At 59.4% G+C, this 56,695-nt stretch carries 54 protein-coding genes, 1 tRNA gene and 1 pseudogene (1 of these 56 running past the window's edge); 30 read left to right on the forward strand and 26 right to left on the reverse strand.

Going from position 1 to position 56,695, the window contains the following annotated elements:
• Positions 1–847, forward strand: the 3' portion of a protein-coding gene (locus BBX50_RS21825; RefSeq protein ID WP_065777412.1) for a DEAD/DEAH box helicase. It extends 5,285 nt beyond the left edge of the window; the window shows 847 of its 6,132 coding nt (coding positions 5,286–6,132); its start codon lies off the left edge, out of view; the stop codon is at positions 845–847.
• Positions 848–997: 150 nt separating this feature from the next.
• Here the strand turns inward: BBX50_RS21825 and BBX50_RS21830 are convergent, their stop codons facing one another.
• Both BBX50_RS21830 and BBX50_RS21835 read right to left on the reverse strand, forming a co-directional pair.
• Entirely contained in the window at positions 998–1,744 is a 747-nt protein-coding gene (locus BBX50_RS21830) for a helix-turn-helix transcriptional regulator (protein WP_065777413.1), read from the reverse strand.
• A 123-nt stretch (positions 1,745–1,867) separates the two neighbouring features.
• The gene (locus tag BBX50_RS21835; RefSeq protein WP_065777536.1) at positions 1,868–3,403 is read right to left on the reverse strand and encodes a reverse transcriptase domain-containing protein; all 1,536 of its coding nucleotides are present in this window, start codon (positions 3,401–3,403) and stop codon (positions 1,868–1,870) included.
• A 467-nt stretch (positions 3,404–3,870) separates the two neighbouring features.
• On the opposite strand from BBX50_RS21835, the gene BBX50_RS21840 reads away from it, so the two are divergent.
• Complete coding sequence (locus BBX50_RS21840; RefSeq protein WP_065777414.1) at positions 3,871–4,710, forward strand: hypothetical protein; 840 nt, start codon at positions 3,871–3,873, stop codon at positions 4,708–4,710.
• 144 nt (positions 4,711–4,854) lie between these two features.
• On the opposite strand, the gene BBX50_RS21845 is transcribed toward BBX50_RS21840, so the two are convergent.
• Together BBX50_RS21845 and BBX50_RS21850 are read right to left on the reverse strand one after the other, a co-directional pair.
• Positions 4,855–5,619, reverse strand: coding sequence for a competence protein CoiA family protein (locus BBX50_RS21845; protein WP_065777415.1), 765 nt, complete (start codon positions 5,617–5,619; stop codon positions 4,855–4,857).
• A 287-nt stretch (positions 5,620–5,906) separates the two neighbouring features.
• Positions 5,907–6,694: pseudogene (locus BBX50_RS21850) on the reverse strand (glutaredoxin).
• Positions 6,695–6,748: 54 nt separating this feature from the next.
• Here BBX50_RS21850 and BBX50_RS21855 point away from each other — a divergent pair.
• The gene (locus BBX50_RS21855) at positions 6,749–7,153 is read left to right on the forward strand and encodes a MerR family transcriptional regulator (protein ID WP_201723508.1); all 405 of its coding nucleotides are present in this window, start codon (positions 6,749–6,751) and stop codon (positions 7,151–7,153) included.
• Between the two features lie 63 nt (positions 7,154–7,216).
• Positions 7,217–7,957, forward strand: coding sequence for a hypothetical protein (locus BBX50_RS21860; RefSeq protein WP_065777417.1), 741 nt, complete (start codon positions 7,217–7,219; stop codon positions 7,955–7,957).
• Positions 7,958–8,039: 82 nt separating this feature from the next.
• On the opposite strand, the gene BBX50_RS30310 is transcribed toward BBX50_RS21860, so the two are convergent.
• Both BBX50_RS30310 and BBX50_RS21870 read right to left on the reverse strand, forming a co-directional pair.
• On the reverse strand, positions 8,040–9,200 hold the full coding sequence (locus BBX50_RS30310) for a hypothetical protein (protein ID WP_065777418.1): 1,161 nt from the start codon (positions 9,198–9,200) through the stop codon (positions 8,040–8,042).
• 98 nt (positions 9,201–9,298) lie between these two features.
• Positions 9,299–10,066 (reverse strand): metallophosphoesterase, encoded by a 768-nt coding sequence (locus BBX50_RS21870; RefSeq protein ID WP_065777419.1) that lies wholly within the window; start codon positions 10,064–10,066, stop codon positions 9,299–9,301.
• 161 nt (positions 10,067–10,227) lie between these two features.
• Between BBX50_RS21870 and BBX50_RS30315 the strand changes: the two genes are divergently transcribed.
• On the forward strand, positions 10,228–10,401 hold the full coding sequence (locus BBX50_RS30315; protein WP_161952202.1) for a hypothetical protein: 174 nt from the start codon (positions 10,228–10,230) through the stop codon (positions 10,399–10,401).
• Positions 10,402–10,464: 63 nt separating this feature from the next.
• Here the strand turns inward: BBX50_RS30315 and BBX50_RS21880 are convergent, their stop codons facing one another.
• From BBX50_RS21880 to BBX50_RS21895, 4 genes are all read right to left on the reverse strand, one after another.
• A complete protein-coding gene (locus tag BBX50_RS21880) occupies positions 10,465–12,396 on the reverse strand; it encodes an AAA family ATPase (RefSeq protein WP_244513091.1) in 1,932 nt (643 codons plus the stop codon).
• Between the two features lie 44 nt (positions 12,397–12,440).
• A complete protein-coding gene (locus tag BBX50_RS21885; protein WP_065777421.1) occupies positions 12,441–13,052 on the reverse strand; it encodes a hypothetical protein in 612 nt (203 codons plus the stop codon).
• A gap of 213 nt (positions 13,053–13,265) precedes the next feature.
• Positions 13,266–13,871 (reverse strand): hypothetical protein, encoded by a 606-nt coding sequence (locus BBX50_RS21890; protein WP_065777422.1) that lies wholly within the window; start codon positions 13,869–13,871, stop codon positions 13,266–13,268.
• A 187-nt stretch (positions 13,872–14,058) separates the two neighbouring features.
• Positions 14,059–15,117 carry a hypothetical protein gene (locus BBX50_RS21895; RefSeq protein ID WP_065788371.1) on the reverse strand — a complete coding sequence of 353 codons (1,059 nt, stop codon included), beginning with the start codon at positions 15,115–15,117 and terminating at the stop codon, positions 14,059–14,061.
• A gap of 144 nt (positions 15,118–15,261) precedes the next feature.
• Here BBX50_RS21895 and BBX50_RS30320 point away from each other — a divergent pair, with 144 nt between their 5' ends.
• The 4 genes from BBX50_RS30320 to BBX50_RS21915 all read left to right on the forward strand — a co-directional run bounded on the left by BBX50_RS30320 (position 15,262) and on the right by BBX50_RS21915 (position 19,830).
• Positions 15,262–16,776, forward strand: coding sequence for a hypothetical protein (locus BBX50_RS30320; protein WP_065777424.1), 1,515 nt, complete (start codon positions 15,262–15,264; stop codon positions 16,774–16,776).
• A 114-nt stretch (positions 16,777–16,890) separates the two neighbouring features.
• Positions 16,891–17,835, forward strand: a complete 945-nt coding sequence (locus tag BBX50_RS21905) for a hypothetical protein (protein WP_065777425.1) — start codon at positions 16,891–16,893, stop codon at positions 17,833–17,835.
• The gene (locus tag BBX50_RS21910; protein ID WP_017274226.1) at positions 17,819–18,067 is read left to right on the forward strand and encodes an ABC-three component system middle component 6; all 249 of its coding nucleotides are present in this window, start codon (positions 17,819–17,821) and stop codon (positions 18,065–18,067) included. The genes BBX50_RS21905 and BBX50_RS21910 overlap by 17 nt, the downstream gene beginning before the upstream one ends.
• A complete protein-coding gene (locus BBX50_RS21915; protein ID WP_065777426.1) occupies positions 18,064–19,830 on the forward strand; it encodes an ABC-three component system protein in 1,767 nt (588 codons plus the stop codon). The genes BBX50_RS21910 and BBX50_RS21915 overlap by 4 nt, the downstream gene beginning before the upstream one ends.
• 49 nt (positions 19,831–19,879) lie before the next feature.
• Here the strand turns inward: BBX50_RS21915 and BBX50_RS21920 are convergent, their stop codons facing one another.
• From BBX50_RS21920 to BBX50_RS21950, 8 genes are all read right to left on the reverse strand, one after another.
• On the reverse strand, positions 19,880–21,007 hold the full coding sequence (locus BBX50_RS21920; protein ID WP_161490842.1) for an ATP-binding protein: 1,128 nt from the start codon (positions 21,005–21,007) through the stop codon (positions 19,880–19,882).
• Positions 21,008–21,445: 438 nt separating this feature from the next.
• Positions 21,446–23,674, reverse strand: coding sequence for a TniQ family protein (locus tag BBX50_RS21925; protein ID WP_083213760.1), 2,229 nt, complete (start codon positions 23,672–23,674; stop codon positions 21,446–21,448).
• Complete coding sequence (locus BBX50_RS21930; protein WP_083213761.1) at positions 23,583–24,575, reverse strand: TniB family NTP-binding protein; 993 nt, start codon at positions 24,573–24,575, stop codon at positions 23,583–23,585. The genes BBX50_RS21925 and BBX50_RS21930 overlap by 92 nt, the downstream gene beginning before the upstream one ends.
• On the reverse strand, positions 24,572–26,962 hold the full coding sequence (locus BBX50_RS21935) for a DDE-type integrase/transposase/recombinase (protein ID WP_065777430.1): 2,391 nt from the start codon (positions 26,960–26,962) through the stop codon (positions 24,572–24,574). Before BBX50_RS21935 ends, BBX50_RS21930 begins: the two co-directional genes overlap by 4 nt.
• Complete coding sequence (locus BBX50_RS21940) at positions 26,962–27,750, reverse strand: hypothetical protein (RefSeq protein ID WP_065777431.1); 789 nt, start codon at positions 27,748–27,750, stop codon at positions 26,962–26,964. The genes BBX50_RS21935 and BBX50_RS21940 overlap by 1 nt, the downstream gene beginning before the upstream one ends.
• An 87-nt stretch (positions 27,751–27,837) precedes the next feature.
• Positions 27,838–28,002, reverse strand: a complete 165-nt coding sequence (locus BBX50_RS30325) for a hypothetical protein (protein WP_161490844.1) — start codon at positions 28,000–28,002, stop codon at positions 27,838–27,840.
• 1,686 nt (positions 28,003–29,688) lie between these two features.
• Positions 29,689–30,972 carry an O-acetylhomoserine aminocarboxypropyltransferase gene (locus tag BBX50_RS21945; RefSeq protein WP_065777432.1) on the reverse strand — a complete coding sequence of 428 codons (1,284 nt, stop codon included), beginning with the start codon at positions 30,970–30,972 and terminating at the stop codon, positions 29,689–29,691.
• Positions 30,973–31,176: 204 nt separating this feature from the next.
• Entirely contained in the window at positions 31,177–31,605 is a 429-nt protein-coding gene (locus BBX50_RS21950) for a CoA-binding protein (RefSeq protein ID WP_065777433.1), read from the reverse strand.
• Between the two features lie 184 nt (positions 31,606–31,789).
• Here BBX50_RS21950 and BBX50_RS21955 point away from each other — a divergent pair, with 184 nt between their 5' ends.
• Complete coding sequence (locus BBX50_RS21955; protein ID WP_065777434.1) at positions 31,790–32,626, forward strand: DMT family transporter; 837 nt, start codon at positions 31,790–31,792, stop codon at positions 32,624–32,626.
• A 3-nt stretch (positions 32,627–32,629) separates the two neighbouring features.
• Here BBX50_RS21955 and BBX50_RS21960 read toward each other — a convergent pair whose 3' ends face one another.
• Positions 32,630–33,451 (reverse strand): enoyl-CoA hydratase, encoded by an 822-nt coding sequence (locus BBX50_RS21960; protein ID WP_065777435.1) that lies wholly within the window; start codon positions 33,449–33,451, stop codon positions 32,630–32,632.
• A gap of 167 nt (positions 33,452–33,618) precedes the next feature.
• Here BBX50_RS21960 and BBX50_RS21965 point away from each other — a divergent pair, with 167 nt between their 5' ends.
• From BBX50_RS21965 to BBX50_RS21980, 4 genes are all read left to right on the forward strand, one after another.
• Positions 33,619–34,050 (forward strand): PaaI family thioesterase, encoded by a 432-nt coding sequence (locus tag BBX50_RS21965; RefSeq protein WP_065777436.1) that lies wholly within the window; start codon positions 33,619–33,621, stop codon positions 34,048–34,050.
• 224 nt (positions 34,051–34,274) lie between these two features.
• Positions 34,275–34,739 (forward strand): 50S ribosomal protein L13, encoded by a 465-nt coding sequence (gene rplM, locus BBX50_RS21970; RefSeq protein WP_065777437.1) that lies wholly within the window; start codon positions 34,275–34,277, stop codon positions 34,737–34,739.
• Between the two features lie 2 nt (positions 34,740–34,741).
• Positions 34,742–35,209, forward strand: a complete 468-nt coding sequence (gene rpsI / locus BBX50_RS21975; RefSeq protein WP_065777438.1) for a 30S ribosomal protein S9 — start codon at positions 34,742–34,744, stop codon at positions 35,207–35,209.
• 70 nt (positions 35,210–35,279) lie between these two features.
• Positions 35,280–35,645: an antibiotic biosynthesis monooxygenase gene (locus BBX50_RS21980; protein WP_065777537.1), complete on the forward strand. Its 366-nt coding sequence runs from the start codon at positions 35,280–35,282 to the stop codon at positions 35,643–35,645.
• A gap of 84 nt (positions 35,646–35,729) precedes the next feature.
• On the opposite strand, the gene BBX50_RS21985 is transcribed toward BBX50_RS21980, so the two are convergent.
• A complete protein-coding gene (locus BBX50_RS21985; RefSeq protein ID WP_065777439.1) occupies positions 35,730–36,380 on the reverse strand; it encodes a pyridoxamine 5'-phosphate oxidase family protein in 651 nt (216 codons plus the stop codon).
• Positions 36,381–36,707: 327 nt separating this feature from the next.
• Positions 36,708–37,181, reverse strand: coding sequence for an Lrp/AsnC family transcriptional regulator (locus tag BBX50_RS21990; protein WP_065777440.1), 474 nt, complete (start codon positions 37,179–37,181; stop codon positions 36,708–36,710).
• Between the two features lie 115 nt (positions 37,182–37,296).
• Here BBX50_RS21990 and BBX50_RS21995 point away from each other — a divergent pair, with 115 nt between their 5' ends.
• From BBX50_RS21995 to argC, 3 genes are all read left to right on the forward strand, one after another.
• Positions 37,297–38,088, forward strand: a complete 792-nt coding sequence (locus BBX50_RS21995) for a phenylalanine 4-monooxygenase (RefSeq protein WP_065777441.1) — start codon at positions 37,297–37,299, stop codon at positions 38,086–38,088.
• Positions 38,089–38,213: 125 nt separating this feature from the next.
• Positions 38,214–39,176, forward strand: a complete 963-nt coding sequence (speB, locus tag BBX50_RS22000) for an agmatinase (protein ID WP_065777442.1) — start codon at positions 38,214–38,216, stop codon at positions 39,174–39,176.
• A gap of 211 nt (positions 39,177–39,387) precedes the next feature.
• A complete protein-coding gene (gene argC / locus BBX50_RS22005) occupies positions 39,388–40,320 on the forward strand; it encodes an N-acetyl-gamma-glutamyl-phosphate reductase (RefSeq protein WP_065777443.1) in 933 nt (310 codons plus the stop codon).
• Positions 40,321–40,399: 79 nt separating this feature from the next.
• On the opposite strand, the gene BBX50_RS22010 is transcribed toward argC, so the two are convergent.
• Positions 40,400–41,503 (reverse strand): COX15/CtaA family protein, encoded by a 1,104-nt coding sequence (locus BBX50_RS22010; protein WP_065777444.1) that lies wholly within the window; start codon positions 41,501–41,503, stop codon positions 40,400–40,402.
• A gap of 171 nt (positions 41,504–41,674) precedes the next feature.
• On the opposite strand from BBX50_RS22010, the gene BBX50_RS22015 reads away from it, so the two are divergent.
• The 3 genes from BBX50_RS22015 to BBX50_RS22025 all read left to right on the forward strand — a co-directional run bounded on the left by BBX50_RS22015 (position 41,675) and on the right by BBX50_RS22025 (position 44,058).
• Positions 41,675–41,887, forward strand: coding sequence for a DUF2842 domain-containing protein (locus tag BBX50_RS22015; RefSeq protein WP_065777538.1), 213 nt, complete (start codon positions 41,675–41,677; stop codon positions 41,885–41,887).
• A gap of 33 nt (positions 41,888–41,920) precedes the next feature.
• Positions 41,921–42,661: a metallophosphoesterase family protein gene (locus BBX50_RS22020; RefSeq protein ID WP_065777445.1), complete on the forward strand. Its 741-nt coding sequence runs from the start codon at positions 41,921–41,923 to the stop codon at positions 42,659–42,661.
• A 176-nt stretch (positions 42,662–42,837) separates the two neighbouring features.
• Positions 42,838–44,058, forward strand: a complete 1,221-nt coding sequence (locus BBX50_RS22025; protein ID WP_244513095.1) for a GNAT family N-acetyltransferase — start codon at positions 42,838–42,840, stop codon at positions 44,056–44,058.
• Between the two features lie 95 nt (positions 44,059–44,153).
• Here BBX50_RS22025 and BBX50_RS22030 read toward each other — a convergent pair whose 3' ends face one another.
• Positions 44,154–46,343: an exopolysaccharide transport family protein gene (locus BBX50_RS22030; RefSeq protein ID WP_065777446.1), complete on the reverse strand. Its 2,190-nt coding sequence runs from the start codon at positions 46,341–46,343 to the stop codon at positions 44,154–44,156.
• Between the two features lie 202 nt (positions 46,344–46,545).
• Here BBX50_RS22030 and BBX50_RS22035 point away from each other — a divergent pair, with 202 nt between their 5' ends.
• Genes BBX50_RS22035 through BBX50_RS22055 form a run of 5 tightly spaced genes read left to right on the forward strand, consistent with a single transcriptional unit; the run spans position 46,546 to position 52,358 of the window.
• Positions 46,546–47,121, forward strand: coding sequence for a polysaccharide biosynthesis/export family protein (locus tag BBX50_RS22035; RefSeq protein WP_065777540.1), 576 nt, complete (start codon positions 46,546–46,548; stop codon positions 47,119–47,121).
• Between the two features lie 5 nt (positions 47,122–47,126).
• On the forward strand, positions 47,127–48,299 hold the full coding sequence (locus tag BBX50_RS22040; RefSeq protein ID WP_065777447.1) for a glycosyltransferase family 4 protein: 1,173 nt from the start codon (positions 47,127–47,129) through the stop codon (positions 48,297–48,299).
• Positions 48,300–48,358: 59 nt separating this feature from the next.
• Positions 48,359–49,921 (forward strand): undecaprenyl-phosphate glucose phosphotransferase, encoded by a 1,563-nt coding sequence (locus BBX50_RS22045; RefSeq protein WP_065777448.1) that lies wholly within the window; start codon positions 48,359–48,361, stop codon positions 49,919–49,921.
• Entirely contained in the window at positions 49,918–51,162 is a 1,245-nt protein-coding gene (locus BBX50_RS22050; RefSeq protein ID WP_065777449.1) for an O-antigen ligase family protein, read from the forward strand. Before BBX50_RS22045 ends, BBX50_RS22050 begins: the two co-directional genes overlap by 4 nt.
• A 2-nt stretch (positions 51,163–51,164) precedes the next feature.
• On the forward strand, positions 51,165–52,358 hold the full coding sequence (locus BBX50_RS22055) for a glycosyltransferase family 4 protein (protein ID WP_065777450.1): 1,194 nt from the start codon (positions 51,165–51,167) through the stop codon (positions 52,356–52,358).
• A 228-nt stretch (positions 52,359–52,586) separates the two neighbouring features.
• Here the strand turns inward: BBX50_RS22055 and BBX50_RS22060 are convergent, their stop codons facing one another.
• Positions 52,587–52,874 (reverse strand): hypothetical protein, encoded by a 288-nt coding sequence (locus tag BBX50_RS22060; protein ID WP_065788373.1) that lies wholly within the window; start codon positions 52,872–52,874, stop codon positions 52,587–52,589.
• 655 nt (positions 52,875–53,529) lie between these two features.
• Here BBX50_RS22060 and BBX50_RS22065 point away from each other — a divergent pair.
• Both BBX50_RS22065 and BBX50_RS22070 read left to right on the forward strand, forming a co-directional pair.
• Entirely contained in the window at positions 53,530–54,111 is a 582-nt protein-coding gene (locus BBX50_RS22065) for a hypothetical protein (RefSeq protein ID WP_065777452.1), read from the forward strand.
• A 115-nt stretch (positions 54,112–54,226) separates the two neighbouring features.
• Entirely contained in the window at positions 54,227–54,652 is a 426-nt protein-coding gene (locus BBX50_RS22070) for a hypothetical protein (RefSeq protein ID WP_065777453.1), read from the forward strand.
• A gap of 35 nt (positions 54,653–54,687) precedes the next feature.
• On the opposite strand, the gene BBX50_RS30030 is transcribed toward BBX50_RS22070, so the two are convergent.
• Positions 54,688–54,975: a hypothetical protein gene (locus BBX50_RS30030; RefSeq protein WP_139108468.1), complete on the reverse strand. Its 288-nt coding sequence runs from the start codon at positions 54,973–54,975 to the stop codon at positions 54,688–54,690.
• A 71-nt stretch (positions 54,976–55,046) separates the two neighbouring features.
• Here BBX50_RS30030 and BBX50_RS22075 point away from each other — a divergent pair, with 71 nt between their 5' ends.
• The 3 genes from BBX50_RS22075 to BBX50_RS22085 are packed head-to-tail and all read left to right on the forward strand — an operon-like array spanning position 55,047 to position 56,369.
• Positions 55,047–55,478, forward strand: a complete 432-nt coding sequence (locus BBX50_RS22075; RefSeq protein WP_065777454.1) for a DUF968 domain-containing protein — start codon at positions 55,047–55,049, stop codon at positions 55,476–55,478.
• On the forward strand, positions 55,475–55,783 hold the full coding sequence (locus BBX50_RS22080) for a hypothetical protein (protein ID WP_065777455.1): 309 nt from the start codon (positions 55,475–55,477) through the stop codon (positions 55,781–55,783). Before BBX50_RS22075 ends, BBX50_RS22080 begins: the two co-directional genes overlap by 4 nt.
• Positions 55,776–56,369, forward strand: a complete 594-nt coding sequence (locus BBX50_RS22085; protein ID WP_065777456.1) for a hypothetical protein — start codon at positions 55,776–55,778, stop codon at positions 56,367–56,369. The genes BBX50_RS22080 and BBX50_RS22085 overlap by 8 nt, the downstream gene beginning before the upstream one ends.
• A 32-nt stretch (positions 56,370–56,401) precedes the next feature.
• Here BBX50_RS22085 and BBX50_RS22090 read toward each other — a convergent pair.
• Positions 56,402–56,478, reverse strand: a tRNA-Pro gene (locus BBX50_RS22090).
• Positions 56,479–56,695 lie beyond the last annotated feature (217 nt).

The raw sequence follows: 56,695 nt of genomic DNA on the forward strand, positions 1-56,695 counted from the left end.
ACACAGACTATCCGTGGACGACAGGTTCGCGATCCATATCGGCGAGATACCGATATGCTCAAACGGCGCGAGTGTTCTTGCGACCGTCAGCGGGAATGGCGAGACAATAGCTTGGGCGACACATAGCGCTTCATCTCGCTATCCTGGCATCACGTGGGGGCAGCCAGTGGAAGGCTCTATCTTCAGGGGGACCATCCAAGACACGGTGCCGACAAACCCGATTTCCCCTTCGGAGCTTCTCCCGCAATCTACTGCGAAGGTGCTTCTCATCGAGAAGAATCTGGATCGTGCGATGAGCCTCTTCGGAACAGGCATGGCAGGGCTGATCCGCACCAATCTAGCGAACCTCGGATTTGAAGCGGACACCGCGATATCACGGATTGAATATAAGGACCCGTATGTACGCTCTCCGTTAGTGTCAAAACTGCTTATCGACACGGCAGCGGCATTGTTCAAGTCCTCGACCGCGCCCATCTTAAAAATCACGACCGCGCCGCCGAAAGTGCCACTTTCACCTCCAAAGCACATCCCGAACGACTGGCCCGACGGCCACTTGGTTTCCTCGGTGCAAGCAGAATATGGTCGTCTGAAGAACATTGACGTCCAAGTCAGCCTCGGCGACTGCGGTCATGGTCGATTCATGGAGTTGACGTTTACCGATGGGCGCGCGGCCACTGTGATTTTTGACCAAGGCTTCGGTGCTTGGACTCCAACAGTCCGGGACAACCGCACACTGCATGACTTCACGCAGACGCCGTTCGCACAAGCGACGTCGATGCAGAAAGCCAATCCGATGCTAGCGAGAAAGGGAGTGTGGCCGACATACGTCGTCCTAAGAGCTGAATAGGAGCGTGACTCAGCACCGGGATTAGGCGGGTGTGTTCATAGTCGGCCACAAAACACAAAGGGCGCTCGATCCATTTCTGGAGAGCGCCCTTTGAAACCCGGACAGCGTAGCGCGCGACGAAGTCACTGCGGTGTTGGGCTGATCCCGTTTTCAAGGTTCGCCAGCCATAGGCAGAGAGACGTTTCGCTTATCGACGTACACATGGCTTCGTTTGATTGCGCCCGGGTCGGTAAGCTTCGGTGTGACCGAAACGACTGCGACCTTCCAGTTTGGAAGCGTCGGCTGCGGCGCAGGCATAACGCCGCTGAGTACGGTCAGCCCTCGCCTCTCCATCCCCCTGATGTGGTCCAGGATGTCGTTATACAACTTGCGCCGGCGCGGTTCGTCGTCGAAGGAGTTCTCAATCCAATCAGCTAAAACGAAGGATGCGAGGTCCAGGTATTCGGCAAGGTTGGCGATGTCTTCATCATACGTTTGCGGGACATCCGGCCTGTGTAGGAGGATGCCATCGCATTTGGCGGCTTCCCGGATTGCACGGTGGGTTTTCATAGGAGAGACCGCAACCTCTTCGAGATGGCCGTAGGTCTCGACAAGGCTTTCAAACGCCTTCTCTGGTCCGAGCGGTATCCGGGGTGCGTGATATGCCCCCTTTTCGTAACCGAGCGCGACCGCGATCCTATCGAGGGCCTCTTCGCTTACCCTATCTCCGCGCTCCACCCTTTCGACAGTGGAGATCGAGACCCGAGCGAAGTCGGCAAGCGTCGATACCTTCCAATTTTTCAGGTTCCGTGACCACCGCACGACGAAAGCAACGACCTCCACCGGAGGTGGCGTCGGCACATCCGTCCGGCGCTCAGGCAACTGTGCAATCTTTTCAATGATATCTGATACGTTCATCGAGCAATCTCCTTTCGATGCTCGGAAGATGCCCTGGATGCGTCGAGGAAAAGAGTCTCGAAAATCCTTCAGCTACGCGGGAATTTCAACGCTTGGCGGTTCGCATGCCCCTATGCGCGCGGGTTAGCGCCCATCGAGCCAAGCTGTCAAAGCATCTATATGAACTGCGAAGTCCCTGCCTTCTTCGGGGCCGCCCTTGTGAATGACACCAGCTACCTTGTCGTCTTCATCAAGGACTGGCCCTCCTGACATCCCCTGGGTTAGCTTTTGTGTGACCTCGATAAGCGGAACCGCACTCTTTACCGCGAAGCTGCTGATGTGGCCTGAACGAACATTCAAACTGTCCCCGGGTCCATAACCTGGATATCCGACCGCCGTCAGCGCGTCTCCGAGTGACGGCGCTCTAGTCGCCATTTCGAGCTCGAAGAATTCGTGAGCAGGAATCTCGTGGTCCAAGATCGCAAGGTCGCGGACGGTGTGATGCTGTCTGACCCGTGCCTTGAAAACATTCGATGGCTTCGAGGGATGATAGACATCGATCTCTTGTCCAAGCGCCTCCTCAATACAGTGAGCGGCGGTAACCAAACCCACGTCTTTCAAAAAGAAAGCACTTCCCTGGGCAAATTTGCCCTCGAAGTGTTCGATCACCCATACGGCTCGACTCCTGATTTGCGCGCGGGTCGGTGAAACCTTGATGGGCTGCGTAGGAAAAGAGGAATTAAAGCGGGCAGCGATCGCACGGAAGATTGGGTCGGATTGCCCCTTTACGCTTCCAAGCCATGAAATCTCACCTTTCAGGTGTTGGCTAAGGCGGCACTTCCCTCCGTATTCGACTTCGAATTTCTTCTGCGCGGTATCTGCGCCCAGGGTCTCGATCGAATACAGAGTGCTCCTGATGTTCCGGACAAAACGCCTGTCAACGTTCAAACCGGAATTGATTTTGAGCCCGGTCACTATCCGGCGGCTGTGCTTGTCGCCGTAGTGCGATTTGCTCGGGTTGAGCTTGAACCCGTTGTTCGTGAACGCCCCGATCAGCCTCTGCGAGAGCAGGTCCGGGACAAAATTGCCTGTCGGAGGAACGCCTTCAGCGAACAGGCCTCCAGGTGGCTGATAGCTCGAAAAGGTGATGTCGTCGGCATACCGTGTGTAGATGCAATGTGCCGCCTTGGCGATCGCCTGAAGTTCCTTGTCGAGTTTGAAGCAAACCATGTTCGACAAGACCGGGCTGGTCGGCGCACCTTGCGGCAGGACCCCCTGGTTGGTGCACAGACGGGCAACCACGACCGCGACGGACTCGTCGACCCCGATGGCCTTCAGAAGACCCGCAACACGGTTTTCAGAAATGGACGGAAAGAAGCGTTCGACATCCAAATTTACGACGAACTTGCTTTTCAGGTGTGAGGTCGCGTTAGTCCTGACGGATCGATCCGGGACAAATCCATGGACTGGATTTCTGGGCGAGTAGATTTGATCGAGAAGTAGCGCGATCGTCCTCTGTAGCATTTTCAGCCGCCGATCAGGCGCGCTGATAATTCTGGGTTTCCCGGACTTCGAAAGAAGGGGAAAGTCTTTGTACATCCGCCCCCGGAACCACCAAATCTTGCGCAGCTCGGCTTCGGACAGACAAAGGTGGCCTAAAAACGTGGTGAGGTCCGTCATCTCCGAAGGTATGCGGACGCGGAAGCTGACGCCGCCGAAAACGCGCAAGGGGTGTGGCACGAGGTCTCCCTCCAATCACGCCATGTGCATTCAGGCATACGTGGCGCGCACGATATTGTAGATACATTCGCTCTTACGCCGCAGTTCCTACAGCGCGTATGCGAGGGGAGACCTCGTGCCGAATCCAATACCAACTGGTCAGACAGACGGATAGCGCCTGAACGGCCTTCCGGATTGTTTCAACAGGGTTTTCGATCGGAAGTAGAACACGCGGTCGCGTACGTCGTGGTCAGGGCACTTGTAGAAGCGAACTGAGGACACTATTTTGGTGGAGGCTCATGACAGGAGCCTGACGCCCGTCAACGCAAAGCTGCTAGCGGCACTGTCGAAATGAACCCTACCCCGTCCATGTCTGGTTCGGGCTCGGGAGTGGAGCGGGCGACACTCGTTGGAGCTGGAGAATCGGCATGCCGACCCCAAAGGTTCGTCCTTCGTCCATCGACGGAATTAAGAGACTTGCAAAGCGGATAGCGTCCGAGAAGTCGTTGAAGCACACAGCTGCGCTTGATGAGGCAGCCCGCATCGCCGGCTACCAGACTTTTCTCCACGCCAAGCGCAGCCTTTCGCGTGCGAATGAGCCTGCGCCCCCGCCAAATGCAAGGACATCAGCAGCTATGAATTCTAGCGACTTTCACACTCGCGCCCGCTCCCTGTGGGTGGACACAATCAATCAGTTTGCATCCGACGGCGATGCGACAATTTCTTGGGACGACATCGACGATATTGTCCGTGTTATGTCTCCTTTTATGGGCTCAAACAAAAACCACGCCCATCTACCGACTGGTGGCGGTTTCGACTTCTTGTCTGTCAGAAAGAGTGTCGAACGCGGTTGCATCGAATTCCAGGTCTTCACCGGTTCCGCAATCATCGCTAAACCCCGTCGCCTGGTTCTGGAGCGGCTCTCTTCCGATCCGGCCCAGTCTTTCCTGATGCTGGAGCTTGGTGACTTGCCGCCTGCTGTCGCGCGTGATGAGGAAAGAACCGAGCGTGCTCGTGGCCGGCGGCAAGAAGAATTGCTCGATCTTGGAGGTGGCGACTACGTTGAACGCGGAAGTGTCTATGAAGAAGATATTCCGGACACCGCGCGCAACGTGGTGCGGCTTTTCAACGGCCAGGTGATGCTTGTTGCGAAAGGAAGCATCTGGAACGGCACGTCCGCGACCTACAGCGGTCTTCACGACACCGGAAGCCACTCGGAAATCAGGAAAGTTATCCAAGAGATTTCGGACAAATTGGCCGAAGCTTAGTTGATAGCCACGTAAACGGCATCGCCCTTCTCTCAAGTAAGGGCGATGCCGCAGCTATCGTTGTTCATGATCCCGGTCGTGCTGGGTTTCGGTCACGGCGTCACGTGATTTGTCACACAGGCGACGATCCAACGAGAACTGTGGTCAGAACCTCCACCGACGGCCATCATTCCTCGCGCGATATGCCTCGAAACCTGGCAATGCAAACCGACGAGACGGAGGTGGCGTGGGCTTGGCAAAACCACGTATGGGTGCGCCCGAGAGGAAGTGGTCGACGACACTCTGGCGGTGGACAGGCGTCGCGATGACCCGACCGCGGGGAATGTAGGTCAGCCACCAAAGTAATCCCGTGGAAGGCAGCCAAGGCGACAAAAAATCCGCATCACCAAAATCCAGGAACACGGGGTGACTGCCTCCTCTCCAACGCGCGATGATCGCCGAGGTCTGATCCGAGAGAAGCCATGCGCGTGCTTTCGTTTCGGCCGATGGAGCATAGTTCAGCGCCTCGTGGAATGACGGCAAATCGCGTTTAAGCCGATTGCCGTTCACGATCCACACCATGCGACCGTAGAACGCCTCGCGAGCCGCCCTCTCCTCGGGGGTGATAGCCGAGTACTGGAACTCAAGCACCGTGCCGCTCGCCGTTTTGACATCGGCTATGTGTATATCGCCGTTGGACGCGATATGCCTGATCTCCTGCCACTCCGCGGGAAACAGGTTCTTCCAGCCGCGATGCCATTCGGTTTCCGGCTCCCACCAATGGTCACAGGCGATGGTGCTCCTATGAGCCCAGTGGTGCAGTCGTTTGAGACCGCACTTGGGGATCATGGGCAAGGAGCATCCGGGGCAAGTTCCGCGAACGCCTGTCGTCGCCTCCAGACGGATTCCTTCTACGAGGGCATACTTCATTGTCATCTCCAAACAGCCATGAGCCGCGCCAGAAACGACGCTTGCTCGGTTCACAAGGAAAAATGGCGGGCGGCTTGGATACCGCTTGGAGGTTCTTCGGGCAGTTTCGGCTGCCTCATCTTCTTAGTCGTCCGGTCCGCCTGACGACTGGATCGAAGACTAGAGGCATGTTTCTGACAATGCAATGCCACCGCCAGCGAGGTTGATGGGCGGCAGCGGGACATCCTACCGATCGGTACTGCTTCCTCGTGTGGAGTAGCACCGATCGGTGTTGAGCGCTGGGAGACTTACATGGCGTGCCCGACAGTGATGCCGAGCGAAGCTGCCGCCATCCAGATGGCCATGGCAATCATCATCAGGTTTTCCGTGAGCGAGATGAAGCCGAGCGGAACGTTGCTAGACCCGCCGACACAAGCGCACTTCAGCTCCCTCTTGTCGATGTAGACTGCCTTGAAGACGGATGCGGCTCCGACCGTGCCGATGAAGAGCGCAACCGGAACCGACAGCCAGTTCAGTGCTCCCGCGATCATCAGAGCTCCGGCCAGGCCCTCGGCATAGGGGTAGATGTAGCTGTACGGAACCCAGCGCTTCGCCAGCAAGTATAGTTCAGGAACATGGTTGCGAAGCCTTCGACGTTCTGGAGCTTCAGCAGGGCAAGGACGACCATCGAGAAGGCGATGAACCATTCAGCCGCACGCAGTGTGAACGGGCTGCCGTCAACCGCGTAGCTGGCGGCCGTTGCCATCAGGGCGGTCAAAGCGAAGAGGACGACGACGGGGCGATAGCTCGTGGCCTTGGGGTCCGCGATGGGCTTGCCGAGGAACCTGCGAAGCTCGTCGTATCCTCCGACCCTTTGTTCGCCGATGAACACTTGCGGTGTCGTCGCCACTCCGTGCTGTGCCTTGAAGGCGTCTGTCTCCTCGCGGGTCGTCAGGTGTCGGTCCTCGACTTCATAGCCCGACCGCTTCAGCAAGTCCTTTGCCTTCAGGCCATAGGGGCACGTATGCTCGCCCATCACCATCCGATAGAGTACCGCCTTCTTTGACAGATATTCCCGGTTCGGCTTGTCCAACATTTCACGTCTCCTTCAATCTTGTGAAACCGTTGGTAAGACCATACGTTCCGTACCATGGTACGGAGTCAAGAGCCCATGCAGATGACAATTGGAAAACTTGCAGCTGCCGGAAATGTCGGCGTAGAGACGATCCGCTACTATCAGCGGCGGGGGTTGCTGGACACGCCCCGACGGTCCGAGGGTGTGCGCCGCTACGGTGACGAGGACGTGCGCCGGCTGTTGTTTATCAGGCAGGCGCAGACGGCTGGTTTCACGCTTGAGGAGATCAAGGAGCTTCTCGATCTGGATACCGGACAAGACAGGGAGAGAGCGCGAAACCTCGCGAAGAGTCGCATCGACGCCCTGGACACCAGGATCGCCGAACTCCAGCGCGCGCGAGCAGCATTGCAACGCCTCGTCGGGGAATGCGCCACGGGCAAGTCAGGTCCTTGTCCGATCCTGGCGTCCTTCGATTTGTAAACGCCATCGCGATGAGCAGAATGGGCGGGATCATGACAATGCTGTTTGAAAGGGAACTACTACGTGATTGATGACGGCTTGGAGGCGCTGAGGGCGGAGATTGGACTCAGAGAAATAGCCTCGCTGGTGGAGCGGACGGCCAGGTGGGTTGCCCCGGAGACATTCCGATATTTGCCAGTGTGGTACCCGGAGCATGCGAGACGGAAGCTGTTCTACAATGCGAACTGGTCTGAGCCGCGCATAAACACCAATCGGGCCAGCAAGGTCCAGGTTCACAAGTTCGAAGGGAACATCAACGCGAATGAGGCGCTGACTAGAGCGCTCGGTCTTCGCAAGAAGAACCGGCCGAATTGGTCGTGCTGCCATCTATGGGGCGTCGACGATGCCAAATATCAGAAGACAAACGACGTGGTCGCGGATCACCGCTTTTACTCTTGCATCGCCAACATGGTCCTTTTGCCAACTCCGCTGAAGGCATTTACCGATACTATGCCCGAGGTTAAAGCAATGCTGCGACTTTGTGCGCGCAACCTTTACGGCTGGCAGTGCGATCACGAGACTCTGGAAGCCACCAATAAGGACCTTGATGCGTGGAGCGACTGGTCAGCGTGGCCCGATAGCTGGCCGCGGCAGGGCGAGCAGAAGCGCCCGCTTGGCACCATATCATTTTCAGAAGAAATCAAGGCAGACGCAGATCGAAGGCTGGCAGCGATCCGTCGCGACCTGGTCGAAGCGGGACAATATTATCCACGTGGGGACGTCCGTATCGCGCTCAATTATTGGCGGATTGCGGAGACGGGGTAACCACAACATCAAAGCAAGACGATCGCGTCATGTGCAGTGGCCTGCCGAATAACGATGTCCTGCATGTTTCCCCTCGATTGACCTACTGGTTGACGAAGTAAAATCCGTCTATCCGCTTCTCCCTCACATCGCGAAACGGGTTGTTCGACGCCAAAAGGGCATCGAACTCGGGATCGCGTTCCCAGGGTTCGGCAATCAAGCACCAGTCCAGATGCAGGAACTCACCATCCTTCGAAACGAGGGCCCCGATACCCCGGCTGGCCTCGCTCATGTACTTTGCGGCTGCAGTCAGGCTCTGGAGACCCGTGCTCCTTGCCAGTTCCCCTTCAGGTCCTGTCGTCGGTCTCCCAGGAGGGAAAGGCGAAAACATGAAACTGCAATCCGTGGCCGGGAAATAGAACCTGTAGGGTTGTTCGAACCGCCCGCCCTTGGCGGCTTCGATCGACAAGTCCAGCCTTTGCTTGGCAGCTCTCCACGCCGACCTCGGAAGCTTCGCGAACTCAAGCAGGATGCGGGAGTAGTCGCCGCTGTTGTCAGGCTTTTGAATGTGATCGACGAGACGGTTCATAATCGGAGAAAGGTCGGACTGCTCGGCGTCGTCCACCAAGCGATCTAGCGCTTTGTGTGATGATGGCGACGGAAGCTCTTCATCGGAAAGGTAAGCTGCCAAGACATCAGCCTCAACAACCGCCACCTTCGCCTCGGTGAGCGCGAGAAGCGCCTTTTGGCGGTATTCAAGGTAGCGGCGGATTTCCTCGGGAACCGCAAGCGTCTCGACGACCAAGCTGTAGTCGTTCCGCTCGAAGACGTGGATGAAGCCCGCTGTTTCGCTGACGTGATAGCGGACAGACCTGCATTCCTCAGGCAACGATGGGCCTGCGGCGTAGAGGACGATCTTCTCAAGGTGCCGGATGTCAGCCCCGCGAATCTCATAGCGACGGCCTCGTCCGTTGGTGATCGAGATGCTTTCCTGTTCCCGAAGAAAGCCGATCGAATCCTTGATCTGGCTAATCGCCTTCCCGCGGACCTTGTTCTTGAACCAGCGTCGTTCGACCTCCGGGTCGTCGGACGACTGCTCGCGCTCCTTCATCTGGATGACGAATGCAGTTTCTCCGAGCCAGACAACATTGTCGGCCAACTCCCTTTCGTCGCCAGGTCGCGGCGAAAATTGGTTCTGGGAGAACGTGAACTCCTTCCAGAAGGTGGAGCCGTTCAGTTGCGCCGTGAATTCCTCGAGGGTCATGAAGTGCCGTATTCTGGAGATAGGGTCCCCTGCATATAGGTTCGTCGAACACGCAGCTCAACTCTGCCGCGAGGTAACTCGGGCGGTATCACTATGACCTAGATTTCGATGACGAGTTGCGGATCGAAGCCTGTCCTCTCTCCTGGATAGCCGCGCGGATTGGCCAGCACTTTCGTCTTCCCGGCACGGTAATCGACCCTCTTGTGGACATGACCATGCACCCACAGCGCAGGCTGCCCCTCGACGAGCAGGTCCTCCAGATCGGAGGCGTAGCAGGCAGATAGCGGATCACCCTGGAACTCGGGTGGAATTGATCTGGGCGACGGAGCGTGATGGCTTAGGGCGACAGTCTTCCGCGCCGAGGACTCCGCCAGCGCGGATTTGAGGAATGCTCTGGACTCGTGGTGTTTTCGATAGGCGTGGATCGGCGCGAACTTTCTGTAGGGAAGTTTGGAAAGCTTGATCTTTTTGTAGTCATTCATACCGCTCTGGGCGGCGGCCATAGCCAACTCGGGATCGCCGCCATTGAGGCGGAAGTCGGTCCACAGGGTTGCCCCGACAAACCTGACGTCTCCGATATCCACCGTCTCGTTTTCGACAAAATGGATGTTTGGGTAGCGATCACGCAGCAACCGCGCATCGCGAACGCTCTCCTGCAGGGCGGCTCGATAGTATTCATGGTTCCCTGCGACGAAAACCACGGGCATCGAGGAAGGGATGTTGGTCGCCAACCATTCGATGCTCGGGACAATACCGCGCGTCAAAAGGTCCCCAGCGCAGACCAGGACGTCGGCGTCAGGAGGCGGCAGCTGAATGAACGGTTGGCCGAATTCCAAATGCAAATCGGAGACGATCCAGAGTTTCATGTTGGGCACCTTCCTGAACTCCAAGGGTCATCTTTCTGACCCCGATACAACGATTGAACACCTGAAGCCGATCGGATTTGCTTCGACGAACAGGCTTTCTGTCTTGCCGGATAGGCGCGCGGAGCCCAAGGTGCTCCTAATCCAAATTAGAGGAGGCATCGATGGCGCGGCAGTCACGCCGTAAACCAAAGTCCGCAAAGGAAACCTCGCTCGGCTCTGCTTTGGACGAGATCGGCTTCAAGCCGCTCGGCCGTCGGGTCAAAATCAAGGCTGGCATCAATCAGACGCAACTCCGTAAGCCCTTAGCCGATAACGCCTCTGGAGAGCGGCGCTAGCAGGTTGCAGGCAATTCATGAGCGGCTCCGCCCCTCTCTCGAGCAAGGAGCGGAGCCTGACCGCTAGCCGTCACGTCCTGACGGATGCGGATTCGTTTTCCCCGACGTCACGGCGACGAGCGCCCGAACGTCGTCGCCGATGACGTGGCCCTTCTCGACCAGTGCTTGGGTAAGTTGATCGAGTTCCTCGCGACGCTCCGAAAGAAGCACCTTCGCTCGGTCTAACTGGGCCTTTAGCCTTGCATCGACGAGACTGCGCAGGTCCGGGTCCTGATCACGGAGATATTCGAGAGGGCGACTCCCCGTGCCAAGTTCGACAGACAGCACCTCGCCAAACCCGAAGTGACGCTCAAGCCTCGTTGCGATATCGCTTGCCAAAACGAGGTCCGACGACGGAGCACCGCCTGCCCCGTCTGCATGGCAGCCGTAGACCAACGTCTCGGCCGCGATGCCGCCCAAGAGCATAGCGATCCTGTCGTCGTAGTAGCTTGCCGTCTTCACCCGGCCGACCTCGGGTTCGAAGACGGTCATGCCAACCGACTGAGCGCCAACCCCGATGGCCGCATCCCGATCGATGTGAACGTGCCTGAGCGTGTCGCATGCAAGGAGGACCGCCACGATGGCGTGACCAGCTTCATGGACCGCCGTGTGGCGCAGCTCGCTCTCGCTCAGGACATAGCGCTTGGGCATCACCTCGAAGAGGAGGTCTTCCGACAAGACAACCTTCCGACGCCTCGAAAGCCGTCTGACGTCGCGAGCAAGCTTCTCGATGTCAGCGCCAGACCACCCCCTGGTCGCTGGAACGAAACGGGCGAGATCACCGCCGAACGCCTGATCGCGCAGATGATGTCGGAGGATTGCGATTCTGGCGTCCCCATCAGGCAACGGGATTTCGATCAGCGTCTCAAGCCTTCCCGGTCGAAGCAGGGCGCGGTCAATGACAGACGGGTTGTTGGTGGCACCAACGACGACGACGCCTTCCCGCCCGTCGGCAGGATCGAGACATTCGAGCATCCCATTGATTACCTGACGTCGATAATCCCTTGCATGGTCGTCGTCCCCTTCCCTGTCCCCGAAGCTATCGAACTCGTCCACGAAGAGAAGGCAGGGCGACTGCTTCGCGGCTTGCGCGAAGGCGGCGCGCATAGCCTTGAGGTAGTCGCCCAGATGGCCGGCCGCCTGCCAGCGCGCGGCGGAGGCGATCACGAGATCGACCTCACACGAGTTCGCCAGCGCCTGGGCATAAGTCGTCTTCCCGCAACCGGGAGGCCCGTGCAAGAGCGCACCGCGATCAACGTCTTCCCATGCGATCTCCCCTGCCTTCCACGCGCGCAGGTCATCGGCAAGCTGAAGGCCCCAGGTTTTCGCTGCACCATAGCCGGCCATTTCCTCAAGGCGCGGTCCCTTAGGCTTCACTGGCGCGGGCGCGGGCTTCGCGGCCTCGACGAGCGACTTCTTCAGTTGGCGGACCGCGCTCAGTAACGGCCTCGTACCACGGACGCTTGCCGCGATGGCGTCAAAGGAGAACTCCGTCAGCAACTCCGCGATTTCCGGCGTCATCCCTCGCACTTTGGCGACCCGAGATGCCGCCATGTAGTGGTCGGCGGATGGTAGGGCAATTTCGGCGATGACATCGGCGGCCGCCTTGAGTTCCGAGGGAATGTTTTCCATTCGCTCCGCCACGAGGACGATCTGCCGACCGTAGCGAAAACGGTCGTAGATTGCCCGGGCATCGGTTGGTCCGTCGGGAAGTGTCATGACGATAGCGATCTCATTGCAGTCCTCGTCCACAGGAACGGGGTCACGGATTAGCGACGAGGCGGCGCGTCGATAGTAGTCGCTCGTTCCTTCAGCGACCTGCAGGATCGCGATGAAGGCGGTGTTCTGGCGTCGCAGGAAGGGTCTGAGGGTACGCCGAACTGCGCAACGGGCTGCTGCGACGGCAAGGCTCGGCGGGGATGGGCGTCTGAACAGCGTGTAGGAACTGGAAGACATTTGCTGGCTCTTTCGTGATCTGGACATCGGGCGGGGACTTCCGTTCACCGCGCTATGCGCCTGACCACCGTCTCCGGTCCTAACGGCGCATCGTCCAGGTCGACTTCGAGGTAGCGATTGAGGATCATGGCAGCGAGGCCAGCGACGGGCCTCGTTTCCTGGAATGCGTTCAGGCATTCGGCGATGGGCATCGATCCGTGTTCGTCGAGAGCGCCCAGCAGACGCAGGCGATCGCCAAGCGGAACCGTGTAGTTCCCGTAGCGCAGGAGGTCCTTGGCGTTCTTGAGGCGGAAGCCGCCATGAACGTCTTCGCGCGACAGGCGGCGGTATTCCGCACCCCGAAGTCGGGCAGCGTCTTCGTAGCTGGCGACATCACGCGGAAGTTCGCGATCATGGGCGTCCAGGAGGATCACCCGGCCATCATCATGGACGACCTCGAAATCGACGGAATGCGAGAGGTCTCCAAACGCGGTCGACATGCACCGCCACGAGACGACCGACGGATCGACGTCGAGCAGGCACCCGACGTCTCGAGCCGCCTGTGAACGAAAGACCTTGCCCCCGTCGCAGCGAACGGTCGCCGAAGGATAGAAAACGCGGATCGATGTGGAATTGACGGCCGTGTGAATTGACGCCGACTGAATGCCCGTACCCATGACAACCTCATACGCAAACATGGTTGTTCGCCGTCGCGGTCATCGCGACGGGAGATCAACGTATTCGTATGAGCCGGCTCGTTGTGATCATGGACAGAACAAATAAAGAACATTTTCCGGTAGTCAACCGGGCCCTTGGAAAAAATCGTGCTCCTGCAGTGATTTAGGCGATCTTCTCTAGTCCAGTAGCATGAACCAATCGCGGGGGATGCTCTATTCGTGCAGGCCCCAGTTGCGATCGGCATCGTTTCGGCGATTGAAGGCCGCCGGAGGTTTGCCAGTTCCAGAGCTGCGCCGCTCGCCATCGGAGCCAATCCAGTGGAACGAGACCTCATAGTCGGTGTTCTCGCCGCTGTTTGTTTGGTATCCGTGGACGGATTTTGTGACGGCGATGCCAGCGAGCGTAAGGGTTGCCTCGCCCTTTCCGGCATGTTTCCAGAAGATGCGGTCGAGCAATCGGTTATCTAGTAAGTCACGCTCTTCGACCAAGGAGACGTCATTCACGCAAGCCTGCTTGCGTCTGCGTTCAGCTATCTTCGCCCTAAGGACATCAGCGTTTTCAAGATACTGATCGGCCAGCGGAGTCTCCCGCACTACTTCGCCACGGTTCATTGGTAACGCACCCGCGCGATATGCCTTCAGGATGGCGGAGGCTGCATCTGGCCCGACCACGTCCACCATATCGAAAATGCTGTCACTTCTCGGGAAGATGTCCCAACGCTCGTCTTTCGAAAGCAAATCGCCATTTACGATCAGTGCGCGCGCTTTGCGGGGCTTGACCCCAGGCAGGTAAGAAATGAAATCCGTCAATGAAAGCAAAGCGTCCTCCGTTGGTGGTTGCCAACGATATGTAGACTCTTGGTCCGCCTCATCCAAGTCGAGTGGGGGGTCCACTTCAAGAACCCTGGTTTCCGGGCTGGCCTCTCGCCATTACCGCAAAACGACCATCGCCAAGCATTTAGAGCGGGGCGGTTACGAGGAAGCAGCTCAGCCTCCGAGGCCCCTTCTATCTGGCATGTCTCGTTAGGATCGCTTGGTATTCCCGGTACGTCGAAGACGCGCCGTCGGTTCTCTTATCAAGAGCCGCAGTCTCGCCAGTACGGATCAGTTCATATCCCCATTCCGACATGAGCAGTTGTTCCTCGTCTTCGGCCAACAAGATGCCTTCATCCAGGAGTTCTTTCACCAGCCTGTCAAACATGTGCGTTTTAATCGCCGGATTGGGTCGAAACAGCTTCCAAATCTCGATCGGCGTAGGTGCGCCCGGATACTCGAGGGCCTCCAGAAAATAGGCCATATCCTCTGCGCATGCGCCACCTTCAAGCCGTTCTGGCCGTCCGATCCCGTTGACTCTATGATCGATGACAAAGGCGGCAACGTGAGAGTCCAGTTCCCACACGGTGATAGCCCCGTCCGTTCGAGGTATCGGCCGATGTTCGCTTAGGGCCAGATATGTCGAGTATGTCGATGATCCTCCATCCTGCCTGTGTTCGGGTTTTGCGGTCGCTCCCGTTAACAGCAGTTCGATCCCCCATTCAGTGATAACGAGACCGTCCGCCGTGGTCCCGTCGGAAAACTCCAGGGCGGTTTCTTCGAACAATCCGAGCTTCAGCAAGGGGCCGATCGCTTTCGTCGAATGAGACCGGTCCGACTTTGAACCGCACTCGAGCCAACGGTCCCGCCGCTTACGACCAGGAACGCCCGATCCTGGTTCACGCGCTAAGGCATAGTTTTCGAGTTTAGGTGGCGCGGCGCTCGATTTGGAGCCTACTCGGTATCCTCGGAAATCCTCGAAGACCTCTCTCGAAAGCGCGGGCACGTCGATATCGTGCATCCTTGCCACGACGGGCGCTGTATCGACGTCTGTCATAGTGGCTTCGCCAGCATGTGCCACCCCAGCACTGAACGCCATTTCCAGCAGTCGGGCGATAGCACCTGGCCTGTCGGTCAGGTCACGTTCCCATTTTGTATAGCTTTTGCCCGCTTCACGGAACACAGCCTTCCGCGTCTTGGGATCGCGCATTTCAAACGGCAGAAGCTGTATGCTGTCGAACAAATACTTCATGGCGACCCCTTGGAGACCTGTCGAGCGAATCGAGCGAATCACACGATAACCGGGAGTTGCAAGCTGACGAAGTGACATTCTCGATGGTCTAGGGCTTCCGGAGATAATGGAACCGGGCTAGCCTCTCGCCACCCACAGCGATTCATGGCCAAGATGGCAACGAAGACCACCATTGCCGACCTGTTTCCAGACGACGAGGGCATGATCCTCGTCGCCGCTCATGCCGTAGACGGATCGCTTCGACACATCACCGAAGTCGCTAACGGCGCAGCCTGCGGATGCATCTGTTTCGGATGCAAGAGGCCGATGATCGCAAAGAACGGCGGCGACCCGACTCGAATGGCGTATCACTTCGCCCATCGCCCTGAAGACATGGTCTACGACTGCACTACGGCGGGCGAAACCGCTCTCCACATCCGCGCCAAGGAGATCATCGAGAAACACCGTCGAGTGACCCTGCCGACGACGACCACACCAGGCCTCGACGGAAAGCCGGTGGACGTCACACCCGAACGGTCCATAGAACTCACCGATGTCCTCCTCGAGACGGCGACAGGAGAACTGATCCCCGACGTCACCGCGACAATGCCAGACGGACGCCGGCTCTTCATCGAGATCGCGAACACGCACCCCTGCCCGCAATCGAAAATCGAAAAGTTGGGCATCATGGGCGTGGAGGTCCTCGAGATCGAGGTGGCGGGATACCGGACCACCCCGCTCGATGAACTCGACGACATCATTTTAGACCTTGCGCCGCGTCGGCTGATCCATTGTTCCGAGAGAACGGCTAAGGCGGCCGAGATCGAAGAACAGCGTCGCCGGATCGAGGAAACGGAACGCCTGGAGGCGGAGCGACTGATCGCCGTGTACAGAGAGCCACCGACCGCTACACATCGGAGGGCTGCGGAGCTGGTCGAGGAGATGTCCCTGTGGGGCCTCGAAGAATTCATGGACACGGACGACACCCAGCCGTCAGCATTCATCGTTCCCCGCTGCCAATGGCAGGCCGCCGTGTTCTACAGGTTCATGGACACCCAATATCCCGCCACCGTGTCGCCGATCGACATGGTTGACAGGTTCATGGAGCGGGAGTGGGAAAAACCGGACCTCGCATTCATGAAGACCGAGACATCGCGGAAGATCGCCGCCTTGGCTGAGGACTTCAAGTCTGCCTACGAGGAGGTCCTGGCCTACATGCGGCGGCTTGAAAAGGCGGAGGTCGTCTACCAGAAACCTGGGAAGACCTTCTACATGACTTATGACTTCAAGAAGAAGATCAAGACCACCCTCGAAGCGCTTGAGGCGGCCGAAGCCAACCGGGACGCCATCAGAGAGGTATACGAGGACATCGAGAAACTGCTGAAGCCCGGAGGCGGTGGTATGCCGGACTTCGAAGGATGGCTACAGCAACAGGCCGACCGCCGTCACCTCGCCGTTCAGGGATTTCTGGCTGACGATGACCTCGCCTATGAGGTTGAGGAAAACCTCAAGGAGATAAAGCGGGTCATAGAAGAGCGCGCGGACGGCTTATGGGACGAACTGCCCGACGACCTGATGGGCCTTCCGATGGGCGACCTCGTCAACAGCCTCATGCAGGCATGGGAAGAGGCGCGGGAGAGCGAGGGAGACAGCTGGCGGGCGAAGATAGAAGGCAGGTAGACCAGCCTTGCGATAGAAATGCATGTCCTGGTTGTTTCAGCGGAATTTTAAGGAAACAATACGATATAGATTCTGTCGGCCTCTCAGGCTGCGTTGCGAGAGATACATACCTTCATGGCCCGGCCCGAAAACTGGAGTAAACTCCTCGAACTCCACCTCCGTCAGAACCACGGCACAGCTTTTCAAGCGTTCGTAAACAAGGTCTTCGGACGTATCCACGGAGACAATTTCGTTCCGATCCGCGCCGACGGCCCTAAGGGCGACAAAGGTCTGGATGGATTCTTAGCTCCCGGCGGTACGGTGTACCAATGCTACGGGGCGGAAAACGGCAAGAGCAACAAGTCGTCGAACGTATGCAAAAAGATGGTCGCCGACTACCAGAAGGCCCGGAAATCCCGCATCGATTTGCGAGCATGGAAGTTCACGCACAACATGGTCGACGGGCTGACCGCGGACATGGCAATAACGCTCGACGAACTGACCAAGCAAGGGGAAATCGACGGTGTCGAGGTGGGGCATTTCGGCCTTGAGGGGTTTCGTTCGCTGCTACGGAACATGACCGATGAGGATTGTCAGGACATTATCGGCTTCATGGAATCGTCCGACGTTGACAAGTCGAAGCTTCCGACCGCTCTGGACCTGGTTATCGAAGACCTCATCAAGTCTTTCGGCGCATCCATCGACAAGTCTGATGGCCGATGGCTCGTTCCCGCCGACAAGCTAGCTTACAACGATATCCCAGCAGCTTGGCGGATACGGATGCGCCAATATTATGCCTTTTCGCCCGAGGTGAACGACAGCATGGCGACTGTGGACAGTGACACGGTCGTGGCCGGGATTCGACATCTGTATCAAGACTTTCGTCGGCAGGGCCTGGGTCCCAGCGATATCCTTCACGAAATGCACGCCGCGATCATGGGCAGGATTACGAAGGAAAACGCGGAGTATCGCGAACCGGCGGCAATGGCTGTCCTTGCGACAATGTTTGAAGTCTGCGTGATCTTCGAGGAGAATCCCGTATCAAAGTCTACGGTGCCGATCCATGATCCTGCCCACTAAATTTCTGCCGGCCGAACGGTCGCTTATCGTCATAGGAGGAGAGATTCTCGTCCTTCTCGGCGACGGCCCTCGCTCGGTCAGCGAGTTGTGGGAGCGTATCCGGGGCGACAAATCCCGAAAATACCCCGTCGGCTACGACTGGTTCACCCTCGCGCTAACCCTGCTTTACATGATCGACGCCGTTGACATGAAGTCGGGCCTGATCGTTCTGACGCATGGAGCATCGGCATGATATTGGAGATCGGCAGCTCCATCGAAACGTTTAAGACGTTGACCTTCCACAGGGGTCTTAACATCCTGTTGGCCGAGCGGAACGAAACCTCGCAGGAGACCGACACCCGCAACGGCGCGGGCAAGTCCAGCGTCATACAGATCGTCCATTTCCTGCTCGGGGGTGACAAGACCGCTGACATGTTCCTCCGGTTTCCGGAAATCGCGGGCGCGTCGTTCTGGGGCGAATTCGAGTTCTCCGGTATCCGCGTCCGCGTAAGGCGCGACGTCTCCAACAGCGGCGTTGTCTACCCTGACTTTCCATCAGGGATTCCCGACAGCCTCATGGCTACGACAGACATACTCGGTCTGGTCAAGGTGCAGAACGACGACTGGAAGGCGTGGCTCGGTCATGTCGCGTTCGGCCTGCCGCTAGAGCGGAAAAAGCCTCCCTTCAACACGCCGCACGCCCCGACATTCCGCTCGCTGATGGGTTACTTCGCACGCCGCCGGGAAAATGGTGGTTTCCAGTCGGCCACACAGTTTCAAAAGAAGCAGTCGGAAAGCGCACAAAGGATCGCGTTGTCGTACCTTTTCGGCCTCGACTGGACGCTCGCGATCGATTTCGAGGTCCTGCGCGAGGATCGGCTGAGGCAGAAGGCAGAGGACAAACGTCTAAAGGCAAGGCTCGATGCCAAAACGAACACCATCTCCCGCATCTTCAGCGCGATGACGGCGGCAGAGGCGGAGGCGGACGCAATCCGCAAGGATGTGGCGAACTTCCAGGTCGAACAGCACTTCGACGAGTTGGTCGGCGAAGCCGATGCTGAAAAGGCCAAGCTCGAAAAGCTCGCGCGCGAAGCCGCACGTTTGACGACATCCCTCAGGCACCTCAAGGAAAGCCTCGAGCAGGAGATACCCGCCGATGCTGACGCGGTAGGCAGGGTCTACAGCGAAGCGGGTATCAATCTGCCTGGATCGGTCAGCAAGCGTTTCGATGACGTCCGGATTTTTCATGAGTCTGTTCTCGCGAACCGAAGGGTTCATCTCGGAGAAGAGCTGACTTCCGTCGAAACCCGCCTCGGGGAAGTTGATGTCGAGAAAAGCAGCGCCGCGAACCGCAGGTCGGCGATCCTGAAGCAACTCGAGGGAAAAGGGGCCTTCAGCGATCTGGCCGCGATGCAGCAGAGGCTCGCGAACAAGGAGGAGGCCTTCGCGCGCTTGCGTGCACAGTTCGAAGACGCCCAGTCGTTACAGACCCAGAAAACGAAGTCCAAGACGGTGGAGAACTCGCTCCTGCTCCGTTTGCAGAACGACTTGGCCGCTCGGTCCGACACGATCAGCGAAGCTGTCATGGCCGTGCATGAAGCCCGGACGGCGCTCTATGCGGATCGCTGGGGTGCCTTCGAGATCAACGCCTTGCCGTCGGGGCCTGAATTCAAGGTCGAAATCGAAAGCGGAAACAGCGGCGGGATCGCCAACATGGAGATTTTCTGCTTCGACTACGCGCTCTACAAGGTCGTTTCCAAGAGGCTTGGCGGGCTGGGATTCTTGATCCACGACAGCCATCTGTTCGATCCCGTGGACAGTCGACAAAAGGCGACGGCGCTGGAACTGGGAGCGTTGCTCACCGCCGAGGTCGGCGGTCAGTACATCGCGCTCCTGAACTCCGACGAATTCGAACGGCTCGAATTCTCGGAAGATTTCGATGTGCGTAGTCACGTATTACCCGTGGTCCTCGAAGACACACCCGAGGGTGGCCTTTTCGGCTTCCGCTTCGGTTGAACAGGCTCCAGCGCCTGAGTTTGAAGGACTGATGAGAGTCTAACGGTTCTCACTCGGCCGGCTCTGCGGCAATAACCTCCATCGGCGCGACGGCGTCCGCATCGACGGCGTCCGCCAGGCTGTCTTCGTACGCCTTGATAGAACTCTTTGCTCCAAAAGACCTGAGGGCCTTTAAAGGCTCCTCCCTCATGAGGCGCTGGATTTCAGCAATCCCTTCCCGAGTGACGTACCGCCGCTTCACCTTGGGGTCATACTCGTGGAATGGCATGTCGAGGAGACCGAACGTCTCCAGCAGCGGCTTAACTGCCGAAGCTGGGAGGCGGCAGCCTTCCCCAAATAGCTCCTGCGCAACGGGCTGAAGCAAAGGCGCGACTTCGCTTGGAAGATTTCGGTCGGCGGCCTCGAGAGGAGCATGCACGACTTCCCCGAGAGACACTTTCCCGACGACCAAGTAAGCTGGAGAGCCATCATCCTCAACTTCCGTAAAACGGCCTTGGTCGATGAAGTTCATCGAGCGAGCGGTTTCCTTCGATACGTAGAGGTTTGTTGCCTTTGCAGGATCGCCAAACGACGTCGCATCCACGACCCCGACCTTCTCGTAGCCGACGCGTTCAACTGCCTTCAGGGTCTCCATAATGATCTTCAGACGGCGTTCCTCGCGCTCATCTAGGAGAGCCCGAAGTTCGTTGTATTTTATGGCTGCGGTTTGGGCCACGTATCGATAGTAGATCGTACCCTCTCGTATGGCCTCTTCGTCTCGCGGATTTTGTCCGTTGGCATCCCAGGTCCTCTTCGCCCGACTCTTCTGACAAATCACCGGGCGATTGATGTTCGTTTCGACACCTATCGCAAACAGCGTCATCCCGCCGAACAGATATGTCCTCGTTTCAAACGGTATCTCCGGAGAAAAATCCTGACGCAGGACCGTTGTGATGTCAGCATCGTCTGGCAAGCCGCCTGGATCGGTACCGACAAGCATTCTCGGTCGATCCGCGACCCCAAATACGATAACGCCACCCCCGGTGTTCGAGAATGCGGCGAGTGTTCGTTCGTAGGCTGCCATCTGATGTCGGTCGAACGACCGCTTGAACTCGAGCCGACGGCTTTCCCGGCTGTTGACACGCAAAGTGCCTTGGTCGAATTCGATTAAGGCATTCAAATTTTCAGGAAGTGTCATACAGGCCCCCACGTCCACCATATCTTAGACAGTCGACTGAGTGGATTGCAACTTGGCGATGAGGCAGTCACAGGCTACGCATGGAGAACTCGCACCGCCAATCGCAGGCAGAACTCTCTTAGCCGGACCTTGAAAAGGCGCGTGCCTCTCTTTTCATGGCTCCATAATGAGAGCCGCTTAACGAGCCGACAGCCTACGTCGCACGACGCTTCCGCCACCATTCCCTCGTCTTCGCTTTTGGCGCGCCGTAGCCGCCTTCACGATTTCATCGAAGACATCAAGCATTTCCTTCACATTTTTGGCCACACATCGGTAGACGTTGCGGAAAGAAGAGATACGGGCAGACCTTGGCCGCCTCCGGAACGATGATTTTCCAGAACCTGTCTGCTCTGGCGCTTTCCGTAATCGTCGGATCGTTCTGAATGCTGGCCACCTATTTTAGCCGTCGCCAACTTCACGCCTTCCACGCTTTCCTGTCCTTTCCAAAACCTTGGCTCGTGCCTCCTTGGCGCGCATCTCGATCAGTCCGAGAAATGTGATGATCTGGGCATCTGTAGAATCGAGCGTCAGACGAAATGGTTCGCGCGGCCCGCCGCTAGGAACGATAAGCGCGTCCAATTCACTGGCATCCACATCAAAACGGAGTAGCACCGAAAGACGAGAGCAGCTTTCCCAGACCCGCTGTCCTTGGGCGGGCAGCATGTCCGGTAGATAGAGTGTCGGACGACCGAGCCTGGTCAAGCGAACAATACGTTTCCAGAATGCGACGAACCGTTCATCCGTAATCCTGGTTGGATCGTCGGAAAGTCCGAAGACTTTGAGAACGTCCCGCCGTCTGACGACCGTTTCCATTCGGTGACGCCCTCGGTAGCCCGCCAACACGGGTTCGACATTCATCCCGCTAAGTCGTCGCAGAATCATGGTCGGGTGCAGGGAAAGGCCGCTCTCGAAGTCGGCCACCTTGGAGTGCTTCTTTCCAAACGCGGTCACAGCTGACTTCTTCAGCCAGACCTCTGCGCCCCTCCGGGTCACCTGGCCCAACGCGCCCTTTTCCACCAGACCCAAGATGGTGTTGTTGCTGAGGTTCAACGCCGCGACTGCCTCCCGAACGTTCATGAATTCGGCGCGTTCGGGAGGCAAGGACTTGACGAGCTTCTCCGCCTCGATCCTGAGGCCGCCGAAACCGCAGCCACCGACGCCCTTGTTGGTGATGGCTCGCCGGCCGTTTAGGACTTCCAGCGCCAAGGCACCGACCGTCATCCTCTTGCGGGTGCAATATGCGGCAAACGAAATGCCGCGATCGCGATCGCCCTGCGCTTCGATCGCCTGGATGGCAGCCAGAATGCCGTCCACCCTCGCCCTGTCGAACCGGGCTCCGTTGCGCTTTCCACGACTGAGGCCGACAAATACCTTGAGATATCCGGCCCGGCGCAGGCTCCGGAGCGCGTCAGTATGGATACCAAGCCGCTCCGCTGTCTCGGACGGCGTCATCAAGGAGTCCGAGAAAACCCTGATCCTGTCTGCGGCATCCGTTGGAATACCGGACTTGACCCGCGCCCGGTTCAGAACACCAAGTTCTTCGGCAAGGCATAGCACACCCCGTTCGGACATATTCAATTCGACGGCCAGCGCTCTGATCGAAGTGTGCTTCACGTCGAAATCGTCTTCGCGCGTGGGGCGGGTAACCCCTTCCCCTTCGAGGGAGCGAGCTTGTTGGCAAATTGCCCGGCTCATTGCCTGCATTTGCTTGTCCTTGAGAAAGGAATGGCTTTTCTGAAGCCAGCCAAAGACATTCTCAAGGCCAGGTACGTTCGGATCGATCCTGGAGTTTTTGCGAAGCCAACTGCGCAGATTGTCTGTCAGGGTTGCCCTGCTGTCGGAAGCTCTGAATCCGATATCAATATCGTCGATCCTCGTATCCGGAACGCTTTTCACATAACCGTTGGCGAGGAATTTGCCGTACATCTCGCAGAAACGAATGACATCGCGGATTTCGTATTGGTCGAACAGCGCGTGCGAAATGGGACTATCGAACCCCATACGCCCGATCATATACCGTGCGAAAGTGCGTTCCGAATACGCGGGTGCGTCGAAACGGGTCATCACATACCCGTTCCTCGACGTTTCAAAATCCGTCCAGGTCCAGGATACCACCCCGCCACCGGCATCTCTCGATTCGAGCGGCAGGCCGTGATACGGGCAGCGCCTAACGCAAACGACTTCCCACCATACGCGATGGTAGGCCTTCTCAGCGAGGCAAGCAGGACACCAGCGCCGCGGATTGGTCGAGACCTGGTTCTTTTTCAGAGTCTGCCCGCCAATCTCGACGCAGTCGCCGACAATACGCGGCGTCGCATGACGCAAGTGGGATTTCCATCCTTTAGGCAGCGGGTGCTGGTCGAGAATGTTAAGGGACCTGTCGTGTCGGACTCCATTGTCGGCAACCTCGTTCCAGACATTGAAGGTCGCCAAACTAGGAATCCCCTGCTCCCTGACCAGCCTCAGGAGAAAGCCATGCGCAGGCTCACCGCGCCCCGGTGGGATATCCCACCGGGCGAACATCATGAAACTCGGATCACGCAACTTTTGGCACCTCCGCATCGTCGACGCCGACGTGGTTGAAGGGAATGTATCGTTTCGCGTTGGAGGCTGCTTTTGTACCGTCATGCATGCGCTCGAGAGCTGCCGCACGCAGATGGCTTGCCATGATGCAGTTTCGCTTCTCGTTGATGGCCATGAAGGCGGCGTCGATCACGATATTCATGACGTTGCCGATCGAACCGCCGCTGACGTGAAGAAAATCCGCGACGTAGGCTTTTTGCGAAAGGTTGGATTTGCGGAGGAACGGCAGCCGTCTGTCCACGCCTTCAAGGAAAACTCGGAACTGTTCGCGGTCGTCGGGCAGGTCGGCGTCGAAATCGTAGGCCGTGTCGTGCGGGAAGCCGCCCCTGTTTTTGAGGTGGGGAATGGCTTCGATGGCATCGCGGATCGACGGAAGACCAGCCAGCAGGATGTTGCATTTCCTGGTATTCGCGATCGCGGTCAGAAGCGAGACGTACGAGGTCGTCTTGCGGACCTGGCCAAACAGCCGGTGGGCATCGTCGATGATGATGAGTTCCACCCCGAAGAGTCCAATGCGCCGCGCCGCCTGCGTGTTGACAGAAGCAGTCGAAAGCCTGGGAATTGAGGACGCCGCCGTCTCGAAGTAAATCTGGCGGCCAAATTCGAGCAGGTCCCAGTCGTCCCGGGCTTCAATGTAGAGGACCGGAACAGTGTACCCGTTCTCGCCAAGAACAGCCGGAAACTTCTGGGCGTACGACTGCAGGATCGTGGTCTTGCCTGCCCGCGACTCGCCGAGGAGACCGCCGACCCATCCGGGTCCGGCGACACCTCCGTCAACGTGCCTGTGGAACCTAGCGACCTTCCCACTGAGACGATTGAACTGTTTGGACGGCACAACGAGGTTGGTGACCATGGATTGTCTTTCGGCTGGTGGCAGCTCCGATGCCGCACGGCGCTGATCGTCCGTGAGAAACGTCGTACGATGGAACTCCGGAAACACTCTCATTCGTCGTCCTCCTGGTTTTCCTGCTCTCCAAGCAGGTGGTCGATGCTGTCGAGGTCTTCGTATGCGCCTGCCGTCAAAGGCAGGTTCTGGTTCGAGGTGCCGGGACCGTAATCCGCCTCCGGAACCTCGTAGTGGGGAACCATCCCGCGAAGCGCGTCGCCTGGAACAAGTCGGCCGTCTTCGTCCCTGATCAGGATGCTGTCCGGCGTGTCGTCAGGGTTGTATTGAGGATCGGACGGCTGCCGCGTCACCGGATTCGGTGCATACGGCTCGGCGTAGTTGTATTCCTCGGCACTGGCGGCCTCGCTCTCGACGACGTCCACGACCTCGCTGTGCGAAATCTTGCGGCTCACAGAGCGGAAGAAGCTCGCAAATTTCTCGGCGGTGCCGTGTTTCTTTCGGTGCTCATAGATCGTCTTGAGATTCCCGAGGTGCTTTCCGAGTGCGGCTTCGAGTTCGGAGAGGTTCGTCACCGGACGTTTTTCGTTCTTCCGGAACTCGGCCATCGCGAGCCGATGTTGCGAGAGCCGGAGGCCCATTGCATATCGGCGATCATCGCCGTGAGCCTCGACGATGATCGTCCTGCCGAGTTCAGGTACCACCACGCTAAGCCGCCCGATGTCGGAGGCGCGCCGCCACGCCTTGTACCGGGTGACTGTCGTGCGGGGTTTCCGGCCGTCGCCGCTTTTGTCGGGCGGCGTGGCTTGCGGGTTCGTGGCCAGTACGGCCAGGCTAGCGTCGTAATAAGTTACCTTCTCGAGGACAATTTTGCCTTGATTGATCGCAACCCAGTGACAGTCGCCTGATGCATGTGCGAAGTTCTCCGGGCTGATCGGCCTGCGTTGGCGGGCGTCCTTAATACCGTTCTCCCAGAGCTTGGCGGGAACTTCCTTGAGGGTCCGCAAGACGCCCAAGCCCGCATGGGAAGTGTGGTTATATTCGTGGGCGAACGCCACGATGTAGGAGTCCAGCTCGTCCATCGTCAGCTTGGGAACAGCGGCCTCCTGCTCGGGATCGACTTCCTTGCGCCGCGTGGGATTGGATTGCGTCGATCCGGGAAGGTTGTGGAACAGCGCGTCGTTGGTGGTGCGGATGAACCGCTCCATCGCTCCCTTCGTGTTCGGCTCTCCGGGCCGCAGTTCGCGGAGGATGATGCCCAGCTGATGGCAGACCTGGTGCATGTCGTCGGATACCAGATGGGGATCGCAATCGACGACGAGTACGGTTGGCACGCCATACATCGGCCAAGACAGCCCAGGGTACTGGCGCATGTCTTTCGGATAGATCGCGTGGGTCAGCCCCAGGAGAAACGCTTCCATGTTCGGCTTTCCAAAGAACACGGCGTAGCCGAGGATCGCGCCACTCATTCGGTCCCGGAACCACGCGATCCACGGGCGGCCGTAGATGAACCCGTATCGGCTGTCGAAAACGATGGCATCGACCTGGGTGTAGTCCATTTCGACAATGTCCAGCGGCGCGGAGGGCAGTGTCTGCGGAATTTTGACGCCGTGAATTCTCAGGGCGGCTTCGGGCCCCTTCCGCAGAAGATCGCGGGTGAAGTGGTCGACGCCACGCATCCGCCGCTGAATTGTGCGGTCGGAAGGATGGATCAGGTTGTCGGCATCGTCGGTTGCCTCTCTCCTAACGTCCGCGTTTTCAGGAAGGAGCAGGAGGTTGGCGAAATGCTCTTTCGCCTTTTTCCACGTTCCCTTCGGCTGTTTCCAGGCGTATTCGACCGCTACGCGGAGCACCCATTCAAACCGGTCGGAATACTTGCGGATACGGTTCCCGCTCGACTTCGCCGGGACGAGCGCAGCCAGGCGGTCGAAGGGCGCTTCCAGATAGCGTTCGACATCACCTTGTACCTGCCTGTAGTCGGGGGTCCTGCAGCCGATTTTCGCGGCCAGTCTCCCAGCCGATCGCTGGATGACACTCTTCGAGGGCACGTCGAGAACCCAGTCGTTTTCCTCCAACGCGGCCATCACGAAGGCGAGCTTCCGCTTTGCCACGTCCTCGTCCTCTGGCTCAAGTGCGGTAACGCTCTCGACAGTCTTACCCTTGCGCAACAGCTCCTGCGGGATGAAGCGCCCTTGTTGCTCGAGCAGGGAAATCTGCTCGTTCGACAGATGGGTGAGGTTGTTGCTGACGACGTTCTGGACCGTGAATCGGCCACCGAGACCCTCGTGCTCGTCGAAACTCACCACCTGGAACGGTGCGATTTTCGTCTTCAGCTCGCTGAGGATGGAAAACCGAAAGCCCGAAACGAAATCGTACCCTTGGACGGCACACTGCCCGCCCGTATCACGGGGGATGCCGAGTTCCGAAGCGGACAACGCGATCGGTAGATTCTCACGCTTGAGAAAGTCCGAGTGTCGCTGGATGGACATTATGCGGCTCCTTTCAGTTGGCTGATGATGTTTGAGAATGCCGGCCTGAGGCCGACGACGGTGTTGTCGGAGAACGGTCGACTAAGGTCGAGGCGGATGCGACCGCGCACATGGAGCTGCATGAGCGCACTGAAACTGCGGTCGACGTCGTCGAGACGGATGTCGTGTCCATCCGTCCGCCAGACTGGACTCGGGAGGTCGGCCCGCCTACGAACTTCTCCGATCGTCGACCGGGCACCACCCAGCTCATCGATCACGCGACGGACGGCCATCAGGGCTTTCAGATCATCTGCCCAGATATGTCGCCAGAGCGTCTGGATGTTGCCCCATTGGGGATTGATGTGAAGACCGAGTTCCGTATGGATCGCGTAAGGGACGCCCCAGTTCTCCCAGCATGCTTGTCGCACCGCTTCTGTCTTCCGAGCAATTCCAGGTCGCTCCCGTTCGATGTTGCGCGGCAGGACATCCATGTAGACGACCGCGCCGTCCACCATCATGATCCCGATCTCGGGGTGATGGTATTTACGTCCGACGACCCCGTATCTGTCCCGGACAACACATTCGACTTTGACTGGGAATGGCGAGATGCGAAGCACGCGCGGATCGGTCTCGAGCCTCATCATCAAGTCGGCAGAGAGGGGTTGTGAAACTCGGATGTAATCGCCGTTCACAGCCTTACGAGTAGGTACGCTGTGTGGAATGGTCTGGTGTTTCTTCCGACGCGGCACGTCGTAGGTGGGTGCATGATTGGGCGCGAAGCCGGGGATCGCTTTGAATGCACTGGACATTGGCTATCCTTTCTTTGGGTATAGCTCCGCCGGACGGCCGCACGAGTGCGTCGTCGGCAGCAGGGCGGAGCTGTTTGAGGCTTGGGCCTAGATTTCGATCAGGCCGTCATCAAAGCGACGGCTGTAGGGAAACACCTGCTCCACCTCGAATTCGGCCATCAGTTCAGCGACCGACGAGGCCGGCACCCCGAGATCAACGAGGTCCGAGAGGCTGATCGACTGTGCGTTAAGAAGGTTTTCGCGAGTGAACATGGCATAGCTCTCCTGCCCGACACGGTAGCGGTCGGCGCGATAGGGTTGGATCGGTGATGGCTGGGATCAGCGTCCTATTCGGACCGCTTGTCGCTGGCTGGATCGCTGCATGGGTGACATCTCAGATGGCGAAATTTGAACGAAAGGTAAGCGTCGGCGTTCTCCGCGAGGGAGTCATATCCGAGCTATTCGTTGCGTCGCCTGTCTCATTGCCCACCCATTTTCAACCGAAGGAACGCTGTGCGTTGCCTTATTCCCGGAGTGAGAGTTCGTGAACAAATAGAGAACTTTTATGGAAAGTCAAATGATTTCCGGATTCTATGCGGAAATCGGCCCAAAGTGGCACCAGCGCAGACGCGCTTAACTATTTGGCAGCTTTTATGCGAGCATACTCATGGCGTCCCTCTCTAGTAGGGGCATGGTGGTCCCAGGTCGGTTTTTTGGCTTGCTTGGAACGCTGTCACCTCGTTGAAGCTCGGGAACAGCCAGACTCCACCTTGAATACGGGCCGCTTTTGCAGAGCGGCCCTTTTCGTTTGCCTTACACCGACCTCGGAACTCCGCTGCCGTTTCGATGGGGGAAGCTTGGCCGCGGTTCCTTAATGACCGGTAAATGAAATGCCTCGCGACGACACGCCCAACTCGTCATTGTGGGGCGGCGGCAGAAGAGAGAAGCATGTGCGCTTTGATCGGTGAAATCTGCACCGAGCGAAAATTAGAAAATTCCGGTTTCCATGATACCTGTCCAAAATCGGCCATAAGAGGCCGCTGCCGATGCGTCGTTGTCTGCGATCATCTCTGAGGCGAATGAGGCTTTGACTGCGTCACACTAGAAGTTGGGCAAATCACCGCCCTTCCCCTCGAGTTCAGCATTTTTCCTGGTGACATTTTGGCCGCCGTGAACGCGCTGAAAAACGAAGACGTCAGATGAATTGCGTTTAAACACCACGGCTGGATCGTCTGCTGTCTGCGCAGGTTGTGGAGTCATCATTTATAGGTGCCGATCCTGACGGCTAGCGGATAGCTTTCGCTTCTCGACTTGTCGTCCACTCCGCATCGAGCTTGCTCGGAGTCTTTAGGAGGCGCATCAGGAACACTTGGTGTCTTGATTATGACGCGCCCCCTTCATCGATCCGTTGCCACGGCCTTGTCGCGATACAATGGGATGTCAGTTTGAGGCCTCGATAACGGTGTCTTCAATTACATGGTCCGTGGTCACTGACGCGCTCCGGCGAAAAGAATGAAAATGCCAAGAGCGACATTATATCGAGTTCTTGAATTAATTTCCGGTCGATCCTCCCAGTGATTTTCCTCCGCAAAAGTCTCTTCCATCCTGATTGGAGGTGCCTGCAAGGCTCATTGAATGTGGCCGGAAGCAACCTTGGTCCTGACCAAAATTGCTGCTTGAGGGGACCAGGAACAAGCCGATATCAGCGCGGAACAAAAATCTAAAAACCTGCAAGTTTCTGCCATCTGTCAAAATTTCATTCCCACCAACGAGCTCAAGTCGCCCGTTTACTCTTTGAAAACCATGATTTTACAAGACCTCAAAAAACTTCAGCGACAAACAAAATGCCCCGACAAGACGACGCTTATCGGGGCAAAAAGGCCGAAATTTCTGGTTGCATCAACCGGCTGACATGCCGAGGTATGCGGTCTCAAATACGGAGGTAGTTGGCGAATTGCATCAGAGTTTTGCCAGCGACTGCTCGAGATCGGCGATGATGTCGGAAACATCCTCGATGCCGACCGACAGGCGCACGACATCGGGCCCGGCGCCGGCGGCGACCTGCTGCTCGGGCGTCAATTGCCGATGGGTCGTCGAGGCCGGGTGAATGACAAGCGAGCGCGTGTCGCCGATATTGGCGAGATGCGAGAACATTTCCAGCCCCTCGACGAAGCGCTTGCCCGCCTCGTAACCACCCTTGAGGCCGAAGGTGAAGACGGCACCGGCGCCCTTGGGCGAATAGCGCCGTTGCAGCCTGTTGTTGGGATCGTCTTCCAACCCGGCATAACTTACCCACGACACTTTATCGTTTGTCTTCAGCCACTTGGCGACCGCTAGCGCATTGTCGCAATGGCGCTGCATGCGCAGCGGCAAAGTCTCGGCACCGGTCACGAGCATGAAGGCGTTGAACGGCGAGATTGCCGGACCGAAATCACGCAAGCCCAGAACGCGTGCGGCGATGGCGAAAGCAATGTTGCCGAAGGCCTGGTGCAGCACGACGCCGGCATATTCCGGACGTGGCTCCGACAGCAGCGGATACTTGCCGGACTTCGACCAATCGAAGGTGCCGCCATCGACGATGACGCCGCCCATGGAATTGCCGTGGCCGCCGATGAACTTCGTCAGCGAGTGAACGACGATATCGGCGCCATGCTCCAGCGGCCGCAGCAGATAGGGTGTCGCCATGGTGTTGTCGACGATCAGCGGCAGCCCGTGCTTGCGGGCGACCTCGGCGATTGCGGCGATGTCCACGAAAGTGCCGCCTGGGTTGGCAAGGCTTTCGATGAAGATCGCCTTGGTGCGTCCGTCGATCTTTGCCTCGAAGGAGGCCGGATCAATGGGGTCGGCCCAGCGCACCTGCCAGTCGAAGGACTTGAAGGCATGGCCGAACTGATTGACCGAGCCGCCATAAAGCCTGTTGGCCGCCACGAAATTGTCGCCCGGGTTCATGATGGTGTGGAAGACGAGGAGCTGGGCGGCATGGCCGGACGCGACCGCCAGCGCCGCCGTGCCGCCTTCGAGTGCAGCCATTCGCTCTTCGAGCACCGCCTGTGTCGGGTTCATGATGCGGGTGTAGATGTTGCCGAACTGCTGCAGCCCGAAGAGTGCCGCGGCGTGGTCGGTATCGTTGAAGACGAAGCTCGTCGTCTGGTAGATTGGCGTCGCCCGCGCACCGGTGGTCGGATCAGGTTGCGCTCCCGCATGGATTGCGAGCGTATTGAAACCAGGATTGTCTTTCGTCATTTCGTCCCTCCCATGATCAAACGCAGCGCACTTCGGGATCGCGCGAGCGCTCTATCACCTTGAATCTTTGTGTGATCCGCATCGAACTTCCACGGCCTGGCGCAGAATTCGCGGCACTATTCCAGAGCCGCTGCGTGTGGTCAAAGAGGATTTTCCGAAACTGGCAGTTGCGCAGACGCGAATGCCGCGTTCGTGCCAGAGCGTTCAGCCGATCAGGCGCGGGTACTCGATGGCCGGACAGCGATCCATGACCACCTTGATCCCGGCCGCTTCCGCCTTTGTCGCTGCGCCATCATGGCGAACGGACAGCTGCCCCCAGATGACCTTGGGCAGCGCATCCAGCGCCAGGATCTCGTCGACGAGCGCCGGCAAGGCAGCGGCGGCGCGGAAGACATCGACCATGTCGATCGGCTCCTTGACGTCGGCAAGCCTGCCAACCACCGTCTGCCCCTGGATCGTCTTGCCAACATGACCGGGATTGATCGGGATCACCCGATAGCCCTTGCGCAGCAGAAACGCCATGACCCGATGGCTCGGCCGCTCGGCATTCGGCGAGGCACCGATAAGCGCAATCGTCTTGGTCTCGCGCAGGATGTCGGCGAGGTAAAAGTCCGGATAGGCGTCGTGGTTCATGTCAGGCTTCAGGTCCGCTCGCGTTAAACGGCCGTATAATGGGGCCGGCACCTGGCAAGTCAACTGCACGTCCCGTCCATCCCGCAGCAGGACGTGCGGCTATGCAAGACTTTCCGGTTGCATTTGTAGTCGAGCGGCGCGACAAGCTTTGCACAGCCCACTGCGTCGTTCCCGAGGTTCCATCTTGCCCGTTGAAGTCATTGCGCTCGTCCTGTTCGGGGCGTTGTTGCACGCGACCTGGAATGCCCTGGTCAAGGCAGGCTCGGAAAAATCCCTCGATGCGGCGATGATCGCGCTCGGTGCCGCCGTTGTGGCGATCCCGTTCCTGCCTGTGGTCCCCCTGCCCAAGCCCGAAGCCTGGCCCTATATCCTGGTTTCGGCGCTGTTCCAGTTTGCCTATTTCCAGCTCGTTGCCGCCTCCTACCGCGCCGGCGATATCGGCCTCGTCTACCCGCTGATGCGCGGCGCTGCCCCCGTGATTGTCGCGGCGACCAGCGGCGCACTGATCGGCGAAGAACTCACCTTCGGCACGATGATCGGCATTCTGACGATCTCGGCTGGCGTGCTGACGCTTGCCTTCGAGTCGCGAAAGGGCGGCAAACACGCGATCGTACTCGCGCTTCTCAATGCCTGCGTCATTGCCAGCTACACCTTTGTCGACGGCATCGGCGCGCGCGTCTCGGGCAACGCGATCTCCTATACGCTATGGATGGCGCTGCTGCCGCCGGTCCTGCTGTTCACCTGGGCCTTCGCCCGGCGCGGCATCAAGCCGGTCGGCCGCCATGTCTACAAGAACTGGTGGCGCGGGCTGATCGGCGGCGCCGGCTCGATCGGCGCCTACGGCCTGGCGCTGTGGGCGATGACGAAGGCGCCGGTCGCAACCGTCGCCGCACTTCGCGAGACCTCGATCCTCTTTGCCGTGGTGATCTCTGTGGTGTTCCTCAAGGAGCCGGTCAGCGTCTGGCGCATCGCCGCTGCCTGCGTCATCGCGCTCGGCGCCTTGCTGCTCAAGCTCGCCTGAGCGTCAGTCGTCTTTCCACTCCGGCATGCGCTTGCCGAGAAACGCCCCGATGCCGTCCTCGGCGTCGCGCGCCAGCATGTTTTCGACCATGACGCCGACGGCGTAGTCGTAGGCCTCCGGCAGGTCCATTTCCGCCTGCCGATAGAAAGCTTCCTTGCCGATCTTCAGCGCCTGCGGCGACTTCGAGGCGATCACGGCAGCATATTTGTCGACGACCTGGCGCAGATACTGTTGCGGCACGATGCGGTTGACCAGGCCGAAATCCTTGGCGGTCGAGGCGTCGATCGTCTCGCCGGTCAAGAGCATCTCCATCGCCTGCTTGCGGTGCGCCGCCCGTGACAACGCCACCATCGGCGTCGAGCAGAACAGGCCGATATTGACGCCGGGCGTGCAGAAGGTGGAGCTGTCGGTGCAGATCGCCAGATCGCAACTTGCAACAAGCTGGCAGCCCGCGGCCGTCGCAAGCCCGTCGATCTCGGCAATGACCGCCTGCGGCAGACGATTGATTTTCAGCATCAGGTCGGCGGCAAGGCGGATCGCTTGTTCGAAGAAGGCCCTACCCCTGTCGCCGTCCTCGCGATGTGCAGTCATTTCCTTGAGATCATGACCAGCGGAAAACAGCTTGCCCGAAGCGGCGAGCACGACAACCTTGATGTCCCTGGAGACGGCGACGGCATCGAACTCGGCGTGCAGCGCCTCCATCATGGCGATCGACAGCACGTTGGCCGGCGGGTTGTTGAGTGTCAGCCGCAGCACCGGCCCTGAACGTTCACGCAGCAGCAGGCCGTTCGGCTCCTCTTTCCTGAATGATACGACGTCGGCCATTTTCTTCTCCTAGGCATGAACTCGGCATGGTGGTACGCCGGTCGCGCGTGCCATGCAAGCAGACAGGATGGCCCGGCGGCGCATTCCCTCTACGACCTTTTTCCGCCTTGCGTCCGCCTGCCTGCCGGTCTCAGGTGAGCGCAGATATATGAAAGGATGCAGCCAGCATGACCATCGAGCCGATCATGACAGTCGACGATCTCAACCGCTTTCTCGACACGGATTTTCCGCAGGTCCACACCGACGGCAAGATCTTTCACGTAACGGCGGTCGGCCCCGGTTATGCCACCATGCGGCTCGATCCGAACGAAAAACACATCCGCCCGGGCGGAACGGTCTCCGGCCCCACCCTCTTCGCGCTCGCCGATGTTTCCGCCTATATCGCGCTGATTGCCCATATCGGGCCGGTAGCACTTGCCGTCACCACCAATCTCAACATCAACTTCCTGCGCAAACCCGAGCCCGAACCGCTCGAATGCACCTGCCGGATCCTCAAACTCGGCAAGCGGCTCGCCGTTCTCGACGCGTCGATCGTCAAGGTCGGCGGCGACGATCTCGTCGCCCATGCAACGGCGACCTATTCGATTCCGCCGCGATAATTTGTGGTATTCAAATACCTTACACGTAAATTATTGTTTTTACTTATATTTATTTCCACCGCACTGATTTCGCGTTCTTGACGCTCTTTTCGCACTTGCGTATAAGCTGCCGCAGATCGCGGTCCTCACGGGCCGCTTTCTTCTTTTGTCCGGGAAACCGGCCAAAACCAAGCAACAAGAAACGCCCAGCGGTTCGCCGCTCGGGTCCAAAGAAAGATTTTGATATGGCAACCTTCGTTCAGAAGCCTGCAGAGGTGGAGAAGAAGTGGATCATCATCGACGCCGAAGGCCTCGTTGTTGGTCGCCTCGCTTCCCTCATCGCAAACCGCCTGCGCGGCAAGCACAAAGCTACCTTCACCCCGCATGTTGACGACGGCGACAACGTTATCGTCATCAACGCCGAGAAGGCAGTTCTGACGGGCAAGAAGTACACCGACAAGAAGTACTACTGGCACACCGGCTACCCCGGCGGCATCAAGGAGCGCACCGCGCGCCAGATCATCGAAGGCCGCTTCCCGGAGCGCGTCATCGAGAAGGCCGTCGAGCGCATGGTTCCGCGCGGCCCGCTCGGCCGTCGCCAGATGAAGAACCTGCGCGTTTACGCAGGCGCCAACCACCCGCATGAAGCACAGCAGCCGAGCGTCCTCGACGTCGCCAAGCTGAACAGCAAGAACACAAGGAGCGCCTGATAATGGCTGACCTTTCCGCTCTCAAGGACATCGCCACGACCGCGGAACCGGCTGCTCCGGTTCACGTCAAGAAGGTCGACGCTCAGGGCCGCTCCTACGCGACCGGCAAGCGTAAGAACGCTGTTGCCCGCGTATGGGTCAAGCCGGGCACCGGCAAGATCACCATCAACGGCAAGCCGTACCTCGACTACTTCGCTCGTCCGGTTCTGCAGATGATCCTGCAGCAGCCGATCGTCGCTGCTGCCCGTGACGGCCAGTTCGACATCGACGCGACGGTCGCTGGCGGTGGTCTCTCCGGCCAGGCCGGTGCCGTTCGTCACGGCATCTCCAAGGCACTCACCTACTTCGAACCGGGCCTGCGCTCGGTCCTGAAGCGTGGTGGCTTCCTCACCCGCGACAGCCGCGTGGTCGAGCGTAAGAAGTACGGCCGTGCAAAGGCACGTCGTTCGTTCCAGTTCTCGAAGCGTTAATCGCTTCCGACTGCGACTTGGAAAGGCGGGGCTTTGCTCCGCCTTTTTTTGTTACCATCTCAGGAACTGTATCCCGCAACGTCAACGTCCGAGGCATCGCACGACCGACTCCCCCGTCGCCAAGACCCCCGAGCCTCCCTATTACATCGTCACCTTCTCCTCGCGGCGCACCGCCGGCGATCACGGCTACGATAACATGGGCACGGAGATGGAGCGGCTCGCCCGCGAACAACCCGGCTTTCTCGGCCTGGAAAGCGTGCGCGGCGCCGATGGCTTCGGCATTACCAATTCCTATTGGGCGGACGAAGCAAGCATTGCCGCGTGGAAAAGCGACGTCCGTCACCTGACCGCCCAGCGGCTCGGACGCGAGCGCTGGTACGAGGACTACCAGGTCCGCGTCGGCAGGATCGAACGGCAGTACGGGTTCGAGCGCTAGTTCGGTCAGTTCGCCGCCCTATGACGAAGGCGATCAGATCGCCAGCCCTAATTGAAATATGGAATACTTTCTGTTGCGAGTGAACTAGTAAAGCGTCCTCTGGTAGGCCTCTTCCAGATTGTCGTCCATTTTGCGCATCTCATCCTTATCGCTGGGCGCGCCAGTTGTTTCATCCAGAATGAACTTCATAAGCGACGGCATCTCGTTGCGATCCTGAAAATGATCCGGGTTCCACAAATGGGAGCGCCGAAGTGCCTTGGCGCAGTGTATGAAAACCTCGCTCACTTCGACCACGATCGCGAGTTTGGGAGTGCGGTCATTGACCTTCATGCTCGCCAGAAGTTCAGGGTCATTCACCAGACTCGCGCGCCCGTTCACGCGCAATGTGTCATCATACCCCGGAATGAAAAACAGTAGTCCAACGCTCGGATTGGCGAGAATATTGACCAAACTATCGAGACGGTTGTTGCCGGGGCGGTCCGGTATCGCCAGCGTTAGCTCATCAAGAATTTTGACAAAACCGACAGGATCACCACGGGGGCTGACATCAGCTTTACCGTCCAGATTCTGCGTGCCGATGCACAAGAATGGCGAACGCCTGATAAATTCCTGCGCATGCTGCCCGAGGGTGTTCTGACTTTTCTGTATGGCCAGAGCATGTGTCGCATCAAATAGACTTCGAAGGGATACTTCATCCCTTATGACGAAGTCTGGATTAACTCGGAACCCCTTCATTCTACTACCTTTCGAAGTTCTCGCGTTGGACTGGCTCGCCTAGATAGGTGTTATAGACATGCATGCCGGTTTGCCGGTTCATCTAACTCGCCTCGATTTTACGGCGAGCCGACCTCAGCGTTACGATAGGTCGTGCCGATGTTCAGGCGGATTTTGGATTAGATACAGGATGTTCAGCGGTCCTTGATGTACGTACATCAAGGACCGTCGGCGGTCAATGCTGGGTTGCGGCAGGAGGCTGGCGCGGGTACTCAAGGACGCGTCGATGGCTTGAGGATTCCCTGCTGTCGCAAAAACCAACGGTTCGCGACTTTTCCCGGAATTGCCTTAAATCGGCAGTTCCGTCGTCGACTTCAGCTCCCGCAGCACGAAGCTCGACACGACGGTGCGCACATGCGGGTTGCGCATCAGATAGCGCGTCATGAAGGCATCGTAGCTTTCGACGTCGTTGGCGCGGATCTTCAGCATGTAATCGAAGGTGCCGGATAGTGCATAACACTCCATGATTTCCGGCCGGTCGCGCACGACCGCCGAAAAGGCGGCGATCGCCTCGTCGTGGTGATCCTCCAGCGTCACATGGGCGATGATGCAGAGTTTCAGATCCAGCTTTGCCGGGTCGAGCAGCGCGACACGCTTGCGGATGACACCGTCGGTTTCCAACTCCTGCAGCCGCCGCCAAGCCGAACTCTGCGACATGCCGGCCTTCTCCGCCAGCTCCGAAAGCGACTGGCCGCTATCGGCCTGAATCAGTCGCAGCAGCTTGCGAAGCGGCTGAAAGTTTTCCTTCAAATCGGACGGCATAGCGAAATTTCCTCCCGCTAACAGGCGACTGCCTGACAACTCTGAAACAAATACTCGCTCCATCAGCGATACAATTGCAACAGGAGAAGTTGTTCTGACGAGATGAGGAGGCGTCATGACCAAGGAAAGCACCTATACCGCCAAGCTGCCGGAGCCTGACGGCACCTATCTTTACACCCCGGAAGAAGATGCGATCTGGGGCGAGCTTTATCAGCGGCAGATGAAGCTTCTCGCCGACAAGGCCTGCGACGAATATCTGGAAGGCGCAAGAACACTCGATCTCGGACCGCACCACGTGCCGCAGCTGAAGGACGTGAACCGCCGTCTCGCCGAGACCACCGGCTTCGGCGTCGAAGGCGTCCCCGCTCTCATCGCCCCGTCACGGTTTTATGAGCTTCTCGCGCAGGGCAAGTTTCCGCTGGCGACCTTCATTCGGCGGCGCGAGCACATCGACTACATCGAAGAGCCCGACATCTTCCACGAAGTCTTCGGCCACTGCCCGCTGCTGACCAACCAGAGTTACGCCCATTTCGTCCGGCGCTTCGGCGAAAAGGCAGTCTCGCTCGGCAAGGGCTATTCCTGGCACATGTTCCGGATCTTCTGGTTCACCGTCGAGTTCGGCCTGATCAATACGCCGAAGGGCCGCCGCTGCTATGGTGCCGGCATTGTCTCGTCACCGAACGAGACACGCAACGCCATGGAGACACCAGGCGTCGAGTTCCGGCCGTTCGATCTGATGACCGTGCTGCGCACGCCCTATCGCATCGATATCGTCCAGCCGATCTATTACGTGATCGACAGTTTCGCCCAGCTCGAAACGATCATCGAGGAGGATATCACCGCACGCATCACCGAAGCGAAGGCCCTTGGCGACTTCGCCCCGACCTACGAGGCCAAGGCCTCGTAATAGCCAAACATTCGGCCGGCAGGGCCTTGCCTTGCCGGCAACGATTGTCCAACGTCGCGCACCACACGTTCGAGCAGGATGCACCCAGAAGGTGCGCTTATCCCGCTCTGAAGCAGAGGCGGACTATGGCGAACAGGACAATCGATCATGCGCTGACGGCGCGTTCACTGACATCGGCAGCATCCGACCCGACGCATGCCGGCATCCTCTCCTTCATGCGACGCAAGTATTCGAAGCAGTTGAAAGGCGCCGATGCGGTCGTCTGGGGCATTCCCTTCGACGCCGCGACGTCCAACCGTCCTGGCGCCCGTTTCGGACCACAGGCGATCCGCCGTGCCTCGGCGATCTTCGACAACGACCCGCAATATCCGTTCGAGCGCGACCTCTTTGCCGAAATGGCGACGATCGACTACGGCGATTGCCTGCTCGATTACGGGAACCATGCGAAGACGCCGGCGACGATCGAGCGCGAAGCGGCGAAGATCATCAAGAGCGGCGCCTACCTGCAGACGCTCGGCGGCGATCATTTCGTCACCTACCCGATCCTGAAAGCGCATGCGGCCATCCATGGTCCCCTCGCCCTCGTCCAGTTCGACGCCCACCAGGATACCTGGCCGGACGAGCGCGGGCGGATCGACCACGGCTCCTTCGTCGGCCGTGCGGCGCGCGAAGGCCTGATCGACACCGACGCGTCGATCCAGATCGGCATCCGCACCCATGCGCCCGAGGATTGCGGCATTCGTATCCTCTACGGCTACGATGTCGAGGAGATGAGCGCGACGGAGATTGCCAACACGATCATCCAGCAGGTGGGCGAGCGCAAGGCGTACCTCAGCTTCGATATCGACTGCCTCGATCCCGCCTATGCGCCCGGTACCGGCACGCCGGTCGCCGGTGGCCCGTCGAGCGCCAAGATCCTCTCGGTGTTGCGCAAGCTCGGCGCGCTGACGGTCGTCGGCAGCGATGTCGTGGAGGTTGCGCCCGCTTACGACCACGCGGACATTACTGCGATCGCCGGTGCGACGGTCGCCATGTACATGCTGGGGCTGCATGCGGAGAAGCTTGCTGAGCGCGCTCCACTGCGCTGAAGTCAAGCGCCGCCGTTGCGACCGGGGGCCGCTGCTTGTATAGAAACGGACAGGGCTGGCGGCGGTCCGCCTGCCTGTTGAGAAATTGATTCAATTCTATGCCAGACTGATTCCGAAACGATCGGTAAGGCACTGGCGGGATGAGGAAAAGTGTCCGCGGTTTTCCGTCCGCATCCTGCCGCAACCGATGACCTAACAGAATGGGAAAATCATGAAACCGAAGATCTTCATCGATGGCGAACACGGCACCACGGGCCTGCAGATCCGCACGCGCATGGCCGGCCGCAGCGATCTCGAACTGCTTTCCATTCCGGAAGCGGAACGACGCAACGCCGCGATGCGCGAAGATCTCCTGAACGATGCCGACATCGCCATCCTGTGCTTGCCTGACGACGCTTCGCGCGAAGCCGTTTCCATGGTTTCCGGCAACAACAAGGTACGCATCATCGACACTTCGACCGCGCACCGCATCGCGCCCGACTGGGCCTATGGCTTTGCCGAAATGGACAGGGCGCAGCCGGAGAAGATCCGCGATGCCCGCCATGTCGCCAATCCCGGCTGCTATCCGACCGGCGCGATCGGCGTGATCCGGCCGCTGCGCCAGGCCGGCATCCTGCCGGACGGCTATCCGGTGACGGTCAATGCAGTCTCCGGTTACACCGGCGGCGGCAAGCAGATGATCGCGCAGATGGAAGACGAAACCAATCCGGAACACATCAGCGCGCCGCACTTCCTCTACGGCCTGCCGCTCAAGCACAAGCACGTGCCCGAGATGAAGATGCACGGCCTGCTCGACCGTGCCCCGGTTTTCGCCCCATCGGTCGGCAAGTTCGCGCAAGGCATGATCGTGCAGGTTCCGCTCTACCTTGAAGACCTCGCCGCCGGCACCACGCTGGAGACGATCCACGCAGCACTCGTCGCGCATTATGTCGACCAGTCGATCGTCGAGGTCGTGCCGCTCGCGACAAGCGATAAGCTCGCCCGCATCGACGCAACCGAGCTTGCCGGCAAGGACACGATGAAGCTCTTCGTCTTCGGCACCAGCGGCGGCAATCATGTGAACCTGGTCGCGCTGCTCGACAATCTGGGCAAGGGCGCGTCGGGCGCTGCCGTGCAGAACATGGACTTGATGCTGTCGGCCTGATCGACGACATCGCCTGAAAAGCAAAAGACCCCGGTGAGGCGCTCACCGGGGTCTTTTTGTTGATGATGTCCGTCGACTGTCAGTCGCGCAGTTCGATCGCCGTTGGTCGCGGATATTCGCCAAAGAAACCGCGCCAATGGGCAATCGCAAAGCCAAGGACGACGAGTGCGCCACCCTGGTGCGCCACACCCCAACCGATCGGCACCTGCAAGACCAGCGTCATAATGCCGATCACCGCCTGCGCCGAGACGAGCAGGAACAGGAGCACCGAGCGGCGCGCATGCGTGGTTTCCGGAGCGGCTCGCAGCGAGGCGATCATGTGCATCAGCGCGAAAGCAAAGAGCACATAGGCGCCGATGCGGTGAACGAACTGCACCGTCTTCGGGTTCTCGAACAGGTTGATCCACCAGGGCTGCTGCAGGAACAGGTCCTGCGGGATGATGGCACCATCCATCAACGGCCAGGTGTTGTAGCTGAAGCCGGCATCAAGGCCGGCAACGAGCGCGCCGAGATAGATCTGGAACAGGCTCATGACTGCGATGATCGCCGCCATCTTGCGCGAGCGATCGGTCGGCGCGGTATCGCCAGAATGGGAACTGAGCCCGCGAAAAATCCACATGCACGCGGCAAAGATCAGACAGGCGATGACGAGATGCGTCGCCAGCCGGTACTGACTGACCTCGGTGCGGTCGACGAGGCCGGAGGAAACCATCCACCAGCCGATAAAGCCCTGAAACCCACCCAGCGCCAGAATGCCGAGTAGCGGCATGCGCAACCGGCGCTCGACCCGGCCGGTAAACCAGAAGAAGGCGAGCGGCAGGGCGAAGATCAGCCCGATGGTGCGTGCCAGCAGACGATGCGCCCATTCCCACCAGAAGATGGTCTTGAACTCGTCAACCGTCATGCCGTTGTTCATCTGCTGGTATTGCGGGATGCGTTGATAGAGCTGGAACTCTTCTTCCCACTCCGCAGCCGAAAGCGGCGGGATCACGCCGTGGATCGGCTTCCATTCCGTGATCGACAGACCCGATTCGGTCAGCCGCGTGGCACCCCCGACAAGGACCAGCGCAAAGAGCGTAAAAAGAACGACGGCAAGCCAGGCGCGGATCTGCCGGCGGTTGCGGTCGGTCTTGCCGATCTCGTTTCGAAGCATCTGTTCTGTCGCCATTTCGACGCCGGCCATCATTGTCCCTCTGATATCGCAGGGTTGTCGGCGGAGTGACCGGACGGATCAACGGTCACTCCTCTCGGAAAGCCGTTGATTTGCACCAGAGCAGCATGCAAAACAAGGCCGAAACCTTTGCGGCATGCGGTCGCGGCCGGTCCGCGCCCATTTGCCTATGAAAGATATGAAATGCCCGTACGCCTCAGAAAGCTGATCGGCACGATCCTGATCATCATCCTCGTCATCGTTTACGCGCTGGCCGCCGTTACCTTTGCCTCGCTGCTTTTGGGTGCTGCACCCTGGTGGGTGCATCTGGCCTATTTCTTCTTCACCGGCCTGCTCTGGATATTGCCGGCGATGCTGATTATCAAATGGATGGAAAGGCCGGCGCGTGACCGCTGAGCCTCTGTGCGGCAGCCATTCGAGGAGACGCCCGTGAAACTTGCTGTCATCGCTGACATCCATGGCAACGATCTGGCGCTCGAGGCAGTGCTCGCCGACATCGATATGCTGGGCATCACCGACATCGTCGCCCTCGGCGATCATTTGAGCGGCCCGCTCAACGCGGCACGATCCGCCGACATCCTGATCGAACGAGCGATCCTCTCGATCCGCGGCAATCACGATCGCTATCTCTTGACCAAGGATCCGCACGAAATGGGGTTGTCGGATCGTGCGGCCTATGATCAATTGCAGCCGCATCATCGCGAATGGCTGGCCACCCTGCCCGTGGCACATGTCCACAGGAACACGTTCTTCCTGTGCCATGCGACGCCGACAAGCGATGAGACCTACTGGCTGGAGGCCCCGATAGCGAACGGCACCGTGCAGATGGCGCCGCGTTCGGCAATCGAAGCGGAGGCTGTCGGCATCGATTATCCGGTGATCCTCTGCGGACACACGCATATCCAGCGCGCCGTCCGGCTGTCTGACGGCCGCCTCGTCGTCAATCCGGGTAGCGTCGGCTGCCCCGGTTATGACGACGACCTGCCCGTGCCGCACAAGGTCGAAGCGGGGGCTCCGGATGCACGCTACGCCATCATCGAGCAGACGCCCTCGGGGTGGAGCGCCACCTTCCGCAATATTCCCTACGACTGGATGGCGATGTCTCGGCTCGCCGCAAGCCGCGACCGCCTGGAATGGGCAAAGGCTCTCGCAACGGGCTTCCTTGATTGACGGCAGGCGCCCGCAACGGTCCGCATCGCTTCATGCTTTGCTAACCGCGTTTGCCGGTTATTCCCCATCACCTTGATAAGCACTCTCGAATTAAATGGATGGTAGCGGGCCTTGCGGTTCAATCGCTCCGCAACAGGGACCGGATGGCACTTCTGATGACGAACTCGGATCTTACCATGGAGGGCCCAGCCGACCGCCGCGCGCACGCCTCCATGCGTGTCGCTCCGACCGATGCCGCCGGCCGCTTCGAAATCTCGGTCCACCGCAGCATGGAACCACTCGAAACCGAATGGCGTTTGCTCGATGGTCTTGTCGCCAACTCGCTGCATCATGCCTATGACTGGTGCTCTGCCTGGGCCAAGGCGCACGGCAGCGACCTCTTGATCCTGCGCGTCACGCTCGACGGCGAACCCTTCCTCGTTCTGCCCCTGGAACTCAAGCGCGGACGCCTCTACCGGACGGCCCGCCTGATCGGAACGGAACACAGCAATCTCAACACCGGCCTCTTCGCCGGCAACGCTTCGTCCGTAACGACACCCGCACTCGCCGGGGCGCTTGCCAGCGCGATACGAGTGGCGCTGCGCGGTCTTGCCGACGTCGTTGTACTCGACAGGGTGCCGAGCGAATGGCGTGGTGGCGTCAGCCCGCTTGCCTCCCTTCCCGGCGTCGCCAACCCGAACCCGTCTTTCCAGCTCCCGCTTCTCGGCAACATCCAGCTCACTTTGGCTCAGATCAACGCGAAACGCCGTCGCAAGAAGATGCGGATCTCCGAGCGTCGACTGGGCGAGACGGGTGGCTACGAATACGTCGTCGCCGGTACCGCTGCCGAGGCGACGGCGCTGCTCGACACCTTCTTTCGGCAGAAGGCGACCCGCTTCGCAACACTTGGCCTGCCGGATGTCTTCCAGCAGCCCGAGACACAAGCGTTTTTCCATGCACTTGCCGCTCGCCAAGGCGGCGAAGTGCGGCTCATGGAACTCAACGCCATCCGCCTCAAGGGCAAACACGAGGGGCAGGTCGTTGCCGTCGCCGCGCTGTCGCGCAAGGGAGACCATGTCATCTGCCAGTTCGGATCGATCGACGAAGCTCTGGCAGGCGAGGCAAGCCCGGGTGAGCTGCTGTTCTATCGGATGATCGAGCGCCTTTCGAGCGAGGGCGTGCGCCTGTTTGATTTCGGCGTCGGGGATCAGCCCTACAAGCGCTCCTGGTGCACGATCGAGACGCCGCTGCGCGATATCCTGTTGCCGATCACACTCGCAGGCCGGCTTGCCCGCCAGCTCCATCATCTAGTCGTGTGGGCAAAGAGGGTGGTGAAGGCGAACAGGTCCGTTTACGCCCGCATCCAGCGCACCAGGCGGATGCGACAGGGTGCGGTCTCCGGCACCGGCGCCGGCTGAGACTGCCCGACGCTCTAGCACTTTGATTCTAGAGCATCTTTCTGCCCCAAGTGATTCCAGTTGAGGGCAGGATGTCACTGAGAGAATTGCGTCCGTTAGGCTGCGTCGCGGTCGGGATAGTCCGGGTCCGAAACCACTTGCCCGGTCATCAGGACGATGTCGCGGTAACCTGCAGCACCAAAGCCTGTCAGCACTTCGACGATACGTTCGTCGCTGACCGATGGCGCCGAGAGGATGATTTCCGCGCCGTCGCGGCCGGCGATCTTTTCGACGGCCATTTCATCGGCCGGACCGCATTCGACCAAGACAAGGTCATAGGCGTTGGTGAGCGCACCAATGATCATCTTCAGCCGCTCGATGCCCCGCATCGCCTGCCTGGGATCGGCATCGCCTTGGGGAATGATGTGGGCGTCGGAGAAGCGGTCCGCATGGATCGTATCGGTGAAGGGAACTTCCCCTGCCAAGAGATTGGTGATGCCGGGCAGTTGCGCCGAGCGCGCCATCAGGTGCGTTGGGCAGGCAGAGCCCGTCAGATCGATCAGCACCACCTTCAACTCGGCCTCGGCAAGCAGGCGCGCCAGCATAACGGTCGCAGTGGACCCTTCGTCTCCGCCCGGCGATACCGAAATCGCGACGCTGACGTTGCTTGCGCGCAGGTGCTCCGCCACGGCCTCGATCGAGAAGTCCGGTTCGCTCGACACTGCAGAATCGTCGACGTCCTCTTCCGCTTTCGATCTATCGGCCGCCGACAGCAAATCGACAGCGTCGCCGTCCACAGGCGTGGGTTCGGGACGCACATCCGTTGTGGTGACGCCGGCGTCTGCCGCGCTTGCCGCGATTGCGGGACGCGTGCGAACCGGGATCGGTTCGCCACTCGCAGAAACCGGCCGCAGCGCCCGCCCGCTGAACAACTCGCCAAGCATGATCACGACGCAACTGAGCAGGAATGTCGCAAGAGCAGCCACGATCGTGATCGGCAACACCTTCGGGAAACTCGCGCTGGTTGGGACCACCGCGCTTGAAATCACGCGCGCATCTGCCGGCGTTGCGTTCTCGACCGTGCGCGACGTCGCCTCGCGGTAACGTGCAAGATAAGTTTCGAGCAATTGCCGTTGGGCGGTCGCCTCGCGCTCGAGCGCGCGCAAACCCACCTCTTCCTCACCCGCCTGAGCTGACTGGGCTTTGAGCGCATTGAGCTGCTGTACGAGCTGCTGTTCGCGCAGCTCTCCGACCTTCGCTTCGTTTTCCAGGCTCGTCAGGATCTTGCGGGTCTCAATGCGGATCTGACCGCGAATGCCTTCGAGTTGCGATTTCAGCGCCTTCAGGCGCGGATGGCCGTCCAGCAGCGTCGTCGAGAGGTCGGCAACCTGGGCCTGCAGATTTGCCTCGGTCTCCTTCAGCCGCTGGATCATCTGAGAACCGACGACATCGGTGATGGTGTCAGGCGCACGACCACTAGCAAGGGCCGAGCGCACGCCGGCGGCGCGCGCCTCGGCATTGGCGCGCTCACCGCGTACGCGCGTCAGCTCGGTCGAGATATCAGTCAGCTGCCGTGTCGCGAAATTCGTAGCCTCACCCGTCGGCAGCAGATCGGACGAGGCGCGATAGGCAGCAACCTTGGCCTCGGCATCCCGCACCTTTTCGCGCAGATTGGCAATCTCGGGTTCGAGCCAACGGGTCGCCTCGGAATTCGTGTCGAGTTTCGCGCCACTTTGCAGCGTGAGAAAAACCTTTGCCATTTCGTTGGGCACGGCGGCTGCGAGCTGGCGATCCTTCGAGGTGAAGGCGATCGCGATTACCCGCGACTTCTCGACTTGATAGACCTGGAGCTTGGCGTTGAATTCCTTGAGCACCCTCTCCTCGGGCGGCATCTCCAACGGGTTCTTCTTGATACCAAGCATAACCAGGAGGTCCGATAGCGCCGACGGCGCTGCCGACGGATCGAATTCCTTGACCTCATGGAGCTTCATGTTGCGGGCGACCTGCTTGATCAGGTCGGCCGAGCGCAGCACCTGCACCTGGCTGAGGATGCCGGATTCATCGAAGACGCGATCCGCGCCGGCCTGCGAAGCCTGGTTGGGGCCGCTGAATTCCGGCTCGCGCGATTCAATAAGCACACGGGTTTCGCTCTGATAGTCAGGCGAGATCATCTTTGCCGCACCAAAGGCGAGTGCTGCAACGCAGGCGGTGGCGAGCAATACCCTGACGCGCCGATCCCAGACGGCCCGAAAAAGGCCGCCGAGGTCGATATCCACATCCTGCTGTGCGCTGCCGCTTCCCGACATGCTACTGGCTCCGAACCTTCAAATCTCGCCGGACGGTAAAGGAACATGGTAACGCAAGGGTTAATGCAAGCAACTTCCGGGTGATAATGACCGACCTTGGTGCAGCCGATCCCGCGAAAATTCTACCGGCAGTTTACCGGCTATTAACCCTAACGGATCGATAACGTCGGAAAAGGTGGTCGTATCGGAGCCTATGAACAGCATGTCAACCGCAGCCATAAAGACGGGTCTCGCTATCACGGCGGCAGCGCTGTCGATGTTGCTCGGGGGCTGCACAAGCTATCAGCCGGCGCCGAAGGCCTTCAGCGAAGCCACGATCCAGCCCTATCGCCTCGATAGCGGCGATCGGCTGCGGATCAACGTCTTCGAACAGGCCGGCCTCACCGGTACCTATACGGTCGACCAGGCCGGATATGTTGCCTTCCCTCTGATCGGCACGATCGCCTCCCGCGGCAAGACCCTGCCCGAGCTTGAAGGGATGATCGCCGCCAAGTTGCGCCAAGGCTACCTGCGCGATCCCGACGTGACGATCGAGGTCGACCGCTATCGCTCCGTGTTCATCATGGGCGAAGTCGGCCAGGCCGGCCAATATGCCTATGTGCCCGGCATGACCGTACAGAACGCGATCGCGGTCGCCGGCGGCTTCTCGCCGCGCGCCAACCAATCCAACGCCGACATTACGCGCAAGATCAACGGCCGCATCATCACCGGCCGGGTGCCGATCACAGACGCGGTACTCGCTGGCGATACGATCTATGTTCGTGAACGCCTGTTCTGACCTCGATGCAGCAACAGCGTCCCCTGCGCATCATTCATTGCTTCAGGTCGCCTGTCGGCGGCATATTTCGTCATGTGCGCGATCTCGCCGAGGCGCACGCCAATGCCGGCCATGAGGTCGGCATCCTCTGCGACAGCACCACGGGGGGCAGTCACGAAGATCGCCTGTTCGACGAAATCCGCCCCCATCTGGCGCTCGGTCTCGTTCGAATGCCGATCCATCGGTCGGTCGGTTTGTCCGATCTTGCCGCCCTGTGGCGCGGTTACAAGGAAATCAGAAGTTTGCGACCGGATGTGCTGCATGGGCACGGCGCCAAGGGTGGCGTCATTGCCCGGCTCATCGGTTCAGCCTTGCGGGTCAACAAGTATCGCGTAGCCCGCCTCTATTCGCCGCATGGCGGCAGCCTGCACTACCGCCCCGGCTCGCTAACCGGGCGGCTCATCTTCCCCTTGGAACGGATCCAGGGACGGCTCACGGATGCGCTCGTTTTCGTCTGCGACTTCGAACGCCAGACCTACATCGCAAAGGTAGGTCTGCCGCGCGAGCGAAACGAACTGATCTACAACGGAATAGATGACGGAGAGTTTGAAATCGTGGCACCGCGGCCGGATGCGGTCGATTTCCTCTATATCGGGATGATGCGGGACCTGAAGGGTCCCGATCTGTTTGTGGAGGCATTCGCACAGACGGAAAGGCTCGTGGGCAGGCCGCTATCGGCGCTGATGATCGGCGATGGCCCACAAGAGCAGGAATACTACAACCTGATGCTTCAGCAGGGTCTCGGCCGCCGCATCACGATGCAGCCGGCGATGAAGACGCGCGAGGCCTTTGCAATGACGCGCAACATCGTCGTCCCATCACGTGCTGAATCCATGCCTTACATCGTGCTTGAGGCGGTCGCGGCGCGAAAACCCGTCATTGCCAGCCGCGTTGGCGGCATCCCGGAAATTCTGGGGCGCGACAGTGCGGCCCTCGCCGAACCCGCAAATGCCCAGGCACTTGCCGCCATCATGGCGCGCGCGATCACGGAAAAAGACTGGGCGGCGCGTGTCATGCCCGACCCAAGCACGTTCAAGTCGCAATTTGCAGCTTCGGTAATGTCGGCCGATATGTTAAGGCTCTATCGGGAATTGTGCCGTTACCAGCCGTCCGCGGATAGCCCGCTGCCCACAACGTAAGCGTTTCTTAGTGGCTTTCTGCTATCCGGACTGAGGGACTTCAGCGCCGGAAGACAGCCATGAACAAGTTTGACCGCCCGGGTTCGTTCGACCCCGAAGCTCTTCGCAAGAAGATTTCGGAAATCCGCACCCGTGCACCTGAAGAGCCACCAGGCGACGAGGCCGCCAAGGACCTCAATCCGCTGGCACGACAGATCGCAGGGCAATTCAGCGCCGACACCTATTCGCCCGCGATGATCATGGGGCTGATGCGCCTCTTCGAGTTCAGCGCGCTCTTTGCGATCGGCTACGCCATCAACGCCCTCTACGTCCAACCGGGCTTCGACCAGCTGCCGCTTTATCTCGCGATCCTTTTCGGCGGCTCGGCGCTGGCAGTTGCAGCCATGCAGATCGCCGACACCTACCAGATCCCGGCCCTCCGAGCCTGGCTGCGCGTCATGCCACGCATCCTCGCCTCCTGGGCGGTCGCCTTCGGCGGCATTGCCATCGCGCTGTTCTTTCTGAAGTCCGGCCATCAGTATTCCCGCGTCTGGTTCGGTGGCTGGTTCATCGGCGGCGCGCTGTTTCTGCTCGCCGAGCGCGCCTTCATCGCCTATTCGATCCGTCACTGGGCCCGCAACGGAACAATGGAGCGGCGCGCCGTCGTCGTTGGCGGTGGCCAGCCGGCCAAGGACCTGATCCGCACGCTCGAGGATCAACTGGACAACGATATCCGTATCTGCGGCATATTCGATGATCGCGACGAGCGCCGTTCACCCAATGTCATCGCCGGCTATCCGAAGCTCGGGACCGTCGATGAGCTCGTGGAATTCGCCCGCCTGGCACGGATCGACATGCTGATCATTTCGTTGCCGCTGACGGCGGAGAAGCGCATTTTGCAGCTCCTCAAGAAGCTCTGGATCCTGCCGGTCGATATCCGGCTCGCCGCGCACGCCAACAACCTGCGCTTCCGCCCGCGCAGCTATTCCCATGTCGGCGATGTGCCCATGCTCGACATCTTCGACAAGCCGATTGCTGATTGGGACTCGGTCGCCAAGCGCGGCTTCGACATTTTCTTCAGCCTGGTCGCCCTGGTGCTCCTTTGGCCGATCATGCTTGGTGCGGCCATCGCGGTCAAAGTCACCTCCCCCGGCCCGATCATCTTCAAGCAGAAGCGGCACGGCTTCAACAACGAGACCATCGAAGTCTACAAGTTCCGCTCGATGTACACGCATATGAGCGACCCGTCAGCGCGCAACGCCGTGACCAAGGGCGACCCTCGTGTCACGCCCGTTGGCCGGTTCATCCGCAAGTCCTCGATCGATGAGCTGCCCCAGATTTTCAACGTGCTGAAAGGCGAGCTCTCGCTCGTCGGGCCGCGGCCGCACGCTGTGCTCGCGCAGACCCAGAACCGGACCTATTCCGACGTCGTCGAAGGCTACTTCGCCCGCCACCGCGTCAAGCCCGGTGTCACCGGCTGGGCGCAGATCAATGGCTGGCGCGGCGAGATCGACAACGACGACAAAATTCGTCTGCGCACGGCCTTCGATCTTCACTATATCGAAAACTGGTCGTTGCTCTTCGACCTCAAGATCCTGTTTCTGACGCCGTTTCGGCTTCTCAACACCGAGAACGCCTATTGAGTACCGTTGAGACAGGCCCGTTCACGATCGCTCGCCCCCAGCTTGCGGCGCTCTCGCTGTTAGGCTCCGGATTGGTGGCATTTGCCGTCTTTCTTTCCGGCTTCGTCATCTTCGAGCCCGCCCCCTATGAACTGTTTCTGGTCGGACTGATCGGCCTATGGGCGCTCTTCGGCCTGAAGATTTCACGGAGCATCGCCCCCCTGCTCACGCTTCTGACGCTGTTCATGGTCGGCGGGATCCTATCTTTGACCGTGATGGTCGACCTGACCAAGGGGCCGATGTACATGGCGGTCTCAGGCTTTCTGGCGCTGTCGTCGGTGTTTTATGCCGCCATCATCGAGGACCGCCACGAGCGGCTGCGGCTGATCTTCAATGCCTGGGTGGCGGCCGCCGTGATCACCGCGCTGCTCGGCATTCTCGGCTATTTCGGCGCCGTGCCGGGCGCTGAGAATTTTACACTCTATGGCCGCGCCAAAGGCGCGTTTCAGGATCCCAACGTCTTCGGACCGTTTCTTTCGGTGCCGGCGATGTATCTGATCCACGGCATCCTCACGCAGCCGATCCAGAAAGCGCCGCTGAAAATCGCCGCGCTCATGGTTTTGGCGCTCGCTGTCTTCCTGTCGTTTTCCCGCGCCGCCTGGGCGCTCAATCTCTTCTGTGTCGTTGCTTTCGTCTTCGTCATGCTGCTCAAGGAGCGAAAAGGCCTGTTCCGCCTGAGGATCCTCGTGCTAGCGCTGGTCGCTGGGCTGATGATCGTCGGCGCCCTTCTCGTTGCCCTCCAATCCGAACAGGTGGCAACGCTCTTTTCCAGCCGCTCGCAGCTGGTGCAGGACTATGACGGCGGCCATCTCGGTCGTTTCGACCGTCATCGGCTAGGTTTCCTGATGTCGATGGAAAAGCCGCTTGGCATCGGCCCGATGGTCTTCAGCACCATTTTCCCCGAGGACGAGCACAATGTCTGGCTGAAGTCGCTGACCTCCTATGGCTGGCTCGGCTTCGTCAGCTACGTGACGCTCATCATCTGGACGCTCTCGCTCGGCTTCCGCTTCCTGCTGCTTAACCGCCCCTGGCAGACCTACCTGATGATTGCCTGGGTCGCCGTTCTCGGCCATGTCGGGGTCGGCAACGTCATCGACACCGACCATTGGCGCCACTTCTATCTGCTTCTCGGCATCATCTGGGGATGCGCCGCCCTCGAATACCGCCATCGCCGCAATGCGCGCGCCGGTTGGAGCTCCTGATCATGGAACATCTCGTTCCCAGCCGGGCGCTGGCCCCATCCTTGAGCCTCCTGCAGGTGCTGGAGCCAAGCGGCGGCGGTTCAGGCCGGCATTTCCTCGATCTCTGCCGCGGCATGCATACGCGCGGCCACCACGTGGAAGCCGTCTATTCGCCGGTGCGCGCCGAGGACGGCTTCGTGCGCGAGCTGAAAGCAATCGGCCTGCCGGCCGTCCATGCCGTCAACATGAAGCGCGCACCCGGGCCGTCGGATATCGGCTGCTTTTTCGAACTCAGCCGCATCATCAGCGGCAACCGCTTCGACATCATTCACGGCCACAGTTCCAAGGCCGGCGCCCTGACGCGGATGCGGCTTCCCGGCCCTCATGTCCCGCGTCTCTACACGCCGCATGCCTTTCGCACGCTCGACCCGACACTCGGTCGCGGCGGCAGGCTCATCTACGGCACGATCGAGTGGGGCCTCGCCCGCTTCCTCACCGACCATCTGATCTGTGTTTCCGAGGACGAGCACCGCCATGCCCTCTCGCTGCACATGCCTGAGGGCCGGATGTCAGTGATCGTCAATGGCGTTGCCCCACCTTCTTCAGACATGGCCCAGACGATGCGCGCCAGCTTCGGTATTGCGCCGGATGCCTTCGTCTTTGGCTTCATCGGGCGGCTTTCTGCCCAGAAGGCACCGGAACGGCTGATCGCCGCGTTCAAGAGCGCCGCCGCCTCAGTGAAGAACAGCCATCTGGTGATGGTCGGCAGCGGCGAACGCGACGGCAGCCTGCGCGCGGCCATCGCTGAAAGCGGACTGCAGAACCGCATGCACCTGACCTCAGCCTTCACCGGCCCGCAAGCGGTCCCCGCCTTCGACCTCCTCTTGATGCCGAGCCGGTACGAAGCCATGTCCTATGTCATGCTGGAAGGTGCCGCGGCAGGAAAGCCGATCATCGCCACCGATATCGGTGGCGCCCGCACGGTCATCGAGGACGGACACAACGGCTTCATTCTGCCCAACAGCGATGACACCTCCCTCCTTGCCAAAACCATGATCAGGGCTGCTGAACCTGCGACGTTCAAGGCGCTGTCCACCGCGGCCGAGGCTCTCAAGCAGCGCTTCACACTCGATGTCATGCTCGGTCAAACCGAGGCGCTCTATCGGAAGGTTTCGAAGAAGAAACAGGCTGAAGCCATCCTCCAGCCAGCCGAGTAGTGCCGCTCAATTGGCGACTCAACGCCTGGGCTCCTCACCCGAGAGCGCAGCGCATGAATGCGGTTTGCATGCTCCTGCCCACCTTCAGCCATCCTGCAGACCTTTGGCAGATCGGGCATTGCTATGTGGCCTCAGGACAATCGCCGACAGGAGCCTGGACATGAACGCAAAGACAAAAAAAGAGGTCCTTTGCTGGAGGACCTCTTTTGTTGCGCGTTGCAGGACCGCTTAGGGTGTCGATCCCTCCGCACCTGGCGCACCGGTATCGGGATTTGAACTCGGCGCGCCCGTATCGCCGTTGGCATTTGCGGCGCCCGTGTCAGGGTTGGAGCTCGGCGTACCCGTGTCTGGGTTCGAACTCGGCGTGCCCGTATCGCCAGCAGAGCCCGTCGGCTGGCCCGGAATAAGAACAACGCCGCTGTCGTCGGCATAGGCACTGCCCGAAGCCAATATGACTGGGGTTGCAGCCGCGGCCACGAGCAACGACGCGGCAACAAACTTCGATAGCTTCTTCATTATCTTTTCCTCCTTTGACAGGCAGACGCCCGTCACAGGCCACTCCTTCACTTTCGCAAAGTGCAGCATTCGGCCCGAGCCCGCGTGGAGGATTCCACGGGAACGAGGCATTTTAGCGATATTCGATTCGTGATGTCCGGCCCGGACCGCTGTTGGCCACGGTTGCCACAGAGCCGTGCCGTCTCGCCTTGCATGCGAGGAACCAATCGGGTTTCGGGCTTGGGCGGACTGAAGCGTTCACTTTGAGCAGCGCTTGTTCCGCTTCATCAGAGGGGACGGAACAAGAAGCAGCCACCAACTCTTTACGCAGAAAGAGAAAATGGTCGGAGCGGCGGGATTCAAACCCACGCCCCCTTGACCCCAGGGAAGAATTCTATTTTCCGTAAAGCCTTGCGACGCAGGGCTTTACGCATGGCAATCGATATCAGTTCGGGACTTATTTCGGGACTCGGCGACTCGGTTCCGCATCCGCGTCGCCGCTAAAGATCGCCAGGTTCGCCTTGTCAGCTGCCGCCCATCATTGAGCGAATGTTTGGAAATAACATCATTCGTAGATGCATCGGGGCCGGACGAACAACTGGAAAACCTCTAAGAAACCAAGCATGATTTCATGCAGTGGTAGTCGATCCCAGACCTTATTTTGACTGAGGCGACGATGGAAAGAACCGATCTAATTGAGGGAATGAAGCCGTGCTGCGTCTGTGCGGAACCGATCCGACAGGAAGCTCGTAAGTGCAGCAAGTGCGGTAGCTACCAGGACTGGCGGTCCCGCATTGTCATGGGAGCGACGGTGTTAAGTACGACGCTCGCGCTATTGACGGCGCTGTTGGCGGTCGCCAAGGAATCTGTGCCCGCCATCATTAATGCCTTCAAGGGCGAAGTGTCGTCGCTAGTTTTCTCGTTGCACAAGGACAATGACGACAAACTAACGATACTTGCCACAAACTTTGGGCCGCTGTCAGAAACTGTCAATGGTGGATTGGTATACATATACTCAAGGTACCTATCGGTCTCCCTGAAGGATAACGTGTCAATAATTGTTAAGCCGACGGAATCTGTTGTATTCGATCTATTTCCAGTCAACAAAGAGTTAACCGCTACGCCCGGCGGCAGTAAAGACGATCAGGACTGTAGTATTTCTTTGAAATCAAGCAGCGCCAAGGGAACCGAATTTTGGCAAGAACTCGAAGTTCGCTGCGTTGATATCGAACTTTTCCACTTCGCACTGATACAGTGAACCCCCGACTTACTCTTTCATCTCATAAACCTTATAGTGCTCGTCCATCTCCCGCACGTTTTTAAATGATGGATGACGCCCAGCTTCGCCAACACCCTCTGATGGCGGGCTGACCATGGCGAAGAAGGAGAAGCCCCCGCACATCGAGGTCATCGCGACGCCGCGCGGCCTTCGTGCCCACCCCCAGGATGACGCCGAGAAGATGGCGTCGATCCCCCAGGGCAAGGTTTTCGAGCTCGTACCGGTCTCGCAGCGGTCCAACAAACAGTTGCGCACTTACTGGAAGGCACTCGGCCTCGTCGTCAAAGTCACCGGCAAGTGGGCTTCTCCTGAGAACCTTCACCGCGACATCAAAATGACGCTTGGTTACCGGGAGCAGACCGTAAATCTCCGGACCGGCGGAATCACTCTCGTTCCCGACAGCATCGCTCTCGATCGCATGCCTCATGAGGAGTTCTGCACCTTTATGGCCCAAGCGATGGAACTGCTTGCCGATGCCGTCGGCTTCGATCCCCTCGCATTCCTGCAGGAGGCAGCATGACGGATCGCCCTATCCTTTTCTTCGGTCCCACGCACTTATCGGCTGCTTTTCGGAAGCTCCTCGTCGAAGCGGGTCTTCTGGCGCGCCGGGTCGTCGTCGAGGATTTCCTCCTCGCTATCTTCGGGCAAGGCGTCATCCGGCTCCATATTGGCCTCATCGCGGCTCGGAACGGGCGGTACCCGGCCCTGATCGGCCGGAGGTTTGTCGGCTCCGGACAAGTCTGGCGACGGGATCGGTTCGAAATCCATCTCCGGCGGCCTTGGGCTCGAGATGGGCGTCGGCATCGGTGCGCTGCTGGCTTTTTCGTCTTTAGGTTCGCTCATCATCTGGCTCCTTTCCTTTTGAAAAGTGAACCGGCTGGCGTCGGTAATGTTCCGTATGGGGAGGCTCGTTAGTGGCTTTCCGCATCGCCAACACCTGCCGCCCGGCTCCGACCGCAGCCCGGCGCCCTGCGAAGAAGCCGGCGCATCTGGCCTTCCTGCACCACCTGCCTTGCGCTGTTTCTGGCGTCTACGGCGTCCAAGCGGCTCACGACTCCTACCCGAACGCATGGCACGGAGCCTCCGGCCGCGGCAAAGGGGCCAAGGTTCCGGACCGCTTCGCCCTCCCGCTGTCGCCGGCAGAACACGACCTGCAGCACTCCTGCAAACTCGGGTCTGAGCGCGACTACTGGGCCTCGAAGGGCATCGACCCGCACGACCTCGCGAACGCCCTCTGGGGCGTTTACTGCGACTATGACGAGGCGGAGGCAATCGTTCGCTGCACAGCCATCATCAATCAGCGCCTGGCAGCCGTCGGCGCTCTCCGTTCGAGGGAGGAAGTATGAGAGCCCGCTCTAGCTCGATCCGTCGCGATCAAATCGAATACGGCTTCTGGCTCGTTTTCGGCGACGACGGCAGCATGCGCTTTTCGAGGTCGGAGCCGAAGACAGGCCGCGGCGAACGCGCAATGAAGTGCGGCGCCACTCTTCCGATCGCGCTTTTCCGCACTCCCGAGCTTCGGGCCACCATCGCGATCAGCGAAGGCATCCCGGCATCCTACGAAATCAATGTCGAAGCCGCCGGTGAAGCGCTGCGTCATGCGCTCGGCGTCGATATCGACCTCCAAGTGAAAGGCGCCGGCCATGACTGAGATCAGGAAGGAAATAAACAACATACCGGACGACGTGTTGATGGCAGCCATCGACGCCCTGGACTTGCGCAAGCATCCGCCCGGCACGACGAATGCGGAAATTCTTTCACGCGCCATCATGGCAGACCGCTCCCGCGCTATGGATCCGAAGGCGGAACCGGTGGCATATCTGCGCCCCGGTGAGTATGTCCCCATCCAGAACGCGCCTTTCGGTGCGATGTGGATCTCAGACAAAGACGACCCGCGGGCCTTTCCGGTCTACGCCTCTCCCTCCATTGTCGCGCCGGTGGCTGTGGGGGATGGGGAACGCGATGCAATGCGCCGTCGCATATACGACGACCTAGCCCAGGAAGGCGGCGGGACGTGGGCGACCTATGTCTGCATGGATATCGACGCTCTTGAACGAGCCGCATTTGAAGCAGGCAAGCTCTCCGCCCTCACCCCGGCAGAGAAAGCGGGCGTGACGGATGGGGATGAGCAACCGCCGATCGACCGCATCTGCGTCGAAAACCCGGTCATTGCGTTCCCGAACCCGCGTTTTGAGCGCGATATGTTCCGGTTCTCGCTTCTCTCTGAGTGGCGGTAGCGAGCCAACATCATTGAAAACAAAGGAGAAAATGGTCGGAGCGGCGGGATTCGAACCCACGACCCCTTGACCCCCAGTCAAGTGCGCTACCGGGCTGCGCTACGCTCCGAACCGAGGAAACCCCTATATAACCAACGCTTAGAGCGCAAGCGGGAAAATGCGGAGCGGATCGAAAAAGGAACAAACAGCGTGGAAAAGTGGCGGTCGGAACGAAGGAGCTGGGCGTCCACTCCTTTGCCACACCGCGACTTCAGGCGCATTGCCGCCGCGCTTTCGTCGCCGGCAATGGAACTTTCACCAAGTCTAAATCGCCTCGCTCGAAACAC

This window comes from Ensifer sp. LC11, assembly GCF_001695835.1.
In the GTDB taxonomy this organism is placed as follows: domain Bacteria; phylum Pseudomonadota; class Alphaproteobacteria; order Rhizobiales; family Rhizobiaceae; genus Ensifer.

Bases quoted from the DNA above. Each gene is read 5' to 3' on its own strand.
- BBX50_RS21830 (WP_065777413.1), bottom strand. From the start codon at position 1,744: ATGAACGTATCAGATATCATTGAAAAGATTGCACAGTTGCCTGAGCGC.
- BBX50_RS21835 (WP_065777536.1), bottom strand. From the start codon at position 3,403: ATGACGGACCTCACCACGTTTTTAGGCCACCTTTGTCTGTCCGAAGCC.
- BBX50_RS21840 (WP_065777414.1), top strand. From the start codon at position 3,871: ATGCCGACCCCAAAGGTTCGTCCTTCGTCCATCGACGGAATTAAGAGA.
- BBX50_RS21845 (WP_065777415.1), bottom strand. From the start codon at position 5,619: ATGAAGTATGCCCTCGTAGAAGGAATCCGTCTGGAGGCGACGACAGGC.
- BBX50_RS21855 (WP_201723508.1), top strand. From the start codon at position 6,749: ATGGTACGGAGTCAAGAGCCCATGCAGATGACAATTGGAAAACTTGCA.
- BBX50_RS30310 (WP_065777418.1), bottom strand. From the start codon at position 9,200: ATGACCCTCGAGGAATTCACGGCGCAACTGAACGGCTCCACCTTCTGG.
- BBX50_RS21870 (WP_065777419.1), bottom strand. From the start codon at position 10,066: ATGAAACTCTGGATCGTCTCCGATTTGCATTTGGAATTCGGCCAACCG.
- BBX50_RS30315 (WP_161952202.1), top strand. From the start codon at position 10,228: ATGGCGCGGCAGTCACGCCGTAAACCAAAGTCCGCAAAGGAAACCTCG.
- BBX50_RS21880 (WP_244513091.1), bottom strand. From the start codon at position 12,396: ATGTCTTCCAGTTCCTACACGCTGTTCAGACGCCCATCCCCGCCGAGC.
- BBX50_RS21885 (WP_065777421.1), bottom strand. From the start codon at position 13,052: ATGGGTACGGGCATTCAGTCGGCGTCAATTCACACGGCCGTCAATTCC.
- BBX50_RS21895 (WP_065788371.1), bottom strand. From the start codon at position 15,117: ATGAAGTATTTGTTCGACAGCATACAGCTTCTGCCGTTTGAAATGCGC.
- BBX50_RS30320 (WP_065777424.1), top strand. From the start codon at position 15,262: ATGGCCAAGATGGCAACGAAGACCACCATTGCCGACCTGTTTCCAGAC.
- BBX50_RS21905 (WP_065777425.1), top strand. From the start codon at position 16,891: ATGGCCCGGCCCGAAAACTGGAGTAAACTCCTCGAACTCCACCTCCGT.
- BBX50_RS21910 (WP_017274226.1), top strand. From the start codon at position 17,819: ATGATCCTGCCCACTAAATTTCTGCCGGCCGAACGGTCGCTTATCGTC.
- BBX50_RS21915 (WP_065777426.1), top strand. From the start codon at position 18,064: ATGATATTGGAGATCGGCAGCTCCATCGAAACGTTTAAGACGTTGACC.
- BBX50_RS21920 (WP_161490842.1), bottom strand. From the start codon at position 21,007: ATGACACTTCCTGAAAATTTGAATGCCTTAATCGAATTCGACCAAGGC.
- BBX50_RS21925 (WP_083213760.1), bottom strand. From the start codon at position 23,674: ATGACGGTACAAAAGCAGCCTCCAACGCGAAACGATACATTCCCTTCA.
- BBX50_RS21930 (WP_083213761.1), bottom strand. From the start codon at position 24,575: ATGAGAGTGTTTCCGGAGTTCCATCGTACGACGTTTCTCACGGACGAT.
- BBX50_RS21935 (WP_065777430.1), bottom strand. From the start codon at position 26,962: ATGTCCATCCAGCGACACTCGGACTTTCTCAAGCGTGAGAATCTACCG.
- BBX50_RS21940 (WP_065777431.1), bottom strand. From the start codon at position 27,750: ATGTCCAGTGCATTCAAAGCGATCCCCGGCTTCGCGCCCAATCATGCA.
- BBX50_RS30325 (WP_161490844.1), bottom strand. From the start codon at position 28,002: ATGTTCACTCGCGAAAACCTTCTTAACGCACAGTCGATCAGCCTCTCG.
- BBX50_RS21945 (WP_065777432.1), bottom strand. From the start codon at position 30,972: ATGACGAAAGACAATCCTGGTTTCAATACGCTCGCAATCCATGCGGGA.
- BBX50_RS21950 (WP_065777433.1), bottom strand. From the start codon at position 31,605: ATGAACCACGACGCCTATCCGGACTTTTACCTCGCCGACATCCTGCGC.
- BBX50_RS21960 (WP_065777435.1), bottom strand. From the start codon at position 33,451: ATGGCCGACGTCGTATCATTCAGGAAAGAGGAGCCGAACGGCCTGCTG.
- BBX50_RS21965 (WP_065777436.1), top strand. From the start codon at position 33,619: ATGACCATCGAGCCGATCATGACAGTCGACGATCTCAACCGCTTTCTC.
- rplM (WP_065777437.1), top strand. From the start codon at position 34,275: ATGGCAACCTTCGTTCAGAAGCCTGCAGAGGTGGAGAAGAAGTGGATC.
- rpsI (WP_065777438.1), top strand. From the start codon at position 34,742: ATGGCTGACCTTTCCGCTCTCAAGGACATCGCCACGACCGCGGAACCG.
- BBX50_RS21985 (WP_065777439.1), bottom strand. From the start codon at position 36,380: ATGAAGGGGTTCCGAGTTAATCCAGACTTCGTCATAAGGGATGAAGTA.
- BBX50_RS21990 (WP_065777440.1), bottom strand. From the start codon at position 37,181: ATGCCGTCCGATTTGAAGGAAAACTTTCAGCCGCTTCGCAAGCTGCTG.
- BBX50_RS21995 (WP_065777441.1), top strand. From the start codon at position 37,297: ATGACCAAGGAAAGCACCTATACCGCCAAGCTGCCGGAGCCTGACGGC.
- speB (WP_065777442.1), top strand. From the start codon at position 38,214: ATGGCGAACAGGACAATCGATCATGCGCTGACGGCGCGTTCACTGACA.
- argC (WP_065777443.1), top strand. From the start codon at position 39,388: ATGAAACCGAAGATCTTCATCGATGGCGAACACGGCACCACGGGCCTG.
- BBX50_RS22010 (WP_065777444.1), bottom strand. From the start codon at position 41,503: ATGGCCGGCGTCGAAATGGCGACAGAACAGATGCTTCGAAACGAGATC.
- BBX50_RS22015 (WP_065777538.1), top strand. From the start codon at position 41,675: ATGCCCGTACGCCTCAGAAAGCTGATCGGCACGATCCTGATCATCATC.
- BBX50_RS22025 (WP_244513095.1), top strand. From the start codon at position 42,838: ATGGAGGGCCCAGCCGACCGCCGCGCGCACGCCTCCATGCGTGTCGCT.
- BBX50_RS22030 (WP_065777446.1), bottom strand. From the start codon at position 46,343: ATGTCGGGAAGCGGCAGCGCACAGCAGGATGTGGATATCGACCTCGGC.
- BBX50_RS22035 (WP_065777540.1), top strand. From the start codon at position 46,546: ATGTCAACCGCAGCCATAAAGACGGGTCTCGCTATCACGGCGGCAGCG.
- BBX50_RS22040 (WP_065777447.1), top strand. From the start codon at position 47,127: ATGCAGCAACAGCGTCCCCTGCGCATCATTCATTGCTTCAGGTCGCCT.
- BBX50_RS22045 (WP_065777448.1), top strand. From the start codon at position 48,359: ATGAACAAGTTTGACCGCCCGGGTTCGTTCGACCCCGAAGCTCTTCGC.
- BBX50_RS22055 (WP_065777450.1), top strand. From the start codon at position 51,165: ATGGAACATCTCGTTCCCAGCCGGGCGCTGGCCCCATCCTTGAGCCTC.
- BBX50_RS22060 (WP_065788373.1), bottom strand. From the start codon at position 52,874: ATGAAGAAGCTATCGAAGTTTGTTGCCGCGTCGTTGCTCGTGGCCGCG.
- BBX50_RS22065 (WP_065777452.1), top strand. From the start codon at position 53,530: ATGGAAAGAACCGATCTAATTGAGGGAATGAAGCCGTGCTGCGTCTGT.
- BBX50_RS22070 (WP_065777453.1), top strand. From the start codon at position 54,227: ATGGCGAAGAAGGAGAAGCCCCCGCACATCGAGGTCATCGCGACGCCG.
- BBX50_RS30030 (WP_139108468.1), bottom strand. From the start codon at position 54,975: ATGAGCGAACCTAAAGACGAAAAAGCCAGCAGCGCACCGATGCCGACG.
- BBX50_RS22080 (WP_065777455.1), top strand. From the start codon at position 55,475: ATGAGAGCCCGCTCTAGCTCGATCCGTCGCGATCAAATCGAATACGGC.
- BBX50_RS22085 (WP_065777456.1), top strand. From the start codon at position 55,776: ATGACTGAGATCAGGAAGGAAATAAACAACATACCGGACGACGTGTTG.